The organism is Carboxylicivirga agarovorans (genome assembly GCF_050589845.1).
Taxonomy (GTDB): Bacteria; Bacteroidota; Bacteroidia; order Bacteroidales; family Marinilabiliaceae; genus Carboxylicivirga; species Carboxylicivirga agarovorans.
This window is the reverse complement of sequence record NZ_JBNGPA010000013.1, coordinates 1-57,671: the sequence shown is the minus strand read 5'-3', so window position 1 is coordinate 57,671 and position 57,671 is coordinate 1. Positions and strand designations below refer to the sequence as shown.

The 57,671-nt window shown below is 40.8% G+C and carries 41 protein-coding genes (1 of these 41 running past the window's edge); 19 read left to right on the top strand and 22 right to left on the bottom strand.

Annotation, left to right across the window (positions count from 1 at the left end; all coding sequences use genetic code 11):
* Positions 1 to 1,005 carry the 5' end (the start) of a GH92 family glycosyl hydrolase gene (locus ACRD69_RS14185; protein ID WP_430815761.1) on the bottom strand. 1,260 nt of this gene lie to the left of the window's left edge, so the window shows 1,005 of its 2,265 coding nt (coding positions 1-1,005); the start codon lies at positions 1,003 to 1,005; its stop codon lies beyond the left edge, outside the window.
* A 25-nt stretch (positions 1,006 to 1,030) separates the two neighbouring features.
* On the opposite strand from ACRD69_RS14185, the gene ACRD69_RS14180 reads away from it, so the two are divergent.
* Positions 1,031 to 1,186, top strand: coding sequence for a hypothetical protein (locus ACRD69_RS14180; protein WP_430815760.1), 156 nt, complete (start codon positions 1,031 to 1,033; stop codon positions 1,184 to 1,186).
* Here the strand turns inward: ACRD69_RS14180 and ACRD69_RS14175 are convergent.
* From ACRD69_RS14175 to ACRD69_RS14095, 17 genes are all read right to left on the bottom strand, one after another.
* The gene (locus ACRD69_RS14175; RefSeq protein ID WP_430815759.1) at positions 1,170 to 2,669 is read right to left on the bottom strand and encodes a RagB/SusD family nutrient uptake outer membrane protein; all 1,500 of its coding nucleotides are present in this window, start codon (positions 2,667 to 2,669) and stop codon (positions 1,170 to 1,172) included. The two genes, ACRD69_RS14180 and ACRD69_RS14175, sit on opposite strands and share 17 nt — an antisense overlap.
* A gap of 10 nt (positions 2,670 to 2,679) precedes the next feature.
* A complete protein-coding gene (locus ACRD69_RS14170) occupies positions 2,680 to 5,922 on the bottom strand; it encodes a TonB-dependent receptor (RefSeq protein ID WP_430815758.1) in 3,243 nt (1,080 codons plus the stop codon).
* Between the two features lie 92 nt (positions 5,923 to 6,014).
* Positions 6,015 to 6,983: a FecR family protein gene (locus tag ACRD69_RS14165; RefSeq protein WP_430815757.1), complete on the bottom strand. Its 969-nt coding sequence runs from the start codon at positions 6,981 to 6,983 to the stop codon at positions 6,015 to 6,017.
* A gap of 102 nt (positions 6,984 to 7,085) precedes the next feature.
* Complete coding sequence (locus ACRD69_RS14160; RefSeq protein ID WP_430815756.1) at positions 7,086 to 7,685, bottom strand: RNA polymerase sigma factor; 600 nt, start codon at positions 7,683 to 7,685, stop codon at positions 7,086 to 7,088.
* 314 nt (positions 7,686 to 7,999) lie between these two features.
* Positions 8,000 to 9,280 (bottom strand): threonine ammonia-lyase, encoded by a 1,281-nt coding sequence (ilvA, locus tag ACRD69_RS14155; protein ID WP_430815755.1) that lies wholly within the window; start codon positions 9,278 to 9,280, stop codon positions 8,000 to 8,002.
* A 153-nt stretch (positions 9,281 to 9,433) separates the two neighbouring features.
* Entirely contained in the window at positions 9,434 to 10,498 is a 1,065-nt protein-coding gene (gene leuB, locus ACRD69_RS14150) for a 3-isopropylmalate dehydrogenase (RefSeq protein ID WP_430815754.1), read from the bottom strand.
* 200 nt (positions 10,499 to 10,698) lie between these two features.
* A complete protein-coding gene (locus tag ACRD69_RS14145; protein WP_430815753.1) occupies positions 10,699 to 12,231 on the bottom strand; it encodes an alpha-isopropylmalate synthase regulatory domain-containing protein in 1,533 nt (510 codons plus the stop codon).
* Between the two features lie 246 nt (positions 12,232 to 12,477).
* A complete protein-coding gene (gene leuD, locus ACRD69_RS14140; protein WP_430815752.1) occupies positions 12,478 to 13,077 on the bottom strand; it encodes a 3-isopropylmalate dehydratase small subunit in 600 nt (199 codons plus the stop codon).
* A gap of 15 nt (positions 13,078 to 13,092) precedes the next feature.
* On the bottom strand, positions 13,093 to 14,496 hold the full coding sequence (gene leuC / locus ACRD69_RS14135; RefSeq protein ID WP_430815751.1) for a 3-isopropylmalate dehydratase large subunit: 1,404 nt from the start codon (positions 14,494 to 14,496) through the stop codon (positions 13,093 to 13,095).
* Between the two features lie 83 nt (positions 14,497 to 14,579).
* Positions 14,580 to 16,076, bottom strand: coding sequence for a 2-isopropylmalate synthase (locus ACRD69_RS14130; protein ID WP_430815750.1), 1,497 nt, complete (start codon positions 16,074 to 16,076; stop codon positions 14,580 to 14,582).
* A gap of 129 nt (positions 16,077 to 16,205) precedes the next feature.
* Positions 16,206 to 17,252, bottom strand: a complete 1,047-nt coding sequence (gene ilvC / locus ACRD69_RS14125; protein WP_430815749.1) for a ketol-acid reductoisomerase — start codon at positions 17,250 to 17,252, stop codon at positions 16,206 to 16,208.
* A gap of 74 nt (positions 17,253 to 17,326) precedes the next feature.
* Positions 17,327 to 17,869 (bottom strand): acetolactate synthase small subunit, encoded by a 543-nt coding sequence (gene ilvN / locus ACRD69_RS14120; RefSeq protein ID WP_430815748.1) that lies wholly within the window; start codon positions 17,867 to 17,869, stop codon positions 17,327 to 17,329.
* A gap of 88 nt (positions 17,870 to 17,957) precedes the next feature.
* Complete coding sequence (gene ilvB / locus ACRD69_RS14115) at positions 17,958 to 19,691, bottom strand: biosynthetic-type acetolactate synthase large subunit (protein ID WP_430815747.1); 1,734 nt, start codon at positions 19,689 to 19,691, stop codon at positions 17,958 to 17,960.
* Between the two features lie 99 nt (positions 19,692 to 19,790).
* The gene (ilvD, locus tag ACRD69_RS14110) at positions 19,791 to 21,620 is read right to left on the bottom strand and encodes a dihydroxy-acid dehydratase (protein WP_430815746.1); all 1,830 of its coding nucleotides are present in this window, start codon (positions 21,618 to 21,620) and stop codon (positions 19,791 to 19,793) included.
* 498 nt (positions 21,621 to 22,118) lie between these two features.
* Positions 22,119 to 22,889, bottom strand: coding sequence for a peptidase associated/transthyretin-like domain-containing protein (locus ACRD69_RS14105; RefSeq protein WP_430815745.1), 771 nt, complete (start codon positions 22,887 to 22,889; stop codon positions 22,119 to 22,121).
* 4 nt (positions 22,890 to 22,893) lie between these two features.
* Positions 22,894 to 23,664 (bottom strand): hypothetical protein, encoded by a 771-nt coding sequence (locus tag ACRD69_RS14100; RefSeq protein ID WP_430815744.1) that lies wholly within the window; start codon positions 23,662 to 23,664, stop codon positions 22,894 to 22,896.
* A gap of 123 nt (positions 23,665 to 23,787) precedes the next feature.
* Complete coding sequence (locus tag ACRD69_RS14095) at positions 23,788 to 24,555, bottom strand: hypothetical protein (protein WP_430815743.1); 768 nt, start codon at positions 24,553 to 24,555, stop codon at positions 23,788 to 23,790.
* Positions 24,556 to 24,813: 258 nt separating this feature from the next.
* Between ACRD69_RS14095 and ACRD69_RS14090 the strand changes: the two genes are divergently transcribed.
* On the top strand, positions 24,814 to 25,629 hold the full coding sequence (locus ACRD69_RS14090) for a 2,3,4,5-tetrahydropyridine-2,6-dicarboxylate N-succinyltransferase (protein ID WP_430815742.1): 816 nt from the start codon (positions 24,814 to 24,816) through the stop codon (positions 25,627 to 25,629).
* A 490-nt stretch (positions 25,630 to 26,119) separates the two neighbouring features.
* Positions 26,120 to 28,582 carry a S8 family peptidase gene (locus ACRD69_RS14085; protein WP_430815741.1) on the top strand — a complete coding sequence of 821 codons (2,463 nt, stop codon included), beginning with the start codon at positions 26,120 to 26,122 and terminating at the stop codon, positions 28,580 to 28,582.
* A gap of 144 nt (positions 28,583 to 28,726) precedes the next feature.
* On the opposite strand, the gene ACRD69_RS14080 is transcribed toward ACRD69_RS14085, so the two are convergent.
* Together ACRD69_RS14080 and ACRD69_RS14075 are read right to left on the bottom strand one after the other, a co-directional pair.
* Positions 28,727 to 29,527, bottom strand: a complete 801-nt coding sequence (locus ACRD69_RS14080) for a M57 family metalloprotease (protein ID WP_430815740.1) — start codon at positions 29,525 to 29,527, stop codon at positions 28,727 to 28,729.
* Positions 29,528 to 30,066: 539 nt separating this feature from the next.
* On the bottom strand, positions 30,067 to 31,341 hold the full coding sequence (locus ACRD69_RS14075; protein WP_430815739.1) for a uracil-xanthine permease family protein: 1,275 nt from the start codon (positions 31,339 to 31,341) through the stop codon (positions 30,067 to 30,069).
* 367 nt (positions 31,342 to 31,708) lie between these two features.
* Here ACRD69_RS14075 and ACRD69_RS14070 point away from each other — a divergent pair, with 367 nt between their 5' ends.
* The 5 genes from ACRD69_RS14070 to ACRD69_RS14050 all read left to right on the top strand — a co-directional run bounded on the left by ACRD69_RS14070 (position 31,709) and on the right by ACRD69_RS14050 (position 39,129).
* On the top strand, positions 31,709 to 33,928 hold the full coding sequence (locus tag ACRD69_RS14070; protein WP_430815738.1) for an amino acid permease: 2,220 nt from the start codon (positions 31,709 to 31,711) through the stop codon (positions 33,926 to 33,928).
* Positions 33,929 to 33,932: 4 nt separating this feature from the next.
* Positions 33,933 to 35,597 carry an ArnT family glycosyltransferase gene (locus ACRD69_RS14065; protein WP_430815737.1) on the top strand — a complete coding sequence of 555 codons (1,665 nt, stop codon included), beginning with the start codon at positions 33,933 to 33,935 and terminating at the stop codon, positions 35,595 to 35,597.
* A gap of 1 nt (position 35,598) precedes the next feature.
* Positions 35,599 to 37,026 carry a glycosyltransferase gene (locus tag ACRD69_RS14060; RefSeq protein ID WP_430815736.1) on the top strand — a complete coding sequence of 476 codons (1,428 nt, stop codon included), beginning with the start codon at positions 35,599 to 35,601 and terminating at the stop codon, positions 37,024 to 37,026.
* Positions 37,027 to 37,200: 174 nt separating this feature from the next.
* Positions 37,201 to 37,671 (top strand): pantetheine-phosphate adenylyltransferase, encoded by a 471-nt coding sequence (coaD, locus tag ACRD69_RS14055; protein WP_430815735.1) that lies wholly within the window; start codon positions 37,201 to 37,203, stop codon positions 37,669 to 37,671.
* A complete protein-coding gene (locus ACRD69_RS14050; RefSeq protein ID WP_430815734.1) occupies positions 37,672 to 39,129 on the top strand; it encodes a TlpA family protein disulfide reductase in 1,458 nt (485 codons plus the stop codon).
* A gap of 38 nt (positions 39,130 to 39,167) precedes the next feature.
* Here ACRD69_RS14050 and ACRD69_RS14045 read toward each other — a convergent pair whose 3' ends face one another.
* On the bottom strand, positions 39,168 to 40,370 hold the full coding sequence (locus tag ACRD69_RS14045) for a T9SS type B sorting domain-containing protein (RefSeq protein ID WP_430815733.1): 1,203 nt from the start codon (positions 40,368 to 40,370) through the stop codon (positions 39,168 to 39,170).
* A 384-nt stretch (positions 40,371 to 40,754) separates the two neighbouring features.
* On the opposite strand from ACRD69_RS14045, the gene ACRD69_RS14040 reads away from it, so the two are divergent.
* The 9 genes from ACRD69_RS14040 (at position 40,755) to ACRD69_RS14000 (ending at position 51,784) form a co-directional block, all read left to right on the top strand.
* Positions 40,755 to 43,034, top strand: coding sequence for an ATP-dependent helicase (locus ACRD69_RS14040; protein WP_430815732.1), 2,280 nt, complete (start codon positions 40,755 to 40,757; stop codon positions 43,032 to 43,034).
* Between the two features lie 130 nt (positions 43,035 to 43,164).
* The gene (locus tag ACRD69_RS14035; protein ID WP_430815731.1) at positions 43,165 to 43,767 is read left to right on the top strand and encodes a DUF4290 domain-containing protein; all 603 of its coding nucleotides are present in this window, start codon (positions 43,165 to 43,167) and stop codon (positions 43,765 to 43,767) included.
* A gap of 26 nt (positions 43,768 to 43,793) precedes the next feature.
* Positions 43,794 to 45,098: a UDP-N-acetylglucosamine 1-carboxyvinyltransferase gene (gene murA, locus ACRD69_RS14030; RefSeq protein ID WP_430815730.1), complete on the top strand. Its 1,305-nt coding sequence runs from the start codon at positions 43,794 to 43,796 to the stop codon at positions 45,096 to 45,098.
* Positions 45,099 to 45,406: 308 nt separating this feature from the next.
* Entirely contained in the window at positions 45,407 to 45,937 is a 531-nt protein-coding gene (locus ACRD69_RS14025; RefSeq protein WP_430815729.1) for a TlpA family protein disulfide reductase, read from the top strand.
* A gap of 17 nt (positions 45,938 to 45,954) precedes the next feature.
* Positions 45,955 to 46,482: a TlpA family protein disulfide reductase gene (locus ACRD69_RS14020; RefSeq protein WP_430815728.1), complete on the top strand. Its 528-nt coding sequence runs from the start codon at positions 45,955 to 45,957 to the stop codon at positions 46,480 to 46,482.
* Between the two features lie 205 nt (positions 46,483 to 46,687).
* Positions 46,688 to 47,287: a nucleotide exchange factor GrpE gene (locus tag ACRD69_RS14015; RefSeq protein WP_430815727.1), complete on the top strand. Its 600-nt coding sequence runs from the start codon at positions 46,688 to 46,690 to the stop codon at positions 47,285 to 47,287.
* 12 nt (positions 47,288 to 47,299) lie between these two features.
* Positions 47,300 to 48,448 carry a molecular chaperone DnaJ gene (dnaJ, locus tag ACRD69_RS14010; RefSeq protein WP_430815726.1) on the top strand — a complete coding sequence of 383 codons (1,149 nt, stop codon included), beginning with the start codon at positions 47,300 to 47,302 and terminating at the stop codon, positions 48,446 to 48,448.
* 382 nt (positions 48,449 to 48,830) lie between these two features.
* On the top strand, positions 48,831 to 50,345 hold the full coding sequence (locus ACRD69_RS14005) for a hypothetical protein (RefSeq protein ID WP_430815725.1): 1,515 nt from the start codon (positions 48,831 to 48,833) through the stop codon (positions 50,343 to 50,345).
* A gap of 23 nt (positions 50,346 to 50,368) precedes the next feature.
* The gene (locus ACRD69_RS14000) at positions 50,369 to 51,784 is read left to right on the top strand and encodes a DUF5723 family protein (protein ID WP_430815724.1); all 1,416 of its coding nucleotides are present in this window, start codon (positions 50,369 to 50,371) and stop codon (positions 51,782 to 51,784) included.
* A gap of 266 nt (positions 51,785 to 52,050) precedes the next feature.
* On the opposite strand, the gene ACRD69_RS13995 is transcribed toward ACRD69_RS14000, so the two are convergent.
* Positions 52,051 to 53,055, bottom strand: a complete 1,005-nt coding sequence (locus ACRD69_RS13995; protein WP_430815723.1) for an NAD(P)/FAD-dependent oxidoreductase — start codon at positions 53,053 to 53,055, stop codon at positions 52,051 to 52,053.
* A 327-nt stretch (positions 53,056 to 53,382) separates the two neighbouring features.
* Here ACRD69_RS13995 and ACRD69_RS13990 point away from each other — a divergent pair, with 327 nt between their 5' ends.
* Both ACRD69_RS13990 and ACRD69_RS13985 read left to right on the top strand, forming a co-directional pair.
* On the top strand, positions 53,383 to 54,465 hold the full coding sequence (locus ACRD69_RS13990; RefSeq protein ID WP_430815722.1) for a family 10 glycosylhydrolase: 1,083 nt from the start codon (positions 53,383 to 53,385) through the stop codon (positions 54,463 to 54,465).
* Between the two features lie 124 nt (positions 54,466 to 54,589).
* Complete coding sequence (locus tag ACRD69_RS13985; protein ID WP_430815721.1) at positions 54,590 to 56,845, top strand: glycoside hydrolase family 20 protein; 2,256 nt, start codon at positions 54,590 to 54,592, stop codon at positions 56,843 to 56,845.
* Positions 56,846 to 57,671: the final 826 nt, after the last annotated feature.

Here is a 57,671-nt window from a genome sequence, read left to right as displayed (position 1 = left end):
TGATCTGTCCACATCGAAATAGCTTGTTGGAGACATAAATGCATGATAAGCTGCTGTGTAAAAAGTCTCTTTTTGCTTTTGATTACCTTCCACATCAAATTTGGCCAACTCGGCATTCCATAGAGTTTTACTCTTATTTACATAGCTGTCAAAATTCCAATCTGGCATTTCAGTTTGTAGGTTCACCATGGCATTCTCAGTGCTGATTGGTGAAATACCAACTTTTACAGCAATCTGCTCTGCATCGTCGGTTTTGTAATCGGCTATAAACTGTAAGTCAGGACCTGCTGCCTCTTTACTGCTGCGAAAACGATAGGTCTTATAAGAGTCGTATTTTACTTCTTTGCCGTTTGAGAAGATGCGTGTTGCATAAAAAGGCTTTGAGAACTCAGCCGCAAAATACACATATCGCTCTTTAGCCCAGCCTTTTACCTGGTGCATTCCTACAATAGTATTTTGGTTGATAACACGTACATTAGACCAAACCACATCAAAGCGCAGTACATGACTTAGATCTAACACAACATGTGCACTGTCAGCTTTCGGATAGGTGAATCGCATCATACCGGCTCGATTGCTTGACGTGAGTTCTGCCTTTACCTGGTAATCATCCAGTACCACAGAATAATAGCCTACTTCAGCTATTTCATTTTCATGAGAGAACCCGGATAAATAGCCTGGTTCGGTAAAGTCCTTTTTACCTGGACGAATATGCGTCTTTCCAACCGTAGGCATAAACAATATATCTCCCATATCAGGAATACCTGTTCCATGCAGGTGAGTCATTGAAAAACCATATATGGTGCTGTCGGAGTATTCGTACCCCGAAGCCGCTCCCCATAACCATTTCTCAGTATCAGGACTTAGCTGAACCATCCCAAAGGGCACTTGTGGTCCCGGGTAAGTGTTCCCCTCCCCCAGGGTGCCAACCAAAGGATTTACATAGGTGGTATAGTCCTTTACAACTATACTGCGACTTGGCTCAACAGAAGATGAACATGCCATCAAACTAAAGATCAAAGCAGTAATTATGAATAATTTATTAAGTAGCATAAAGAAAGAATACTTTGAATTTAGAAGAAAAGATCCGGCCACACCTGCAAAATCAGGAAATGGGAACTACCACTCAGGTGTAGCCGGATGCATTTTAAACAATTCTTATAAAACTGTTAATTGGAAAGGTTAGGATTATTATCAGTGGCGGTTAAAGGATATGGGAATACCTCTTTGCCGCTTGTTGGCTCTTTATCCCACCAGGCATCGCCGAATTTTCCGAAGCGCACCAGGTCTTGACGACGATGACCTTCAAATGAGAATTCACGTCCGCGTTCTGCCAGGAACTCATCCAGTGTCAAAGTTGCTTCTGTGTAATTATGGTCCGCATTTCCAAAAGCACGTTCCCGAACATTGTTAACGATTGGCAAAGCATCGGCCGTTTTTCCAAGTCTTACCAATGCCTCAGCCTTCATCATCAGCGCATCTGTATGACGGAAAATGACAAAATCATTGTTTAAGCCCCATGCTTCTCCAACGACCACTTCATACTTAACACTTCGCGCACCTTCATCCTCACGGGAGTTGGTCATGCTCGTTATATCTATTGTCAGCACCAGTGGCTCATCCTTTGCTTCTTCAACACCAAGCAAAGGATTTCCCTCCTGATCAAACTGCGGCCCCACAAGAAATTGCTCCAGTCGCGTATCAGCCGCATCGAAAGAACGATAATGATCGGGCTGCACCACAATACCGTTCCATGGCATATACTGCAAGTTAAAACCCTGTTGATGACTATAATGCATCATGAAAGCATGGTGATAAAAACCGCCAATTTTGTTTTCTTCAAACGGAATAACGAAGATGTTTTCATCGCAGTTTTCGTTGCGTGCTTTAAATGGCTCCTTCCAGTCAGCTACCATATTGTATCCAGAGATTTTATTTACCTCGTTGATACAATCCTGCCAACGAGCTGTTCCTGTATACACCTCACTGTTCAGGTATATTTTAGCCAATAGCATATGAGCTGCCGCTTTGGTAAAATGCCCGTATGCTGACGACTCCCCTTTGACAGGCAGATCATTAATAACTGCATTTATCTCGTCTTCGATAAAGTTAATCACATCAGCAGCTTGCTCAGGGGCAGGTGAACGTGGTTCTCCTACTTTGGTTACAACAGGAACATTGCGAAAATTATCAACAAGCAAATAGTAATGGAAAGCACGTAATGCACGCAACTCAGCTTTCATCTGCTCAATTGGAACCGGCAGATTCATATTGGATACATCCACGCCCTCGATATTATTCAGAAATTCGTTACAATAGCCAATGGCCTGATAAGTATTATTCCATGCTCCTTTAATTTCATGGTGCTCAGGTGTCCACGTATGATAATGCAACTGTTGCCATTTACCACCATCGTAACCATGCTTTCCTTTTTGCGTCCATGCGGCACAATCAGAACTAAGCTCTCCACATATCCAGTGAGCCAATGATGACGTTACATACAAGCGGGTGTATGGCTTCAGGTAATTGGCTGTTACCTCTTCGGCCGAGCTATAGAATGTTTTGGTTGTTGTATCAGAGAAAACCTCCTCCTCAAGATTGGTACAGCTGGAAATACCCAGCAATAACAACAACATCAATAAAGGATTATATAATTTATTCTTGATCATCATTTTACTTTTAGAATTTAACATTTAAACCTACTGTATAAGTCGTTGTGCGGGGATAGAAGCCACGTTGGTCAACACCAGCTTTGGCACCCAACTCCAATTCCGGATCTAAACCTGAATAATCAGTAAAGGTCACCACATTCAATGCTGAAAAATAAACCCTTGTATAATCCAGTCCGAATAACCACTTTTTAGGTAGTGTATAACCTAATGTGATGTTATCTAACTTTAAGAAATCACCCTTTTCGATATAATAATCAGAATATTGCGGATCGGCATTAACAGGTGAATTACTTGCCGACACTAACATATTTCCCGGGTACCACAATGGATTACCATAATACATCTTGTTCACATTCAGAATATCAAAACCAAATGCCCCACGGAAGTTCATAGAGAAGTCAAAACCCTTAACATTTACATATGGACTGAATGATAAATTAACCTTTGGGTTACCGTTACCAAGGAATGTACGGTCAGCATCAGTAATGCCTTCTTCGCCATCAAAATCCTCAAATATCCATTTCCCGTCTTCAGTCAAGCCTTTGTACTTATAGCCATAGAATGAACCGATGGGATGTCCTTCTTCATAGCGAAAAATAGTTCCCAGCTGACCAGGTGCCGGCAAGTCTTCGTAGTTAACAGCCTGAAACTGGAATGTCTCATCCGATAAACTTACCAGCTCATTTTCGTTATATGAGAACGTAGCATCCAAACCAACATTCCAGGTTCCATTATCCAGAATTCTGGTATTTAAGGCCAATTCCACTCCCTGGTTATTGATCTCTCCGATATTAGATAATACTTCTCCGTGAATCATAGGTGGAACCTGTGCAACAAGGTTCCATAATAAGTCGCTTGTTTTACGCTGGTATGCATCAATCGAACCACTCAGGTGATTATTAAAGAATCCGAAGTCGATACCAATATTGGTTTCCTTCTTGGTTTCCCATTGCAAATAAGGATTAGGATTACTGGTTGATCCATATGACTTTACATATTGTCCATTGATGATATACATGCTGCCGGCTCCCATTCGCGGAATAGACTGATAAGGATTGCTGACAATGTTACCTGTTACACCGTAACCAACACGCAATTTCAATTCAGATAACCAGTCGGTATCACTCAAAAAATCTTCCTCAACAATTCTCCATCCGGCAGAAACAGCAGGGAATGTAGCCCATTTGTTATTTTCTCCAAACTTGGATGATCCTTCGCGACGAACAGTGGCTGACAATAAATACTTACTCTCATATGAATAGGTGAATCGACCAAAGAATGCGATCAGTTTCTCTGTTTGTTTATAGCTGTCCATATCTGCTCGTCCTTCAGCTAAACCACCGCCGGCACCTAAATCATGATACTTTTGTGCATCGCTGATAAAATCCTTGTTCTCGGCCCAAAACTCTTCATAGGAGCGACCCTCATAACTGTAACCTCCCAAAAGGGTAAACACATGACTGTTGAACACCTTTTTGTAATTGGCAGTTCCCTCAAACATTTTCTTATATCGATGCCATGTTTTTTGTTTGGCACGCCCCAGGTATCCACCTGTTTCAGAGCTACGTGATTCGATCTCATCGTATTCGTGCTCTAATAGATCGCGAATATCCAATGCTCCAAAACCACTTAAGGTAAAGTTTTTAAACAGTTCGAAATCGGCACGAAGGCTCATCTGACTATTCTTTTCTTTACCTCCCCTACGTTCCTGGTCCAGTTTAGCAACCGGATTAAACTCGCCATAGCCACTTGGCTGCCAATAGGTGCCGTCAGCATTTCGCACCGGTTGTGTCGGATTTAATATAGCTGCCATGTCAAATGCTGAATAAGAAGTGTAATCCTTATCCATGATCGTTGATGACATGTTTAACTGAACTTTTAAGCGATCGTTATAACCCTTATGAGTTAAATTGATACGACCATTTAAATATTCTTGTCCTGTATTTTTAACTATACCTTCAAGATTACGGTAGTTAACAGAAGCACGATAGCTCAGCTTTTGGTTACCACCAGAGAATGAAACATTATGAACATGTGAAATATTCTTGCGGATGATCTCTTCTGACCAATTGGTATTGGCACCACCATCAACATAGTTAATACCTGTTGCATCACCATAGGCACGATACTCATCAGCCGATAAAACATCAGGTAAGGCAACGGCATCTTCCGTGGAGACATAACCGGAGTACTCAACTTTCAGATCACCTGTCGCCCCCTTTTTGGTGGTGATAATAATTACCCCGTTTGTACCACGTGTACCGTAAATAGCTGCTGCCGAACCATCACGAAGCACATCCATGCTTTCAATATCTTCAGGCGCCACCGAACTAATATCACCACCGGTGATACCATCGATAATGATCAAAGGATCGCTTGAGGCATTTAACGATGAAGTACCACGCAAGCGCACGCGCGGACTAGCATTGGGATCAGTACCTGAAGTACGTACGATCTGCAAACCTGCCACCTTACCTTCAATTGACTGCAAAGCATTGGTTGCAAAACCCTTATTAAAATTATCGGCTGTTACCTTAGCAATAGAACTGGTAACTTCTGTCTTTTTTTGAATACCATATCCAACAGCCACTACCTCTTTCAATCCTATTGATTCTTCTACCATTGTGATATTAATGGTTGAACGCCCGGCCACATTAATATCCTGTGCCTGGAAACCAATAAATGAAAAACTCAATACAGTTTCCTCAGAGCTTACTTCAATCTTATACTTACCATCAATCCCGGTTATGACACCATTGGTGGGATTTGCCTGCTCAAAAACGTTAACTCCCGGCAATGGCTCGCCCGTATCATCGGTCACCAGACCTTCAATAAGCAATTGTTGCTGTTGTTGCACCTGTGAATTGATACGCACTACTTCATCTTTAACCGGATAGATAATCACGTTATTATCTACCACACGATAGTCCAGACCGGCTTGATTCAGAACCATCTGAAGCACTTCCGAAACGTCTGTATCAGTCGCCTTGATCGACACCTGGCTGTTATCATTGACCAGGTCGTTGTTATAAATAAAGTTAAGGTCGCTTTGTGCCTTAATCACTTCCAGGGCTTCCTTAAGACTTGCTTTCTTAAGATCCACATTCACCTTTACAGACTGTGCCTCGGTCAATGCCGAAACCTGAAGTCCGAAAAAAATCATCAATACTAAGGTCAATCTCATGACTTTCCACAATTTACCGTAGGAATCGCCTAAACGCAATCCTTCCCGGAACGGTTTTTTTTTCATAAATTTGAATCGTTTACTTGTTAAACAAAGAATTGAATACTACTTTTTGAGGAGATGTTGGCGCATCTCCTTTTTCTTTTCTACATGCTGATTTATTTTGTTATGACAACATATTCGCCTAATGCTTTAAAGGTGAAATTTCGGGCAGCTGATAAATATCCCAATAATTCGAACAATTGTGCATCGCTAAAATCACCTGAAAAACGATAATCTTTTACCTCATCGTCCATTATTACTATTTTGACATCAAACTTACGTTCAAGCATAACAGCAATCTCAGACAGTGTATTATTATATAGGACGATTTGTCCATCTTTCCATTTTCCTATTTGTCCATCGGCCAGATCCCTGATGTTAATTTCACCGCTTTCCTTGTTTAATATCGCCTCCTGTCCCGGATTCATAAAAACAGATTGCAACTGATTGAAATCTCCATCGAGACGTACGCGACCCTCATCCAGCACCGCTTTAATTTCTGCATCTTCAGGGTAAGCTTTAAGGTTAAATTCAGTTCCCAACACACTTAATGTCAGGTGTGATGTTGAGATCTCAAAAGGTTTGCTTTCATCTTTTGTAACATCAAAATAAGCCTCACCCAGCAAAACGATCTGGCGTTTTTCACCTTCGAAACCTTTCTGCAGAACCAGGGTGGAACCAGAGTTTAGTTTAACTGCAGTACCATCGGGCAACACAATATCTTTTACCTCACCGTATGCCGTGGCATATTGTACCATCTCTGATGATGCACCCATTTTGCTGATATTCCATATTAAGGACAAGCCAAAACTAATTGCCAGGATGGCAACAGCTGCATACCACAAACGCATTGTTCTGGCATTTGATGGTTCTTTAACTATTTGTCTCAGAGTACGGCTAACGATTCTTTGCTTAACCTCGTGCTTCACATCAGGGTTATGCTTTTTCCAGAAAGAACTCAGATACCCAACTGTCTGGCTATTGATCTCCTCGTCAGAAACATCCTTCAGTGTAGAATCGGCATCCTCCTCTTCTCCGCTTAAACGGCGGCCTAAAGAATTATATTTTTCTTCGATTGCATCCATATATTATGCGCTTTCATATATATGACGCAAAGAAGAAAAAAATCACCAGTAAGAATTATGATTTTTTTAAGGAATTTTATCTTCTAACTGAATATCTGCCATTTAAGTTGCCAGTAAACCAAGAAAGACCTTAAGAATTTGCTGACTATCCGACTTATCCTCCTTCTCAATGGCCTCACATATTTTCTTAATTGCAGATGCCACATGGTAATCAACTGTTTTAACCTTGATATCTAATATCTCGGCAATTTCTTTATACTTTAGGCCTTGCACTTTGGCCAGTGAAAACACCATTTTTGTTTGAGCAGGCAAGTAATCAATGGCTCTTAGTATTTGTTGCAGTTTCTCTTCCTTGAGCTCTGATTCATCAGGGGTATCAACCGGTTCGAAATAATAAGTTGTGATGTCTTCTATTGATACGATGTCTTTATTTTTTTGAGACCTCAGATAAGAAATAGCCTGATTGCGAACGGCACTATACAAATAGCTTTTGAGGTTCAAAACCCGATCAAGCTTATCGCGCCCCTCCCATACTTTAATAAATACATCGCTAACGGTTTCTTCAGCAACAGGCGAATCATATAAGATCCCTTTGGCAAACAAAAATAAATCGTTGGAATAGAAGTCCATCAAGCGAGCAAACTCAAGGTGATTACCTTGTTGTATCAGCTGAAGATTAATATTTATGCCTGACTGACTCAATACTTTTGGATTTACCCGATTATTGCCCAAAGATAAGTGAATTGTTATTCAAACAAGCTTTAATATACAATTTGAAGTAATATGAACTGATCTATACATCTGCAAAGTCGCCTTGTTTTGTGCCAGATAGTATGGAAGCTACAGTTATATGATCCCGATACGACAAACAGTATATGTCCCACCAATTCAGCTTTTACTCATGAAGTTTCTTTTGAAAAACACAAAGCACGCAAAAAAAGCAAACAGGATTGTTGTATCCTATGTACTTCTTTTTTTGCGTGCTTTGCAATAAGTATATGGTCGGTTTCTTCCTTTTATATCAGGTACTGGAACAGATCTGGTTTCTCATTCAGGTATTCAGCGATAAAACCATTTTCTTCCATTCGTTTTTGCAGACCTTTAAAATCCTCGGGCTTTTGTATCTCAATGCCTATAACAACCGGTCCCATAGCACGGGCTGTTTTCTTTTTATACTCAAAATGGGTGATGTCGTCGCCAGGACCAAGCACCTTGTCAACAAAGGTTTTTAATGCTCCTGAACGTTGAGGGAATCGCACAATGAAATAATGCTTTAGACCTTCGTAAAGCAACGAACGTTCTTTGATCTCTTCAGTACGGGTTATATCGTTATTGCTTCCACTCAGGATACACACCACGTTTTTACCAATAATCTGTTCAGCATAAAAGTCGAGTGCAGCAATACTTAAAGCACCTGCAGGCTCAACAACTATGGCTTCATAATTATACAGCTCAAGTATTTTGGTACATATCTTACCTTCGGGCACCAAAACAATATCATCTAATACACGCTGACAGATGGGCAGATTGATGGCCCCTACACGTTGAACTGCTGCACCGTCAACAAACTTATCTATCTTCTCCAGTTCAACTACTTCGCCTTCTTCCATGGCCTTCTGCATGGCTGGAGCTCCGGCAGGTTCAACACCTATGATCTTTGTTTCAGGGGTAATTTGTTTAATATAGGCTCCTAATCCGGAAGCAAGGCCACCACCACCAATTGGCACAAAAATATAATCAATAGGTTTGTCGCATTGCTCAAGTAACTCAAGGCCAACAGTCGCCTGTCCCTCGATGATCTGCGGATCATCAAAGGGGTGAATGAATGTACGCCCAGTGCGGGCACATTCTTCCATCGATGCATTATAGGCATCGTCATAAGTATCGCCTTTAAGTATAACTTCAACAAAGCCCTGCCCGAACATTTTTACTTGGTTAACCTTTTGCTTCGGTGTTGTCGCAGGCATAAAAATATAACCGTTGATACCCAGTTCGCGGCATGAATAGGCTACACCCTGTGCATGGTTACCGGCACTGGCACATACAATGCCTGAAGCCACCTGCTGTTTGGTTAAACTTTTAATTTTGTTGTAGGCTCCACGTATTTTATAAGAGCGAACCGACTGCAAGTCCTCTCTTTTTAATAATACGTTGGCACAAAACTGTTTGGACAGATTATGATTCTTCATCAAAGGTGTGGTCTCAACCACATCAGAGATGGTTTCTTTTGCTTTTTTTACAGCATCGAGTGTTGGGTAGAAATCTGAAAATGCTGCTATTCCGTTTTTTGTTGTCATTTTGCTGATGGGGTATTAGAATGATGTAAGTAGTGAGATGATTTACATGATGCTAAAAAATTAACAAATCTTGTTTATTTCACACTTAGTTTGGTAAGCGACGTTTATTAAAAACAAAACCTGTCAGAATAGGTCATCCTGACAGGTTTGCAATTAATTCGTTTTAATATAATTAGCGAGCCAGTCACCAACTTCAGATGTTTTACTGACTTTCGCGTCTTTGGCTATGTCTTCAGTTACAACACCAGCATCGAGTGATTTATTGACAGCATCACGCACTGCTTTAGCTTCATCCAGAAGATCAAGGGATTCCAACAACATTGCTGCCGAAAGAACAGTTGCAACAGGATTGGCGATGTCTTTACCCGCAGCCTGTGGATATGAACCGTGGATTGGCTCAAATACAGAGGTATGAATGCCAACCGATGCAGAAGGTAACAAGCCTAATGAACCGGTGATTACTGATGCTTCATCACTGATGATATCACCAAACATGTTTTCGGTTACCATCACGTCAAATTTCTTAGGCCATTGGATCAACTGCATTGCCGCATTATCAACAAACATATAATCCACTTCGATATCCTTGTAGTCACCTTCCATTGCCTGAGCAGTTTCACGCCATAAACGCGATGTAGCCAACACATTGGCTTTATCAATAACAGTCAGTCGTTTATCGCGCTTACCGGCATATGAGAATGCCAATTTTAAAATGCGCTCAATCTCTTCTGTGGTATAAGTACAAGTATCAAAAGCCTTTTTCAAATCTTCAGAACGTCCTTTTTCTCCAAAGTAGATACCGCCTGTCAGCTCACGTACAACCACAAAATCGGCTCCTTCAACAATATCTAAACGCAATGGACTTTTATCAAGTAAAGACGGGAAAGTTGTAACCGGGCGAATATTGGCATACAGGCCTAATTTTTTACGCATGGCTAGCAGACCTTGCTCAGGGCGAACTTTTGCCTTTGGATCATTATCGTATTTTGGATCACCAATTGCTCCAAAAAGAACTGCATCAGACTGCATACATATCTCATGCGTTTCATCGGGATAGGGATTACCAACTTTATCAATTGCCGTAGCACCAACAAGAGCATTGGTATAATTAACCTCGTGGTTATACTTTTGGGCAACTGCATCAATAACTTTTTGAGCCTGTGCCACTATTTCCGGTCCGATGCCGTCACCCGGCAAAACTGCAATGTTTAATTTCATAGTATCAAGATGTAAGTATCAAGTATCAAGATGATGTATAAAACTTTAAAAAACAGCTATGAAAAAGGTCTTGCGTTTTAAGTCTTGCTACTTGAGTCTTATTAATTATTTTTTATAATATGCTGAATTCTAATAGCATCAAGATGATTTACATGATGTTTAAAACACCTGTCTTGTGTCTTGATACTTATGTCTTAAGTCTAATTTATAATCTTCAAATTTCCGTTTTCTATCAAGTTAAGCATTTTAACGGTAGCTTTTATGGCAGCTTCCGTTTGATCAGCGTCCAATCCACGGGTTTTAAACAGTTTACCTTTAAACTCCCATGAAATAACTGTTTCTACCAGGGCATCAGTTTTACCTCCCGGGGGAATTGTTACGATGTAGTCTTCCAGTACCGGATGATTTTTACCCAGCTTATCGTATATTTTCCACAAGGCATGCATAAAGGCGTCATATTGCCCATCCCCATTGGCTGTTTCCTGGTATATCTTACCGTCAATTTCAATACTTACATTGGCTAAAGGCATCAGCCCTTTGGTCAGTTGCAAACTGTAATTCTTTACTTTAATATGTTCCTTGATCGAAGAGCTTTTTAACACATCAGATATGATATACGGTAAGTCTTCGGTTGTTACTGTTTCCTTTTTATCGCCTAATTCAATAACCCTTTCAGTGACTTTTTTCATCTCTTCTGATGAAAGGTCAATACCCAGCTCCTCCAGGTTTTTCAGAATATTGGCTTTGCCCGATGTTTTACCCAGGGCATATTTTCGCACGCGCCCGAATCGTTCAGGCATTAAACGGTTAAAATACAGGTTGTCTTTATTATCACCATCGGCATGAATCCCGGCACACTGTGTAAAGACAAATTCACCAGTTAGCGGCTTATTGGATGGGATACGGATGGCCGAGAAGCTTTCGACCACCTGGCTTACCTTTGTTATTTTCGACTCCTCAACAGAGGTTTTAACTCCTAACTGATCATTAACTAAACCAACAACACTTGCCAGGGGCGCATTACCGGCACGCTCACCCAAGCCGTTAATCGTAGTATGAATACCTTTTACTCCTGATTTAATGGCTGCAAACACATTGGCCACGGCCAGGTCATAATCATTGTGCGCGTGAAAATCGAATTGCAGCTGTGGGTAGCGGGTGATAATGGAAGAACAGAATTCACTCACCTGTTCCGGGTTAAGAATACCAAGCGTATCGGGCAACATAAATCGCCTGATATTTGAATCCTGCAACTGATCTAGCATGAAGTACACATATTCGGGTGAATCGATCATTCCGTTTGACCAATCTTCCAGATAGATATTTACATCCATATCCATTTCTTCAGCAGCGCCAAGTACTATTTTAATATCGGCAACATGCTCCTCGGGTGTTTTGCCCAATTGACCTGTAACGTGTTTCAAAGAACCCTTAGTCAGCAGATTAATGACTCTGCCTCCAGCACTTTGAATCCACTCCAATGATGTGCGGCCATCCACAAATCCAAGTACTTCCACTTTATCCAGAAAGCCCCTTTTAGATGCCCATTCTGTTATCTTTTGCACAGCCCGGTACTCGCCATCACTGACTCGTGCCGAAGCCACTTCTATCCTGTCCACCTTTAACTCTTCGAGCAGCATGGTCGCCATGGCCAGCTTCTCCGATTCGTTAAACGACACCCCGGTAGTTTGCTCGCCGTCGCGTAAGGTGGTATCCATTAGCTCTATTGTCATCTTTTGGTTTTTGTGGTTATTGTTTTGCCAGAGACATTTACAAAGTCATCAGGAATATACGGTTACTGCATTGCCTTTTGTCCTTTGAATGAATTGCTTTGTTTTTTGTTTCAGAATTCCTGTAGGTTGATCATCATCCAACTCCGTCCGGCGATGGCGCGCCGAACGGTAGTCGAGATGACTTTCTATCTATTATCAGACTCTGCTATTGTATTAACTCCGAGACTTTGCGTCTCTTTGTTACTATTAAAACTTAACAGCCTTCGCTTCGTAAGCTTCAATTTCATCGCTCAGGCTCAATAAATAATCGATATCATCATAACCATTCATTAAGCAATTTTTCTTGTATGAGTTAATTTCAAAACCCTCAGACTCACCTGTGCTTACATTGGTTATGGTCTGATTTTCCAGATCGATTTTTACAGCCGCTTTGTTATCGGCATCAACTGCTTTGAACAATCCTGCCAGAAACGCTTCTGAAACCTGCACAGGTAACACACCGTTATTCAGTGAATTACCACGAAAGATATCAGCAAAGAAACTTGATACGACGGCTTTAAAACCATATCCTGCAATGGCCCACGCTGCATGTTCCCGGCTTGAACCACTACCAAAGTTTTTTCCAGCTACTAAAACAGTTCCTGAGTAAGCCGGATTGTTTAATACAAAATCAGCCTTTGGTGAACCATCTTTTTCATACCTCCAGTCATAAAACAGATTATCACCAAAACCATCTTTAGTAGTCGCTTTCAGGAAGCGGGCCGGAATGATCTGGTCTGTATCCACATTTTCGATTGGCATTGGCACAAACGAAGTCTCAACTGTTACAAATTTATCTATAGGCATATTTCTTCCTCCTGATTAAAAGTTAAAGATGGTTCGTGGATCAGTTACAACACCTGTCACGGCAGCTGCTGCAGCAGTTAACGGGCTTGCCAGCATGGTACGCGAACCAGGTCCCTGGCGGCCTTCGAAGTTACGGTTCGATGTGGCCACCGCATACTTACCTGCAGGGATCTTATCATCGTTCATAGCCAGACATGCAGAACATCCGGGCTGGCGTAATTCAAAACCAGCGGCTTCAAGTTGCTCTTTTAAACCTTCTTCAATAGCCTGCTTTTCAACCTGCTTACTGCCAGGTACGATCCACGCAGTAACACCATCTGCTTTTTGCTTGCCTTTTACTGCTTCACAGAAAGCACGCAGATCTTCAATACGGCCGTTGGTACAGCTACCTACGAAAACATAATCTACTTGTTTTCCCTCAAGCTTATCACCAGCTTCAAAGCCCATGTACTCCATCGACTTCTGGAATGATCCTTTTGAGCTGTCCTCTATAGACTCTAATGTTGGTATGTTCTCACAAACCTTAGCTCCCATACCCGGGTTAGTTCCGTAGGTGATCATAGGTTCAATATCAGCTGCATCAAAAGTCAGCTCTTTATGGAATTCAGCGTTCTCATCAGTCACCAATGACTTCCAGTAAGCAAGTGCCTTATCCCATTCCTCACCTTTCGGTGCATTATCACGGCCTTTGATGTATTCAAAAGTAGTATCATCAGGTGCAATCATGCCGCCACGGGCTCCCATCTCGATACTCATGTTACAAACGGTCATTCGTGCTTCCATTGACAAGCTGCGAATGGCAGAACCTGCAAACTCAACGAAATAACCGGTACCACCACCTGTTGATATTTTAGAGATGATGTAAAGGATAATATCTTTCGACGTAACACCTTTATCCAATTCACCCTCAATATTAATGCGCATGCTTTTAGGCTTTGGCTGCATAATGCACTGAGTAGCCAGGGCCATCTCCACCTCACTGGTACCAATACCAAAGGCTATACTTCCGAAAGCACCATGTGTAGAAGTGTGACTATCGCCACAAACAATGGTCATACCCGGCTGAGTAATACCCAACTCAGGACCAACCACGTGTACAATACCGTTGTATGGGTGATTCAGACCATACATGGTTATACCATTTTCTTCACAGTTTTTCTTCAAGGTTTCAACCTGGTGGCGTGATAACTCATCCTGGATGGTTAGATGCTGATTAACCGTAGGAATATTGTGGTCAGGGGTAGCAATTACCTGCGAAGGACGTGCTACTTTCCCACCCCTGGCTTTAATTCCACCAAAGGCCTGAGGACTCGTCACTTCGTGTATAAAGTGACGGTCGATATAAAGAACATTTGGCCCGTCATCAATTGTTTTGACGACGTGGCTGTCCCATATTTTATCAAATAATGTTTTTCCCATTTTTTTAAGTATCAAGTATCAAGATTTAAGTATCAAGATGATTTCCGTCTCCGGTCTTGTGTCTTGATACTTATGTCTATAAATTATCCAATTTTTGAAATAGAATCCAGGAATGCTTCAACCGATGCAGTTATGATATCCACATTTGCTGAGAAACCATAATAGGTATGCCCTTTATGCTCAACCTGAACATGTACTTTACCAAGGTCATCACTTCCTCGGGTAATAGCCTGGATCAGGAATTCTTCAAGATGAACCTTACGTTTAACAAGGGCCTTAACCGCAGTAAAGGCAGCATCAATTGGTCCGTTACCAGAAGCCGTTTCGGTAAACACATCGCCGTTAAAGCTAACAGCCACGGTAGCTGTTGGTATAGTAGAGCTTCCTGAGATTACCTGCAATGATTCCAGTTTGATCGAACGATCCTGCTTTTCTTTTTCAGAACCTGCCAATGCTTCCAGATCTTCGTCTGCAACGTCTTTTTTCTTATCGGCCAGATCCAGGAACTGCTGATAGATATCGTCCAGCTCTGGACCTTCGAATTCATAACCCAAAACATGTAAACGGTGCTTCAATGCAGCACGACCGCTTCGGGCTGTCAATACAATGCTTGATTCTTTAACACCAACATCTGCCGGATCAATGATCTCGTAGTTTTCGCGGTTCTTCAATACACCGTCCTGGTGAATACCTGATGAATGAGCAAAGGCATTTCGACCTACAATAGCTTTATTGGCCTGTACAGGCATACGCATCAGGGTTGAAACCAGCTTACTGGTTTTCATGATCTGCTTCGTATCAATACCTGTCTGGTAGTTAAGATCATGATGTGATTTCATGGCCATCACCACCTCTTCCAAAGAAGTGTTACCGGCACGCTCACCCAAACCGTTAATGGTTACCTCAACCTGTCGGGCGCCATTGGTTACACCGGCCAAAGTATTGGCTGTTGCCATACCCAAATCATTGTGACAGTGGGTTGACAAAATAGCTTTATCCACATTGGGCACATTATTGACAAGGTAAGCGATCTTCTCACCATACTCCTTAGGCAAACAATAACCTGTTGTATCCGGTATATTAATAACAGTCGCACCGGCAGCAATAACAGCCTCTACAACACGGGCAAGATATTCATTATCCGACCGACCGGCATCTTCGGCATAGAATTCCACGTCTTCAACAAAACGTTTGGCATATTTAACAGCTTCAACTGCACGCTCAACAATTTCGTCTTCGTTAGAATTTAATTTGTATTTAATGTGATAAGGTGATGTACCGATACCTGTATGAATACGGCCTCGCTTTGCATATTTTAATGCATCAGCAGCGACTTCAATATCTTTTTTTACAGCACGTGTTAAAGCACAAATAGTTGGATTACTTACAGCCTTAGAAATCTCGACCACCGAATTAAAATCTCCGGGGCTCGAAATGGGGAATCCTGCTTCGATAACATCCACGCCGAGCTTTTCGAGCTGACGGGCTACTTCTATCTTTTCAATAGTGTTTAACTGGCATCCCGGCACTTGCTCGCCGTCTCTTAATGTTGTATCGAATATATAAACTTTATTATCCATGATTAATGTTTTTTGGGTTTTCCGAATTCCTTTCCCCTTCGGATTTTGTTTTGTCTGTGACTAAACAGCTATTAACTAATTCATCGGATGACATCTATTGTTTTGACTGTCATCCGATGAATAAAAGTATTATTGGTTTTCTGGTCTCAATTTACGGACGGCGGCACCTGCCTGCCACATCTCAGAATCATTAAGCTCCTTCAATTCAGCGTCTAACTTCACACGGTAATCTTCCTGGCTGTTAGAATCAATTGAACGTTGTGCTTCGTTACCGGCAGCAACTTCGGCATATAGTTTTTCAAAAACAGGCTTGGTAGCATCACGGAAAGGCTTCCACCAATCCAAAGCACCACGTTGAGCAGTTGTAGAAGTGTTGGCATACATCCAATCCATACCGTTTTCGGCAACCAAAGGCATAAGGCTTTGTGTCAACTCTTCAACTGTTTCATTGAATGCTTCTGAAGGTGTGTGCCCATTGGCACGCAATACTTCGTACTGAGCGGCAAAAATACCCTGGATACATCCCATTAAAGTTCCACGCTCACCGGTTAAGTCAGAGTATACTTCGCGTTTGAAGTCTGTCTCAAATAAGTAACCTGAACCAACACCAATACCTAGGGCTATAACACGGTCCTTAGCTTTACCGGTAGCATCCTGGAAAATAGCGTATGATGAGTTCAAGCCACGTCCTTCAAGGAACATACGACGTAAAGAAGTACCCGAACCTTTAGGTGCAACAAGAATTACATCCACATCAGCCGGTGGTACAATACCAGTGCGCTCTTTGTAGGTAATACCAAATCCGTGCGAGAAATAAAGGGCCTTACCCGGAGTTAAGTACTTCTTCACAGTATCCCACATCTGGATCTGACCAGCGTCAGAAAGCAAGTATTGGATAATTGTGGCTTTTTCAAGGGCCTCTTCAATCTCGAAAAGTGTTTCACCAGGAACCCAACCATCAGCGATTGCCTTATCCCATGTTTTTGATTCCTTGCGCTGACCAACAATCACGTTAAAACCGTTGTCTTTAAGGTTAAGGGATTGCCCTGGACCTTGCACACCGTAACCAATTACAGCAATCGTTTCGTCTTTTAAAACTTCACGTGCTTTCTCCAATGGGAACTCTTCCCTCATTACAACGTTTTCTTCAACGCCTCCAAAATTAATTTTTGCCATGATTCTATTTGATTAATGTTTATTTTATGTTTTTAGTTTTCAGATCTTTGCCATTGACCATTAATGGCGTCAGACTAGTCTAAAAGACTTTTTTCCTTTTCCAGTTTCTTCAGGTAATTTGAAAGCAGCTCTTCTTTAAGCTTTGTTACTGCAATACGTCCTGAGCGAACAAACTGCTGAACTCCAAAGTGATCGAGCTTTTCAAACAGCTCCTGCGTTTCGCGCTTATGGCCTGTTTTTTCAATTACCGTGTATTCCTTTGTGACCTCCAGGATACGTGCTCCATACTGACGTACAAGTCGCTCAATTTCATTACTGCTTAACAACGACTCTGTTTTTACTTTATATAAAGCCACTTCCTGATGCACAATCTCATCAGCAGTAAATACATAGGCTTTAATAACGTCAATGCGCTTTTCAATTTGCAACAGCAATTTATTGACTTGTTCACGCGATGTAAATACCACAATGGTAAATTTATGGATGCCGGGAATGGCAGATTCTGAAGTCGTCAGGCTTTCAATGTTAATATGACGACGGGTAAACACTGTTGTCACCTGGTTTAAAAGGCCGACGTGGTTTTCAGAATATATGGATAATGTGAATTCTTGTTTCATTGTTTTTAAGTATCAAGATTAAAGTATCAAGAATCAAGACGATTGCCGTCTCAGGTCTTTCGTTTCGTATCTTCTATCTTTTGTCTGTTTATTCAAGGCGAATATCTGAAACCGAGGCACCCGTTGGTACCATTGGGAATACATTACCTTCTTTTTCCACCACAACCTCTAATAAAAAGGCTCCTTTGTGCTCAGCCATGCGTTGAACAGCAGCATCCAGGTTATCTCGCTCCGTTACTTTTTCGGTAGCAATACCATAACCTTTGGCTATTGTCTGAAAATCAGGATTGATCAACTCTGTTGAAGCATAACGCCTGTCAAAGAATAACTCCTGCCACTGACGTACCATACCAAGGAAATTGTTATTCAACAAAATGATCTTAACATCTGCCTGTGTCTGGAAGATAGTTCCCAATTCCTGAATAGTCATCTGGAAACCGCCATCTCCAACAAATAAGCAAACCGGACGATCGGGTTGCCCCAGTTTAGCACCCATGGCTGCAGGTAAACCAAAACCCATGGTTCCCAGTCCGCCAGATGTTACAACACTTCTTGATTGCTTAAACTTAAAATAGCGCGAAGCCATCATCTGGTGCTGACCTACATCAGTTACAACAATCGCATCATCATCGTACTTCTCAGTAACGCGACGTATCACTTCGCCCATTGTTAATCCTTTTTTGACCGGATGTAACTCTGGCTGAATGATCTTTTGATCTTCAATTTTGTCACATGCTTTAAATTCTCCTAACCAGGTTTCATGACTATTTTTTGAAACCATATCAGTGATCATAGGTAATGACTCCTTCACATCACCTAACACCGGCACATCGGCATAGATTATCTTGTTAATCTCAGCAGGGTCGATCTCAAGGTGAACCACTTTGGCATTGGTTGCATATTTCTGAACGTTACCTGTAACACGGTCATCGAAACGCATACCAATAGCGATTATCAGATCAGCTTCATTTGTTTTTACGTTTGGTCCGTAATGTCCGTGCATACCCAGCATACCGACATTTTGCTCAAAATCAGATGGCATGGCTGATAAGCCTAGCAAGGTCCAGGCCGCTGGTATACCCGTTTTCTTCAGGAATTCCATAAGTTCATTTTCAGCACCACCTAAAACAACTCCCTGCCCTACCAATGCCAGAGGCTTTTTAGCCAGATTAATTAATTGAACCGCTTCAGCGACCTTATCTTTTTTAACAGGTGACTTTGGTTTGTAGCTGCGAACCTTATCAACAGGCTTATATTCAAAGTCGAACTGTGCAAATTGTGCATCTTTAGTAATATCTATCAATACAGGGCCGGGGCGTCCTGAACGAGCAATATAAAAGGCTTTTGCAATTGCCTCAGGAATTTCTTCGGCACGCTTTACCTGATAGTTCCATTTGGTGATTGGCTGTGTAATGCCCACCACATCTGTCTCCTGGAAAGCATCTGTTCCCAGTAAAGGCGATGCCACCTGGCCACTGATAACAACTAAAGGTGTAGAATCCACCATTGCATCGGCAATACCAGTTACGGCATTGGTTGCACCTGGTCCACTTGTTACAAAGCAAACGCCAACTTTGCCAGTGACTCGTGCATACCCCTGAGCCGCATGAACAGCACCCTGCTCATGACGTGTTAAGATGTGGTTTAATTTATCCTGATAGTGGTAAAGTGCATCATACACAGGCATAATTGCCCCACCCGGATACCCGAATAACAAATCTACTCCTTCATGCAATAAAGATTGCATTAATGCTTCGGAGCCACTCATGCGTTTCAATTTCGTTTCTTTGGCTTCCATGGTTGTTTGCGTTTGTGTTTCCATTTTTTATAGATTTTCAGACGATGAGATCTTAGACAATGAGATCATTAACATTGTGGTTAACCAAATTGTCTAACTGCCTCTTGCCCATTGGTCTGATTTTTAGTCAATCAATCTGACGGCACCCTGGTCAGCTGCGCTTACCAAACTCGCATAAGCTCTGAGAGCTTTTGATACATATCTTTCGCGATCTGCCGGCTTAAATGCCTTATCTCCTTTTGCTTCTTCCGCTACTCTTCTTTGAACCAGCTCTTCTTCACTGATCTGTAATTCTATTTTGCGATTAGGGATATCAATTAAGATGGGGTCCCCATTTTGTACCAGTGCAATATTACCTCCACCGGCAGCCTCAGGTGACGCATGCCCAATTGATAAACCTGATGTTCCACCAGAAAAGCGTCCATCGGTCAACAAGGCACATTCTTTACCTAAATGCTTCGACTTTAAGTAAGAAGTTGGATATAACATCTCTTGCATTCCCGGTCCTCCTTTAGGCCCTTCGTAACGTATAATAACGACATCACCGGCTTTTACCTCATCAGAGAGGATACCTTCGCAGGCATCATCCTGCGATTCGTATACACGTGCAGTTCCATTGAATGTAAAAATGGACTCATCTACACCAGCTGTTTTAACGATACAGCCTTTTTCGGCCAGATTACCAAAAAGAACGGCCAATCCGCCATCTTTAAAATAAGCGCCTTCAACGCTTCTGATACATCCTTTCTCACGATCCAGATCCAACTCTGCATACTTCGTTTTTTGTGAACCCATGGTCAGGTTTAACATACCGGCAGGAGCACTGCTATACACTTCTTTTGCTTCATCAGATACTGATACTGACATGACATCAAAGGCATCCAATGCTTCCCTCAGGCTGGGGTAATCAACGCGACTCACATCAGTGTGCAATAAACCACCCCTGTTTAACTCGGCCAGGATACCCATGATACCACCAGCACGATTAACATCCTCAATGTGGTAGTTCGAATTAGGTGCCACCTTACACAACACTGGAGTTGTACGCGATAAACGATCAATATCATCCATGGTGAAATTCACCCCTGCTTCATGAGCAATTGCCAGGATATGCAGTACCGTATTGGTTGAACCTCCCATGGCAATATCCAGTGTCATGGCATTTTCAAAAGCTTTAAAACTGGCAATTGAACGAGGCAATACCGATTCGTCACCTTCGCCATAATAGCGATTAGTGATGTCAATGATCATATCGGCAGCTTTTTCAAACAATTGCTTTCGATTAACATGTGTTGCCACTATCGTTCCATTACCCGGTAAAGCCAAGCCGATGGCTTCATTAAGACAGTTCATTGAATTAGCAGTAAACATACCAGAGCAGGAACCGCAGGTAGGGCAAGCATTACGTTCCACCTCATTCACCTCTTCATCAGACACTGAATCATCGGCGGCCATTACCATGGCATCAACCAAATCCAGTGCTTTACCTCCGGCTTTACCTGCTTCCATAGGACCGCCTGATACAAACACGGTTGGAATATTAAGACGCATGGCTGCCATCAACATTCCCGGTGTAATTTTATCGCAATTACTGATACACACCATGGCATCTACTTTATGTGCATTAACCATGTACTCAACACTATCAGCAATTATATCGCGCGATGGCAAGGAATACAACATTCCGTCGTGGCCCATTGCAATACCATCATCAATGGCAATTGTATTAAACTCAGCGGCAAAACATCCGTTTGCTTCGATGCGATGCTTAACCATTTGACCAATGACGTGCAGATGCGCATGGCCCGGCACAAACTGTGTGAACGAGTTAACAACAGCAATTACTGGTTTGCCAAAGTGGCTTTCTTTCATACCATTGGCACGCCAAAGACTCCTGGCTCCTGCCATTCGTCGGCCTTGTGTTGATGTTGCGCTTCTTAGTGTTTTTTGCATTTTTACTTCCGTTTGTATCAAAAAAAAGAGCTTTTCCCGTATGTGTGAGAAAAGCTCTTAGTATCTTATAATCTTTCGTTTATCTACATAGCATTCTCACTCCTCTAGGTTCTAATAATAATGACCACGAGAATAATAATAATATCGAGAATGAGTGATAAATTGAATTTCATCTTGCTCTTTGCTTTTGCGGTGAATCAAATCTCTGATCCACCAATTTTTGCTTTTTACGTTAGCAAATGTAGGATTGATTTTTATAACTCCAAAGAAATAGTCAAAAAAATATCAAATTATTTTACGATTTGATATTTTACCCCTTTTTTATCTTACTGTTTTTTATCCCTCTCTATATATAAGGTATGGTTCGATTTTTTACCAATATATTAAGATTAATTTATCCGATTCTTAAAGCCTGTATTTCTTACACTTACAACCCCTCTTGCCAAATCAACATTTTATCTCCAAGTGTAAGTTCAAATTAAGGAGTGATAAAAGTCATTATTCAGTTACTTTTATGGTATCATTATTTAATGCCAGAAACTCTTCAAAGACCATATTGATGGCTTCCATCATCTTATAATCAGACAGGTCAGGATTAATTTTATGTTTCGTTCGTAGAAAAACCATAAACGAGTCCAGTTCGGCTCCTTCAAGTTTGGTCAGGTATTGCATATTTTTACGTGAAGTCATCTCCCGAAAACGCTCATATCGCTTTTCTTTGGCAGCGAATGCTTCGTACTTCTTTTCAGCGCGAGTCTTGCTACCGCTACCAAAGCCAATACCTACACCAAAGGTTTTTTCCTGCTCTTTCTTTTGCTTCCTGACTTCACGAATATCAACATAAACAGGCATACTTATTCCTTCGGTCGGCATCATATCCATATTGGCAACCATATGCCTGAACGAGGCATACGATTTAAACATCAGCACATCAACAGATCCAAGCTCATATGTCTTTTCTTTTACCACCCAAAGCAATGTATCGTTCAATAGTTGTTCTGTAACAACAAGCATGGTATCCTGATAACCCAAACATCTGAAAAACAGGGTGTCATTCACCATGGTATTTAACTTAAAAATGCCATCCTCCCGGGTTTCCTTCCCAAAACCTGTTTGACTGTTTGCTACGAAAGCAAATGGCACAACAGTGGTACTGTCAGAGTGAACCACTTTTCCAATCAGTAACTGCTTATCGTCACCTTCCTGGGCAATAACTGACATGCTAAAAACAAGCAATGCGAGCAACAGATATATTTTTTCTATTTTCATCTTATCACTTTTCTTTATACGCATTATACAAATCAATTACCTTATACCTGATGCTCAGTGGCGTATCCTTTCGGTTCATCTTTATATTAGCATTGCAATAGATCATAAAGTCCTCTAGCGCATCACCTTCCAGGCCGCTTACCTCAGCCATCAAATGAACAGTTAACATGTTGCGCTGTTTTTCGGTATTTAACAACTTCATGTATCGCCTTTTCCTTCTGTCCGTTTTACTGGTGTAATAATCAATAAAACTGAATGGAGCTACAACAGCCACATATACTGGTGGTGGCTCGTTATAATCGGGTCGTATATCAGCGGGTATCTCAGGCTCCTCACCCAGCTTAATATCTTCAGGCAGCATCAGATCCATTTCTTCACGTTTTGATTTATGGTCTTTTAACCTGTCCATATACGCATTGTAATGGATATTTGAGTTAATGTCAACCTGTTGAATTTGATAGCTGGTTTGTTCAAGGGAAAATATATACATCACATCAGCATCAATAGTTAAGCTGTCAAGATGAAATATACACGGCTCGAAACCCAATGCAATAACTTTAATACTATCATTGGCATCAAGTATTACCCTGAACTCACCCAGCGAATCGGCTGCAAACATATTAAGCTTTTTATAACTGGCTATCTGGGCTAAGGGTATGGCTTGCTGATCTGACTCACGCACAACTTTACCATGGAGCCAAACCTGCTTCTGGGCCTTTAAACCCATTGTTAAACAGCTTATAAAAAAGATATATGCAATCGTTGCTAATTTCATGTTAACGGGTTAGGGAAAGCTAATATAAAACTGAACAATCTGAAGAACAGAAAATTTCAACAAACGGCTAATTATTAACAGGTTTTAACAAATAAGGAGAAAGCAATTTATCTCTAAAAGCACTTAGAGCTTTCTGAATTGTACCATCAAATCCAGTATTTTATAGCGCAGGCTTATTGCAGTATCTTCGGTTGTAACAACAATATTGGCATTACAGTAGGCAATAAAATCATTTAGTTGATCGCCTTTATACCCACATACACCTTCTATCAATTGACGCGTAAGTTTCTTCTGCTGTTTTTCGTAAGTCAGTAGCTTCACCATCTTTCTCTTTCGCTTTTCTGATTTAGCAGTATAATAATAAAGAACAAAAAACGGTTTTTTAATAAAGTCGCTGATTATGGGGCCATCTCTAAATGTAGGTAACACATCAACAGGTATATCGGGCTGACGACCCAGTTGAATGTGTGACGGTAGTTGTAAATCCATTTCCATCTGCTTACTACGCAAAGCTTTTAGCTCCTCAAGATAATCGTTATAGTGTTTATTGGAGTTAATATTCACCTGGTCTATCTGATAGGAAATGGGCTTGAGCAAAAACGAATACATAACATCGGCATCAATGCCCATAGTATCAAGGTAAACAGTTAAAGCCTCATAACCCAAAGCCACAATTTTGATGCTATCACTGGAGTCGAGAATAACTTTAAACTGTCCGAGAGAATCGGCGGCAAACAACTCCATATTTTTATAGCTGGCAATTTGAGCCCGTGGCACAAGTTTCTTATCGAGTTCATTAACCACCTGCCCATGCAGCCACACTTTCTGTTGTTGGGCAAAGCCGCAAGTAACTGATAAAAGATACAATATGAGTAGACAACACTTCTTCATTTGGTAACGTTAGGTTTGAGCAAATTACTATATTTTTACCTGATTTTGTTATTTTTTCAACAAAGCGATATGATTTTAACAGCATTTAACAGCCTCAAACTAAATAGTTAAAACAAAAACCACAGGTAATTTTTTATACTGATATATGATTATTTAGCTCTATTTTTGCACCCTGGATGATGCAAAAACGAGCTTTTTAAATCATTAGACTATATTAAATAATAGCAAATACATAAAAACAAGATAAAAGAATAGCAAATGAGTGATTTGAAAAATATAATTGAAAAAGCATGGGACGACCGCTCAATGCTCAATGATGGAAGCACTGTTGAAGCCATCAAAACAGTAGTGGAAAAACTGGATAAAGGAGAGTTGCGCGTAGCTGAACCAAATGGTGACGACTGGATCGTTAATGAATGGGTTAAGAAAGCGGTTATTCTATACTTCCCAACCCAGAAGATGGAAACCATTGAGGTTGGTCCATTTGAGTTTCACGATAAGATTGCTCTTAAGAAAGATTATGCAGCACAGGGCGTTCGTGTAGTACCTCATGCTGTAGCCCGTTATGGCGCCTTTTTAGAATCTGGTGTTGTAATGATGCCGTCATATGTTAACATCGGTGCCTATGTTTCGTATGGTACCATGGTTGATACATGGGCCACCGTAGGAAGTTGCGCTCAAATTGGTAAAAACGTACACTTAAGTGGTGGTGTTGGAATTGGTGGGGTACTTGAGCCAGTGCAAGCTACACCGGTCATTATTGAAGACGATGCCTTTATCGGTTCTCGCTGTATTGTTGTTGAGGGAGTGCGTGTTGGTAAAGAAGCCGTGTTGGGTGCCAATGTGGTATTAACCGCATCGACTAAAATTATTGATGTAAGTGGCGATGAACCTAAAGAGTACAAAGGCTATGTTCCACCCCGATCTGTTGTTATACCGGGAAGCATTACCAAAAAATTCCCTGCGGGCGAATACCAGGTACCTGCTGCTTTAATTATTGGCCAGCGCAAAGAATCAACCGACAAGAAAACGTCTTTAAACGATGCATTACGCGACAATAATGTAGCTGTGTAACAATACACAAGCATTAATAAACAATTGCTTTATTGAAAGCCTGTACAGACAGGCATAACTCAATAAGCTGAATACTTTAGCTAATAATACTTCAGCCTGACACAATATCGTTTGTGTCAGGTTTTTTTATGGCGATAACTCTCAATTACCTTAGTAAAAGTTCAACAGTTCAGCATATGACCATTGGCTTTTTATCTTATTCGCTTGTATTACATGCAGATGTTTTTAAATTTGGACTTAAATCCAAATTCTAAACTGATTGAATAAAACAATTATTACACCTTGGCCTTTCAAAAGACCCAAAGCACCGTATTTTAATAATTATATTTACAAACTGTGTCTCCTTTTAATTATTGTGCATTTATCATGTGCTTTGAATGCGACAGTGACACAAAAGGCAGAACACCTTTCAAATGATTCTGTTAGCAATAAAATATCACCCCTTCTGCTAACACAGCTAAAAAGCACTGGTAAAAATAACATTAGAATATTGGTTTCATCAAGAAATGCTTTTGAAGAATTTACAAAAAAACTAGCACGCTATCCTGTTAGCTACCTTGGTAACAATATTTATGAGTTACATAATCTCAAGACATCTGACCTTGAGAAATTAATTAATGAAAACAGCGTTTGTTATATTGACGCAGGCAACCGTTTGGCCAAAGAAGAGCGACTGATGGACAATTCCGATCTGTCAATCAATAAAGCAAGCCAGGTCCATCATCTTTATCCCGATATTTCAGGCGAAGGCATAACACTATGTATCAAAGAAGGCCTTTTTGACACCACCGATGTTGATTTTATAAATCGAATTGTACACCTTGAACGAGCCGGTCAAAAGCTATCTTTTCATGCCACATCAATGGCTACACTTGCCGCCGGAGCAGGTAATACTGACCCCAAAGGAAAAGGTGTTGCATGGAAAGCCTCGATCAGCTCATCTTCATACGACAATTTATTACCTGATAATGAAGAGTGGCTTAAAAGCAAAGGTATATCTGTTCAAAATCACTCCTACGGTACCGGCATAGAAAATTATTATGGCATTGAATCAATGGAATATGACTCCCAGACTCTAAGTTACCCTGAAATCGTTCATGTTTTCTCATCAGGTAATTCGGGACTTGAATCACCTGATCATTCTACATATAAAAATATACCTGGCTTCGCTAACCTGACCGGCCAGTTTAAAATGAGCAAAAACATTATTACGGTTGGAGAATTGGATGTCCAGAATCACATTAAGGCAGTAAGCAGTAAAGGACCCGCTTTTGACGGCCGGGTGAAGCCAGAGCTTGTGGCATATGGCGACCTGGGGTCTTCAGAGTCAGCAGCCTTGGTTTCAGGCATATCCGTATTAGTACAGGACGCTTTAAAGAAGCAGAACTTTCAGCTTCCTTCGGCAGAACTGGTCAAAGCTATAATGATCAACAGTGCAAACGACGTGGGCAGACCTGAAGTTGATTTTGAAGCAGGATACGGAAGTGCAGATGCATTGGGTGCAATACAAACCACTATTGAAAAGAGATATCAAACAGGCTCCTTAATAAATAGTCAAGAGTTGCGCCACATAATCTCCATTCCTGATAACATAGCAAAGCTGAAAGTAACCCTTGTTTGGCACGATGCCGAAGCGAAACCCAATACCAACAGAGCCCTTGTAAACGACCTTGACCTCGAATTGACAAGCAGTAATACCGGACAAATTTGGGAACCTTGGATACTCAACCATTACCCTCACATTGATTCATTAAAACAAAATGCTAAACGGGGTAAAGATCACCTAAATAATATTGAACAGATAAGCGTGACCAATCCGAATAAGGGACAATACGAAATCATCATTAAGGGAAGTACTGTTACAACGTCAACACAGACCTATAGCCTTGCATGGGAGTTTGAAGAAGATGGTTTTTACTGGCTAAATCCATTCAACAGAAACACAGCCGAAGCAGCTACACCTATTAGATTAAGCTGGAGTTGGCATGGACCCGGGATCAATGGCGAGCTGCAATACCAGGATATTTCTGAAGGAAAATGGTATTTAATAGATAACGAAATTGACTTGTCGGATGAATATTATGAATGGCTGACACCAGACGAAATAAGGTTAATCAAATTCAGAATGATTTGCGGCAGTGACACTTATGACTCTGATACACTTCTTATTTCACCATGCCTTCAAATGCATACCGGCTTATTCTGCGATAACGAACTTATGCTACACTGGTCACAAGTAGAAAACGCAAGCTCATATCAGGTATACCAGGTGAGCAACACACATATTAAAGCATACAAAGTTATTAGCGATACACTGATATTTATTCCTGAAGAAGACATGAGATACCATCATTATGCCGTTTCTCCGGTTATTGAAGGCCATGCAGGCCGCAGAAGCAGAAGTATAAATTATTTATCCAGTGGTACTGGTTGCTACATCCGTTCCTTTTTTCCACAATCGTATGTAACCGACACAGTTCTGCTTCAGCTAGAACTGGCATCCAACTACCAATTGTCATCAATTACTCTTGAAAGAATGATCAATGGAGCATTTAAGCCCGTACAAAATGTTAATGAGCTCTATGATATCAAGTTTACCTTAGAAGATCCCAGACCAAATCAACGAAACAATACATACAGGGTAAAGCTTCAACGAGAAGATAAAAAAATAATATACAGCGACCCTGTTAATGTTTTTTACAGCCGGCCCGGTAGCCTTTGGATCTACCCTAATCCGGCCCAATCGGGACAGGAAGTTAACCTGATAAATGGCGAAGATGGCTCTGATGAGATTTTGTTATATGACCCTTCCGGACGGCTAATTCGCAGCTATGTTTCCAATTATGGTTTGATCAAATCAATTCCAACAAATGGTTTGAAGCGAGGAATATACATTATGAAAGTAAAAACAGAATCGGGATACCGCAAAACTTGCAAATTAATGATTCAATAACTATTTAAAAAGGTCCGGATATTAGTCCGGACCTTATATATATAGCTCAACGTCTCATTTGATAGTTAATTAGTACTGCCTTAGGCAGCAGGCAAGTATGAGCTGTTATACCTGCCACTTACAAACAGTAACTTCCTTTATATTTTAGTATAGATACTCCAGGGCAGCCTGATCATTTACCGTAAACGGACGATCAGTGCCATCAGAACAAGATAACATCCATGATCTTCTTTCAGGATCAACCGGTGTACCAGGAATATGAACAGCACCTACATCGGAAGGTCCTTCATTGTCATAAGCACCACCACAGCTATACGAACGATCCATATAGTCAGTATGACGAAAACCAATATTATGCCCCATTTCGTGAGCTAATACTGTAGCCAGATAACCTATTTGAGCTTTTCTGAAAGCTCCCGCGTTCATTTCAATTTTGTGGTAAGGCTCTCCATCGGCAGTTGGAAATCCACCCATTCCAAGAATACCGTAACGATTCCACCATTTTGGACCTTCGATGATATTAATATCGCCGTTACTGGCTACCCGTTGGAAGCTAATATTCAGTCCCAGGGTATTATAGCGATTCAGTGCTTCATCTAAAGCAGGACCAAAGTTACTTGGCAATTTACTTGATAAACTAACGGTGATAACCCGTGGCGTGCCGCTTACCAGGTTGTAAGTACGATAATGTTCTTCTGTACCAACACGTAATTTAACATCTTCCGACAGGTCGTTTAAAGCTTCTTCCGTCAATAATATGTCACCTTCTACAATGTATCCTTCATCGCATTTCACCACATCCATTGAACTAAAGCCTAAAGCTTTTATCTGACTTAATACTTCTGTGTTAATTTCTTCTTCATAAACTGGAGTGTCATTCTTTTTACAAGAAGATACAATAAACACCATTGCCAAAGCAACAATAAAAAATCTTAAATTTTTCATTTTTAAAATTTAGGTTAATAATAATACTAAAGGTTTTGGCAGATAAACATCCGGATTGTTACCTGTCATAATTTTTATATAATCGTACAATTACACCTGCAAATGTAAAAACATTTTAATTTATTTTAACCTTTTTGTCATTTTTTGTTAATATTACTCATTGCGCAATACGTAATTCAAAATACAGCATACGCCTTTATTCCAGAACCAGACGAAGCTACACAGGGATCACACACTACAAATAACACACTAAAACATCAAATATCATTTTTGTTTTCATAATTCTTTTCTTTGTTTATTTATTCAGAGTATGTAGTAATATTGCTTATACATTAACACATTCTGATATGTATTACGGAACATGCACAATAGCATCCGTAATTTAACTTCTGGAGTTGATTTGAACGAACGAATGTTGTTAAACCGGCAGAATAGAGGCAGGAAAAAAATTGAGAGTGGACACTGTATAATAAAAAAACCTGGCAAAGGACCACTCCTGCCAGGTTTTCATATATTTTTTGACCGCCTTTAGCGAATCCTTACTTTTTCATTTTAACAGGCTTTGACTGTCCCGGTAAAATCAGGTTAAGAATAACTCCAACAACAGAAGCCAGACCAATACCAGCTAACGAGAATGAACCAAACTCAATGGATGCACCTCCAATACCTACCGTTAAAATAACAGATACAATAACCATATTACGGGTCTTATGGAAATCGGCTTTGGATTCAGTCAATGTTTTAATACCAACACTGGCAATCATACCAAACAGCAATAACATTATACCACCCAGTACCTCTGTAGGTATAGACTTTAAAAAGCCGCTAACCTTACCCACTACTGAGAAAATGATAGCCGAAACAGCGGTAATACGTAACACGCGAGGATTGGTTACTTTAGTTAATTCTATAGCACCAGTCACCTCAGAATAAGTTGTGTTTGGCACACTTCCAACAAGACCAGCAAAAGCAGTTGCAACACCATCACCAAGCATGGTTCTGTTCAAACCTGGATCTTTAATAAAATCTTTTTCAGCAACAGCACCAACAGCGTAAATATCACCAACGTGCTCAATCAAAGGAGCAATTGCAACCGGTATCATAAACAAAATAGCCTGCCAGTTAAATTCAGGCATTGTAAACTCAGGCAAGGCAAACCATGCCGCCTCTTTGATAGGGGTAAAATCAACCACACCCATTACCAAGGATAGAACATACCCTGTAATAATACCAACAAACACAGGTATCAGGCGTAATAGTCCCTTAAAATAAACCACAGCAATAATCGCCGATAATAAAGAAACACCTGAAATAATCCAGTTCCCTTTTGCCATATCAACCCCCACAGAAGCTAATGACAAACCAATAACCATAATTACAGGCCCCACTACAACCGAAGGGAAAATTTGCTTAATAAAACCTACTCCGCGCCACTTGATTAAAAAAGACATGGTTGCATAAACAATTCCCACTGCTACTAAACCAGAAAGTGTACCAGCCCAGCCAAACTTTTCGGTAGCCAGAGTAATAGGTGCTATAAAAGCAAAACTACTACCCAAAAACACAGGCACCTTACCCTTTGTGATCAGGTGAAAAATAAGTGTACCTACCCCTGCTGAGAATAATGCAATAGATGGATTAATGCCCACTAACAATGGAACTAACACGGTGGCTCCAAAGGCCACGAACAAAAACTGTATACCAATAATGACCTGTTTACCAAGGCCTAATGATGATGAAGACTCCTTCATAATGACGATGACGTTATATGTTAAACCCTGCAAAATTAAGAATATCAATGTAATTGTCGCCATCAAAAAGATAATTTAGGCAGTTTCAAAATAAGTTGTGTACAATTGACTGGAAAAAGCAATGATCCTTTTGCATACCAGACTCATGAATATTGCCAAATGACTTGAAAAACTGAAGCTCTTCAGAGCTATTTGGCATCAGTCAGCATAATATGAATGACAGTTTTCCATATTTCCCGACCTGATGAACACTTGTGGTCGTTTATGCCATTTATTACACTAAACTAAAGATGTACAACTCTTTTTTGTGCAAAACAATTAAAAACATTAGGTTTGTTTGAAACTGTTTTAATTTTGCTTGTATGGTATCAACCAAGTGAATTCAATTATACGGGACAAAATAGCTGTTTCATTAGATGACAGATCATATATGACAAAATCATTAACAAATCCGAATGCAGGCTTTGGAGCCATGGCGGTATTTATGACAGCCATCTCAACAATTCTGGGTGCCATATTATTTTTACGATTTGGTTATGCCTTAGCCAATGTTGGCTTGGGAGGGCTTTTAGCCATTATAGTCATAGGCCATATTGTTACAGTGCCTACTGCACTGGCAGTTGCCGAAATTGCAACAAATCAGCGTGTGCAAGGCGGAGGAGCCTACTACATTATATCACGTTCGTTCGGACTTAATATTGGTGGCGCTATCGGTCTGGCTTTGTTTTTATCGCAGGCTGTAAGTGTGGCCTTCTACATCATTGCCTTTGGTGAAGCATTTGACCCTCTGATTCCCTATCTGCCAGTTGAGATGGATCCATTGGTTTTTAAAAAGATAGTTACCCTGGTTCTGATGTCTATACTTTCTGTTGTAGTTGTGCTGAGGGGCGCTAACATTGGAATGAAAGCTTTATATGGTGTTGTGGCACTGTTATTTGTTTCCATCATCTTTTTCCTGATGGGAAAACCCATTTCAGAAGGCATTGAGTTATCGTTTAATAATACTATTTCTAATGGTGACGGATTTTTCGCAGTCTTCACTATTATTTTCCCGGCATTTACAGGCATTGCAGCAGGCCTGGGCTTATCGGGCGACCTGAAAGACCCTAAGAGATCCATACCGAAAGGCACATTGTTAGCCACCATAGTAGGTATGCTCATTTATGTAATTGTTGCCTTTAAACTCGCCTCTTCGGCCACACCTGAGGAAATGCAGAACGATCAGCTTATAATGGCCAAAGTATCAGTTTGGGGACCGATCATACCAATTGGATTAGCAGCTGCCTGTTTATCATCGGCCATTGGCTCTCTTCTTGTTGCTCCACGTACTTTGCAGGCCATCGGCTTTGACTGCATACTACCCTTCGACAACTTTAACAACTGGATAGCTAAAGGGCGTGAAGCCGATAATGAACCCATCAACGGAAGTATCATAACCATCTTTATTGCTTTCTTCTTTATTATCATTGGTGATGTCAACTTTGTTGCTGAAATCATATCAATGTTCTTTATGATCACTTATGGTTTCATCTGTTTGATATCGTTCCTGGAGCATTTTGCGGCCGACCCATCCTATCGTCCAACATTCAAGTATAACAGATGGTATTTTTCATTGATTGGCGCTGTTCTTTCTTTCTGGTTGATGTTCCAGATGAAGTGGACCTATGCAGCCCTGGCATCTTTACTGATGGCTATGACTTACTACTTTATCACTGTTGCCAACCCTGATCGACAAGGTCTTGAGAAATTATTTAAAGGTGTGATCTTCCAGATAAGCCGCCAGATTCAGATTTTTGTTCAGCGCGCCAACAAGGATGAAAAAGATGTTCATTGGCGACCATTTGCCATATGTGTTTCAGAAGATTCATTCAAACGACAGGCGGCCTTTGATCTGCTGCGTTGGGTTTGTTATAAGCATGGATTCGGCACCTATATTCACTTTATCAAAGGTTTCTTAAATAAGGAAACACATATTGAGTCACAGGATGTATTAAAACGGCTGATTCACCAATCGGAAGGCAGTAAAAGCCGTTTGTATCTGGATACGATCATAAGCCCCTCGTACACGTCTGCTATTGCCCAGGTTATCCAGTTATCGGGCATAAGCGGAAAAGGGAACAACCTTATTCTGTTCGAATTTTCACGAAACAACCCCGAGTCGCTAAAACATGCACTCGATAATTACCAGCTATTTGAAGCAACAGGTTTTGATGTTTGCGTGCTTAATTCATCGTACAAAGGCTTTGGCTACAAACGAGAGATCCATGTTTGGATCAGTGCTTTGGATTTCAGAAACGCCAACCTGATGATTTTATTGGCCTATATCATTTCAGGCCACCCTGAATGGCGCAATGCTGTTATCAAAATATTTGCCACATTCCCTGATAGTCAAATTGAAAAGCAACGCAAACGCCTGTTGGAGTTAATACAGGAAGGTCGTTTACCGATCTCTCCGTCCAATGTGAGGTTCCTGTCAATGACCAGTGAGCAAACCACACACGAAGTGATCATGAATCACAGTACTGATGCCGATCTGGCAGTTGTCGGATTCAGACCTGATGCAGTTAAAGAAAATCCGGAAACATTGATTGAGTATGGCGATATGAGCAATATTCTGTTTGTCAACACTTCGCATAAAAAAGACATCTAAGCTGATGAATAAAACAAAGAGCCTACAAGCTTCCCAAACCATTTTAACAAAGGTTGAAGACTGGTGTCAAAAACATCAATTGGCGATTATATCATCAATTCTCGGAATATTCACTCTGTTTTCTCTGCTACTGTTTAACCTCCGGGTCAGCGAAGGAGGTGATGACAGTACTTATATAATAAGAGCTGTTAACTTTATTAACGACGGTAGCTACCCATCGTTTCAAGGACCATTGTATCCCATGTTCCTGTCGATTTTTGTGGCCTTGTTCGGCATTAAGCTGGGACTTTTAAAAATTACCTCATTTGCACTGATGTTAATCAGTATGTGGCTTTTCTATAAAACATTTAAAGATAAGATAGCCTACACATTGCTGTTTGCCACTCTTCTGATGATATCGGTAAGCAGTTATTTTATCTATTTCACCAGTCAAACATACAGCGAAGCCTTATTTTTATTATTGCAGGTACCTGTATTTACTTTGGTATATGAATTACTTAACACTGAAAAAGACACTAACAAGCTGAAGTATATTATAGCGCTTAGTGCTGTTATCCTGGCATCATTCTTAACTCGTACCATTGGCATTGGAACACTCATAGCGGTGATACTGTTTTTCATCATCAATAAACAATATAAAAATGCGGGTTTAGTCGCCGGATGCTTTATCATCATGCTTGGACTGTTCCTTATTATTAAAAGTGCCATTTGGCAAACAGCCTTATTTGATAGCGGGCAAGCCAGCACTCTGATATATAAACATCCATACCAGCTCGACAAAGGCAAAGAAACCATAGGAGGTTTTATCACACGCTTTATTGATAACTCCAACTTATATCTGTCAAAGCACTTTTTGAAAATGACAGGTTGGCGCTCCTTATCCACTAACGCGACCATTAGTTTATTAACTATTTTGATATATGCCCTTTTTGGGTTTAGCACCGTTAGAGCATTTAAAAACAACAAACACCTTCTTTTTGTAGCGGTTTATTTAGTAACAATGCTGGGCATTACCTTTATTGTTTTGCAAAAACTATGGGACCAGTATCGTCTAATCATTCCATTCTTTCCGTTTATGGTCCTAATCCTTTTATACGGAGTTTTGGAATTCAGCAGAAATAAAAAAAGCAAATTACAGCAGTACCTGTTTATTATACTTGTTGGTATAAGTGTGGTTAGTACAACTGCCCAATCTCTTTCAAAGATTGACCTTCTTACCTTAAGAAAGAATCTGAAAGGAGATGTATATGAAGGTTATACCGACGACTGGAGGAATTACCTTTCAATGGCTGAATTTGCAGGCGAAGAATTGCCAGAAAACACCATGGTGGCAGTACGTAAGCCTAACATGGCACGTATTTATGCCAACGGAAAAAAGTTTTATGGCATCTATCGTTTTGATACCACAGACCCGGATCAACTATTACAACGACTAAAAGAAAGGGAAGTAACACATGTTATCATGGCCAGCTTGCGAAAGAATCCGCTTGTTAACAATGGCCAGACAATCAACACCATACAACGCTACCTTTATATCATATCCCAGAAGTACCCGACCGCATTTAAGTTTCAAAAACAAATTGGAACAGTTGAGCCTGCATACCTGTTCCTGGTCGATTACGATGCAGCAGCGATTACTAAAGACACAACAAATCAGGAGACAAAATAAGATGAAGGTTAACGAGGAGCGAAGAGCCTATTTTGAATCAAGGGCCGGCAATTGGATAAAATACCGTAAACGCAGATCCTATTACTGGGACTCAATAACGCGCTACTGTAACTATTACATACACAAAGACAGTTCTGTTTTAGAGATTGGCTGTGGTTCAGGTGAACTTCTGGCCGCAGTGAAAGGAAAGAATAAAACGGGCATTGATTTTTGCGAACCCATCATCAACCAGGCCAAGGTGCAGTTTCCCGACATTCGCTTTGAATTAATGGAAGCAGAAAACATCAATCTGGAAGAAAAGTATGATGTTATTATTTTATCAAACCTGATTGGTGTGATTGATGACATTGAGCACGTGTTTAAAGAACTTAAAAAAGTATGCCATGAACAAACGCGTATCATCGTCACCTATTACAATCGCATATGGGAACCTATCATCCGTTTTGCTGAACTGTTGGGCATTAAAAAACGTACACCCGAACAAAACTGGTTATCAACGGGCGACATAGCCAACCTCCTTTATCTGTCGGATTTTGACGCCTATAAGAAAAACCGAAGCATGCTGATACCCTATCGCATACCGCTTGTATCTTGGTTAATGAACCGTTTCATCTCACGCTTGCCTTTTTTCCAGCTATTTGGATTAAACCAGTTTGTATTTGCCCGTCCTTTTCCGCCTCGCTTGAAACAGGAGGAAGTTGATGAGCGTTATTCTGTTTCAGTGGTCGTGCCAGCCCGTAATGAGAGTGGTAATATTGAAAAAGCAATTTTACACACGCCACAAATGGGGAAGTTCACCGAGCTGATATTTGTCGAAGGCAACTCCACTGACGACACCTGGGAAACCATCCAACAAATGGCTGAGAAATATAAAGACACCCATCGCATTAAGATCATGCAGCAGGATGGCAAAGGCAAAGGAGATGCTGTGCGAAAGGGGTATGCGTCTGCAGAAGGTGATATTTTGATGATACTTGATGCGGACTTAACAGTTCCTCCCGAGGATTTACCCAAGTTCTACAATGCAATTACCCGTGGTAAAGGAGAGTTTATTAATGGTGTACGCCTTGTTTATCCGATGGAGAAAAATGCCATGCGAACACTAAATAACATTGGCAACCACTTCTTCTCGCGCCTGTTTAGCTGGATACTAGAGCGACCTATCAAAGACACGCTTTGTGGAACAAAGGTTATGTTTAGAACGGACTACCTTAAACTTGCAGAAAACCGCTCCTTCTTTGGTGATTTCGATCCGTTTGGTGATTTCGATCTATTATTTGGTGCTTACAAACTCAATCTGAAAATTGTAGATTTACCTATCCGTTACCGCGAAAGAAAATATGGAGACACTAATATTTCCCGTTTCAGTCATGGTTTGATATTACTACGCATGTCAGCCTTTGCAGCTGGAAAAATTAAGTTTTGGTAGATAAATTTCACGAGAACTTGCTTGACAACCTATTTTTTTCAAATTTTACGCTCTTGAAGCATTTGCTTTTTTAATGGAGTTGTCAGACTTATCATCCAGCAACATTAAAGTGTGATCAGAACTTTGATGCTTATATTGGACTCTGATCAATTAATATACTGATACACAAAAGGTATGAAAACAGCTATTTTCCCGGGATCGTTTGACCCGTTTACAGTAGGGCACGAAGATGTTGTAAGACGAGGCTTAAGCCTGTTTGATAAAATCATTATTGCCGTTGGCTACAACTCAAATAAAAGGGATTTTTTCCCGCTCGATAACCGCATGCAGTGGATACGCGATGTTTTTATTTCAGATGAACGCATTAGCGTTGAGAAATACGAAGGATTAACAGTTGACTTTGCAAGGGAGATTGGCTGTACACACATTTTGAGAGGTATAAGAACCTCAGCCGATTTCGAATATGAACGAGCTATTGCACAGGTCAATAAAGCCATGAGCGGCATTGATTCTGTTTTCTTATTGACCACACCAGAACATACACCGGTCAACAGCTCAATTATTCGCGACATTGTTAAGCATGGTGGTAATGCCGGACAATTTTTACCTGAAGCCATCCAGAAGAACATTCAAAACTTTTTATAGATGCGTAAAGGCGTATTGGCAATATTTCTGTTTTGTGCAGGTATACTTGTGGCACAACAGCCTCCACAGTTGGTGACCATTAAAGGCAATGCGCCCGAGTATGCCGACTATAGCCTTGTTATGAAGAAGGTTGCCAACCCCATCTCTGGCGAAATGTCAGATTTTTTGGCGATACATGTTGACCAGGATGGCTCCTTTGAACAAAACATTGAACTGTCTGCCATAACCTACGTCACTATTGACATGGGAAAGTATGAAGGAAGCATCTTTCTTGAACCCGGTCAAACATACGAACTTGTTCTTCCTCCTTTTCAGCCACGAACCGATGCTGAACGATTCAACCCCTATTTCATACCTGAACAAATTGAATTGGGTATAGCCAATGAAGAGGCGCAAGGTCTGAATCGTATGATAAGCAGCTTTGATTCTTATTTTTCAGAACAATACAATGCCAATGCTGTCAGTATCTTTTCAAAGGGTGACACACGAAAGGCTCAGGAGATTATTACAAAAACCGACAGCTTATTTGATTCGGACCTACCCTATTTCGTGAAATATAAGCAGTATGCATACGGTGAGCTATTGACACTGGCATATAAACGCAATAAACGCAAGGCCATGTATTTTGCCATGAGAGGAGAACCTGTCAACTATTCCATGCCATCCTTTCAGCGCACCTTTAACACGCTTTACAAAAGCTTTTTCACATCCTACTTTTCATCAAAACAAGGAGATGCCTTACGGGATGCATATACCAAAACAGCTGCATTCGACAGCTTATCACTTGTATTTAGAAAAGATACCCTGTTTGCCAATGTCGAAATGGCGGAGATAGTTTTATTAAAAGGGCTTTACGATGCTTTTTACTCAGGCAGATATCAGCAGGAACAGATCATCGACTTGTTTAAGCAAGCTTATGAAAAGGGCAGTACCATTAACATCAAAGATTTTGCCCGAAGCCTTCATAAAAAAGTTACATGGTTACGACCCGGCACATCAGCTCCTCAGTTTACGCTTTATCGACTTGATGGCAAAGAGCGCTCTTTAAGTGATTATGAAGGAAAGTTCGTGTACCTGAATTTTATGCACACGAGCAACCACACTTGCAAACAGGAACTTCAACTGCTCAATGTGCTTTCAAAACAGCTGCGCCGCGAGGTAACGATAGTCACCATTATTATGGATGAAGATCCTACAGCTGCACAAAAACTGGTGAAAGAGAATAAATACCGCTGGGACTTCCTGCATTACGCGGCTATGCCTAAAGTAGCTCTTGACTATCGCATCAGGGCTTTGCCAGCCTATTTTGTGCTGGACCCGAGTCAGAAATTACGATTATCGCCATCGCCATCACCTGGCGAGAGCTTTATTCCGCAGTTTACCGAGGCACAACGAAAGTATCATTACGAACAATTACGCAAGGATAAACCTAAGACCAAAAGCATATACGATTTATAAAGGTTTTTATGTGATTGCGAATCACTTAAAAACACATTCTAATTGTTAGTTACAATCAGGTGAACCGCACCCTCCAGTTCAAGGTTTTCTCCTTGATTATACCCCTCTGCTTTTATCTTATAGAAGTAAACGCCCGGCTCTGCTTTTTGACCACCAATACGTCCGTTCCAACCCACTTCCGGATTAGTGGTTGAATATACCTTTCGACCCCATCGGTTATATATCAACATGCTGAACTTATTAACAGAACGATAGGCCACCCTGAACTCATCATTCTCTCCTATACTACTGAACGGAGTAAAAGCATTTGGCACTTTAACCACCATTTCATTGACCGTAAATACCTCGGGCGCTGATTCACTATCACACTCTGAATCTGCATTTCGAACATACAGAACAACGGGGTAACCACCTTCAACAAATTTTTGAAAGGTAAATATCGGATCGGGCACAAAATCTTTCCCGCCTTCACCAAAAGTCCATTCCCAATCGGTCACATTGCCCAATGATTCATCGGTAAATCGAACAACCATGGGTGCAGAGCCTTCTGTAGCCTCATTATCAGCTGTCCCTTCTGTTTCAAATGAGAAGGCTGCCTCAACAGCAATAGCCTCATATGAATAGTCAGCCTGAACAGGTTCCATACCATCTGCAAACTTACCACCCACTTCTACTGAGTAGTTGGTATCTTCGGTTGGCGCGTTAATAAATCGGGAATATTCATTTTCATCACTAACAGGTCCTGCTGGTGTTGAAATCCATTCATACCCGTAATCAACTGTTATAGCACTGTTATCAGTGGCATGACGATAATAGGTAAGTATCTTATTTTGTGTATAAGCAGTTATTCTAATATTACTACATGAAGCAAAAGGTACACCAACAGAATCAATTTGAGCTTGCGGAACAAAGTTCCAGCAGTAATAGTTAGCCCTGTTTCCATTTGAAGCGGTCACCTCAACCTGGTATCCGCTTTCTGAAATATTAGTCAGTGATGACATGGTAGCACCCCCGATTGGCTCAAACGAATTAGAGCCTGTTGAGTATTGATACCACTGATAAGCTATCCCTGCCGGAGCAGTTAGTGCTGCATTAGCAATATCTTCATAAAAGAAAACAGGATCATTAACAGCACCACCTCCATACTCAGTTTGTTCGGAATAAAATGCATTGGAGGTAATTTGCGCACTTGAACTAAGGGCGCATATAAGAAATAAAGTAAAAGATACTAAGCGAATCATCAGACCAATTTTTGTAATCTTAACTAAAATTCAGGCAAGTACAGCTGTTTAATCAAACTTTTGTTATCTGCCTTTAAAACTAATTAACCTTTTCAAAGCTATAATAAATCTTCTAACGATAAAATGTATAATATTATTATACCACTTAAAACAACCTGAGTTTGATATAAAGTTCCAATTCATTTTCCAAAACTAAAAGGCATCATATTTCCCGGTGGCTTCAGCCCTTTTTACTTTCATTGGAATTCACATGCAATAGCTAAACAACACGACCTGCTTAAAAATCCATTTGTGGAATTAAAGTGAAGCCCTATTTTTGCAATACAAAGTTTAACAATGTAGACCAATTTCATTTTGAATATTGGTCATTTAAATCGGAGTATCGTGCAGGATTATTTAGAGGGATTAAATGAGGCTCAGCGTAATGCAGTTGTTGAAACGGAAGGACCATCATTGGTTATTGCAGGCGCGGGATCGGGTAAGACACGCGTTTTGACCTTTCGTATTGCTCACCTTCTGAGCGAAGGCGTTAAACCGTACCGGGTTTTGGCGCTTACCTTTACCAATAAGGCTGCCAAAGAAATGAAGGAACGTATTGGCTCGGTTGTTGGTCAGCATATAGCCGGCAGTTTATGGATGGGAACCTTTCACTCTATCTTTGCCCGAATCCTTCGCTACGAATCCAAGCACCTGGGTTATCCATCGTCTTTTACCATTTATGATACACAGGATTCAAAAAATCTCATTAAAAGCATTGTCAAAAAAATGAAGCTGAACGAGAAAGCCTACAAACCGGGTAGTGTTCTTTCACGTATTTCAGCTGCTAAAAATGATTTGGTAACACCGGTTGTTTATGCGCGTGACGTCAACCGAACAGCCAATGACAAGGCTTCGCAGATGCCTATGATTTATGAAATATATGCACGATATATGAAAGAGTGCTATAAATCAGGGGTTATGGACTTTGATGATTTATTATTGAATACCAACATATTATTCCGCGACTTCCCCGATGTATTGAAAAAATACCAGGATCAGTTTGATTACATCATGGTGGATGAGTACCAGGATACAAACTACTCCCAGTACCTGATCATTAAAAAGCTTGCTGAGAAGCACAAAAATATCTGTGTAGTGGGTGATGATGCTCAGAGTATCTACAGCTTCAGGGGTGCCAAGATTGAAAACATACTTAATTTCAGAAACGATTATCCGGGCTATAAGCTATTTAAACTTGAGCAAAACTACCGTTCATCGCAAAACATTGTAAATGCTGCCAACAGCATTATTGAAAAAAACAAAGGCCAGATCCAAAAGAATGTATTCTCGGCCAATGATGTTGGCAACCCGGTGAGGGTACTAAAAGCATACTCTGATGTTGAGGAAGGCTTCTTAATAACCAACGATATTTTTGAGAAGCGCATGAAAGATCATCTGGAGTATAAAGATTTCGCCATCCTTTACCGTACAAATGCACAATCAAGGGTGTTTGAGGAAGCCTTGCGCAAAAAAAACTTACCCTATAAAATATATGGCGGTCTGTCTTTTTATCAGCGTAAAGAAATTAAAGACCTGCTGGCCTATTTCCGACTGACAATAAATCCATCTGATCAGGAAGCTTTAAAACGTGTTATTAACTATCCGGCACGTGGCATTGGTAAAACCACCATGGATAAAATTACAGCTGCTGCCGATTCCAGTGACCAGAGCATTTGGAATATTCTGATCAATCCAAACATAGCTCAAATTGGCATTAATGCGGGTACGCAAAAGAAACTGGCTAACTTCGTAGCGCTTATTGCCCAGTTTAAAGCACAGCTCGAGAATCTATCAGCATATGAGCTGGCAGCTGAAATCACATCGGCTAGTGGCATAATGAAAGACTTACATAACGACAAGTCGATAGAAGGCCAGGGGCGTATCGATAACATTGATGAATTACTGAACGGTATTAAAGAGTTCACCGAAACAAAACAGGAAGAAGGTGAGCCGGCCAACCTGGTTAACTTCCTTGAAGATGTGGCACTGCTAACCGATCAGGATAATGAAAAAGCTGATGATATTAATAAGGTAACACTTATGACTATTCACTCGGCAAAGGGACTGGAATTTAAAAATGTGTATATCGTTGGTGTGGAAGAAGGATTATTTCCAGCCACCCAATCGACCGACAGTGAGAAAAACCTTGAGGAAGAACGTCGACTATTCTACGTAGCAGTTACACGAGCTGAAAATAACGCCACCATCTCGTTTGCCCGCTCCCGCTATAAATATGGCGAACTAACCTTTAGTAAACCGAGTCGTTTTATCGGCGATATTGACCAGTCATACCTCGATATTAATCCCGAAGATTTTGTGGGTAACGAACGACCAAAACCAGCCTTTAGGAAAACAGGAATTAATCAAACGGATACGGGGCTTAAGCCGCGCATACGCATGAATTATACTTCAGAAGCAGGTCAGGCAAAACCAAAAATTAACTTTAAAGCTTCAAACACCAATGGGCTTCAGGCCGGGATGCGTGTTGAACACGAACGCTTTGGCCAGGGCGAGGTGCTTAGTATTGAAGGAGTTGCTCCTAACGTAAAGGCCACAGTTAAGTTCGTTAATGCCGGACAAAAACAATTATTACTCAAATTTGCCAAACTAAAAATTTTGACTTAGTTTTGTGGCATACAGTTACTGCGCTAATAAACAACAAAGTAACACTACTCCGAAAGGAATTATTAAAGAAAATTCCGTAGAACATACCACCGTTTGAAGGATAAAAAAAGTAAGATTTTAATACCAATTGATGGATTACAATTCTAATCGAAAAAATTTGATTCTACCTGAATATGGTCGTCATATTCAAAAGATGGTTGACCACGCTGTTACCATTGAGGATCGTGAAGAAAGAACAAAGTGTGCCAAAACAATCATTGGCATCATGGGCAATATGTTTCCACACTTGCGCGATGTGAATGATTTCAAGCACAAGCTTTGGGATCATCTGGCAATCATGTCTGATTTTCAACTGGACATCGATTACCCATATGAGTTGCTGGCTAAGGAAACATTGACAAAGCGACCTGAAAAAATCCCGTATCGTAATAGCAAAATCAGCTACATGCATTATGGGGAACTGGTTGAGAAAATGATTGAGCAAGCCATCTTACTGGAAGATGAAACTGAGCGTAAGCACCTGATTGTGATGATTGCCAATCACATGAAGAAATCCTTATTCATCTGGAATAAAGACTCAGTAACCGACGAGCGTATCTTTGATGATCTAAAAAAGTTATCTAAAGGTAAACTCATCGCCGAAGAAGGAACCAAACTGACCGAATTTAAAGAGCAGCACCAAAATCGTAATGCTCGTAAAAAGCGTCCGCAGAACAAACCAAAGAAGAAGTAACAACAATTTGCCCTAAACTTTTCGCAATGAATTGCTTTGAAATAGAAGGCGGCCATCGCCTGAAAGGAGAAATTACACCTCAGGGTGCCAAAAACGAAGCTTTACAGGTAATATGTGCTGTATTACTTACGTCTGAAAAAGTCACCATTAATAATATACCCGACATTGTAGATGTCAATAACCTGATTGATTTATTAGGAGAAATGGGCGTTGTTATTAATCGTATCAACCGTAATACATGTGAGTTTACTGCAGCTGATGTTAATCTGGAGTTTCTTCAAAGCAACGAATTTAAGAAAAGAGCATCATCATTGCGTGGATCAATAATGATCATGGGTCCTTTATTAGCACGTTTCGGCAAAGCCTACTTCCCAAAGCCTGGTGGAGATAAAATTGGGCGTCGCCGTTTGGACACGCACTTTATTGGCTTTGAAAAACTCGGAGCCCGCTTCAACTTTGATGCCGAAGACATCTTTTATACCGTTGAAGCATCAGAGATGAAAGGATGCTACATGTTGCTTGATGAAGCATCAGTAACCGGAACAGCCAACATACTTATGGCGGCGGCTCTTACTCCGGGAACTACAACTATATATAATGCAGCCTGCGAACCCTATTTGCAACAGCTCTCAAAAATGCTGATTGCCATGGGTGCCAGAATTAATGGTGTTGGCTCCAACCTGTTAAGCGTTGAAGGTGTAAAAGAACTTAATACCTGCAGCCACACCATCCTGCCCGATATGATCGAAGTAGGAAGTTTTATTGGTATGGCAGCAATGACCAGCTCCGAAATAACCATTAAAAATGTTGGTATTGAACATTTAGGAATTATCCCTATGATGTTTCAGCGCATGGGCATTAACCTGCAGGTAATCGGTGACGATATTTTTATTCCTGAACAAGAAACATATGAAATAGATACATTTATTGATGGATCAATTATGACAATCGCTGATGCACCATGGCCAGGCTTAACACCCGATTTATTAAGTGTATTCCTGGTTGTTGCAACACAGGCCAAAGGAAGTGTCCTGATTCATCAAAAAATGTTTGAAAGCCGCTTATTCTTTGTTGATAAGTTAATCGATATGGGTGCACGCATTATTCTTTGTGATCCGCACCGTGCAACTGTGATTGGTTTAAATAAAGAAAATGCATTACGGGGAGCTAATTTAACATCGCCTGATATACGCGCAGGAGTTGCGTTGTTAATTGCTGCATTATCTGCTCAGGGTAAAAGTACAATTCAAAACATTGAGCAAATTGACCGTGGCTATCAAAATATAGATATCAGGCTTCAAAAACTGGGTGCGCGCATTAAAAGAATTTAAATACCCTTAACATTTTTTATATAACCATCAGGCTGATTATTAGCCTATTTAGAATCAATCTATTATAAATTTCAGTACCCATCCACGTACAACTGCCTGTTTATGTGCGAGTTACTCGATTACTCTTACCAATATAAAAATAGATTTCACAAATACAAGTGACTAAAAATTGGCCATTGCAGAGGCACAATTTAACTTTGCACACTGAAATCACACACTTCATCACATAAAACTGCATGTTCATCTAAAAAGAAAAAAAACCTCGTTTATTTTTCTGAAACTTTACATCGAAATTTAATTAAAGTATCATGAAGCAGCTAAAATTAATATTAGCTACTATAACTGTGAGTTTATTCTTTTTGTCATTTATGAATGACAATCAGGATGCCGTAGTTGGTTTGGAAGCCGGCAATAAAGCCCCGGTATTTCAGGCCGAGCTTATCGATGGTACGCCGTTTAACCTGGAGGATCTTCAAGGCAAGATGGTCCTTCTTAATTTCTGGGCGTCATACGATGCGCAGTCACGCATGAATAATTACTACCTGAACGACATGCTCGAAACCTATAAGGCTCAGGCCTTTCATAATGGCGAAGAGTTTGTGGTAGTAAGTATTTCGCTTGACCGCTTTAAAGCTCCACTTAAGCTTGCCATTGAGCAAGATGAAACCATGGAATTCATGCATATATGCGATTTCATGGGTGCTAACAGTAGCATTAGCAAGATGTATAACATCGAAGAGCCGGTTAATATTCTTATTGACGGTGAGGGACGTATAGTTAATAAAGACGTCGAGTATTCAACGATTGAAAAATCGCTAGCCTTCCTTGCAGCGATCTAAACAGCCAACGAAATTTTATGAAGCAATTAAGTAAATACCCTTTAGGGGTGCTTATGGTATGTATGCTGTTTTTTACAATGACAGTAATGGGGCAAAAGAAAGGCACCAATATTGGCGATATAGCACCTAATATTAAGCTGCGTAATCCGGAAGGCAAAGCGATCGAATTGGAATCTTTACGTGGTCAATTGGTGTTAATCGATTTCTGGGCCAGTTGGTGTGGTCCGTGCCGACAAGAAAACCCTTATGTTGTAAATACCTATAACACGTTCAAGGATATGAATTTTGAAGGCGGCAAAGGCTTTACGGTATATAGTGTTTCGCTGGATAAAAAGCAGGCAGCCTGGGAAAAAGCAATCAAAGATGATAAATTAAGCTGGCCTAACCATGTGAGTGATTTGGCAGGTTGGAACAGCAGAGCTGCGGCTATGTATGGTGTCAATGGTATTCCAATGAATTTCTTAATTGACAAAGACGGTATTATCATTGCAAAAGACTTACGTGGACATAATTTAAAGGCTACACTGCAGGGCTTAGTCAAGTAGCATTGAAAAAATAAATGGCAAAAAGGCACTTTCATTAGTTATGTTAGTGCCTTTTGTCATGCTATTAAGTTATTACAATATAATTAGCATTAAAATCTGTCATTTTGTCCATCAGCAATAATATGGCAGAATAATTGTAAATTTGCAGCCGTAATAACGGTAGTAAGTTATTGCAATCTAAACGAAATAATTAAAGTAAGATATAATGGATAAGAAGTCATCTAAAAAGGAGAAAGCGAAAGAAAAAGCGATGGATGCACAGGCAGCTGAGGAAATTAACGAAATGAATGAGGAACAGACGGCTGCTGAGAACGAAGAAACTAATGGAGAAGTTAAGGAAGAGGTACCTGAGCAAACAGAAGAAGCCACATCTGCCGATAAGCTTAGTGAGATCAACGATAAATACCTTCGTTTAAGCGCTGAATATGACAATTACCGTCGTCGTACCCTGAAAGAAAAGATGGAATTGACTAAAACAGCCGGCGAAAGTATCCTTTTGGCACTGTTACCTGTTATCGATGACTTAGACAGAGCAATGGCTCACATGAATGATGCTAAAGATGTGGAAGCATTGAAAGAAGGCATGAAACTTATCCACACTAAATTCAACGATTTCCTTGGACAGCAGGGCATGAAGGAAATAGAAGCAAAAGATAAGGAATTTGACACTGACCTTCATGAAGCAGTAACAAAGATACCTGCTCCAAGTGAAGAGATGAAAGGTAAAGTGATTGACTGCATCGAAAAAGGTTATACTCTGCACGAGAAAGTAGTGCGTTTTTCAAAAGTCGTTGTTGGCGAATAAATAAGCTGAGCTATGTCGAAAAGAGATTATTACGAAGTACTGGAAGTATCAAAAGGTGCTTCAAAAGAAGAAATAAAAAAGGCCTATCGTAAGAAGGCGATCAAATATCACCCGGATAAAAACCAGGGAGACAAAGCTGCTGAAGAGAAATTTAAAGAAGCTGCAGAAGCATACGAGGTCCTTTCAAGTGATGAAAAACGTCAGCGTTACGACCAATACGGGCATGCCGGTGTAGGCGGTGCTGCAGGTGGCGGTTTTGGTGGCGGAGGAATGTCCATGGACGATATCTTCTCTCACTTTGGTGACATTTTTGGCGGTGGATTTGGTGGTTTTGGCGGCTTTGGTGGTTCGTCACGTGGCGGCCGACGCGTCAACAAAGGTTCCAACCTGCGTGTTAAAGTGAAGCTTAACCTTAGCGAAATCGCCAACGGTGCAGAGAAAAAGATCAAGGTTAAAAAATACGTTGAATGTAACCACTGTAGTGGTTCTGGAGCTGAAAACGGTTCATCATACAGCACTTGTTCGACCTGTAATGGAAGTGGGCAGGTAACACGTATCTCTAACACCATATTAGGACAAATGCAAACGGCATCAACCTGTCCTACGTGTGCTGGTGAAGGAAAAATTATCACCAATAAGTGTAAGCACTGTGCAGGTGAAGGTATTATGCGCGATGAAGAAATCATCAGCCTGAACATACCGGCAGGTGTTGAAGAAGGTATGCAACTATCTGTTTCTGGTAAGGGTAATGCTGCCCGACGTGGCGGAATCAATGGTGACCTTCTTGTACTTATTGAAGAGGAAAAGCACCCTGAACTGGTCAGGGATGGTAATAACCTTATATACAGTCTTAACATTAGTATTCCGGATGCCATCCTTGGAAAAACAGCTGAGATTCCAACTGTTGATGGAGCTGTTAAGGTTAAAGTAGAGGCCGGAACACAACCTGGAAAAATTCTTCGCCTGCGAGGAAAGGGATTACCCGAAGTCAACAGCTACGGGAAAGGTGATTTATTGGTTCATATTCAGGTTTTCATTCCTAAAGATATCAGTAAGGAAGAACGTAAGATTGTTGAGAAATTCCAGGGTGCCGAAAGCTTTGAACCTCAAAAAGGAAGCGGTGAAGGTTTTTTTAGCCGCATGCGAAGCATGTTTGATTAATCAAACACATATATATTTTCAAGGAGCTGGGTTCGCCCGGCTCTTTTTTTGTCCTTTTATCAAATAAAAGACCATATTCATGTAAGCGCCCTTTTTTATATAAGAAGCGCCACCCTCCTTACATATATGATATTCTGAAGGTTACACCTCTCCGCCATTAATGTATAGAATGTTTTATGTCAAGCTACAAATAAATCCGTCAGAATTGATGAAACTTAACTGTACTTCATACGTTAATTTTGCCATATAACACTGTTTGGTGGGGACTGAACGAGCAATATTTTAACCATATCCATGATGGATAGTTTGTCTTAACTGCAATACAGCTATTGCAGTTAACCGACATGCTCGTGTCTGCATTAAACTCTGAAATAAAAAGGACATGAAAAAAATTTGGGTGAGCCTGCTTTCGCTATCATTGCTGGCAGGTTGTATTGGTGATGAATTTGACACCGATCTTATTGTAGATGATGTTAATGTAACAAGTGGTGTTATACTTCCACTAGCACACACAACTGTTACGATGGGGGACATACTATCAGATCAGACTGATATGATAAGGTATGAAGATGACAATATCATCTTTTTCAGTGAAGAGGATTCGGTAGAATATGTGGGTATTAATGATTTTTTCAGGTTATCTGAAGCTTCTCTGGATAATTTGCCCTTTAGTTATGGAATATTCAATATACAGGATGAAGTAAAAATTGACCGCTCCATATCTTTTAACATACCAGATGCCACTGTCAAAACGGTTGAAATGGATTACACCATCTCTGCCTCTGCCAGCAACCTGTCAGATCCTATTCTTTTAACACTGACATTTCCATCGGCCAATCCGGGTCAAACGACCAAAAAAATAAGTATAGAATTGGATAGCAACCAAAGCACATCGCAAAGCTTCACCAATGACCGCATTGAGTTAGCTGATAATCAACTTCCACTAAGTATTTCAATTGCCCCGAAAAACAAGGTGGATTCTTATCCATATACCACAGGATACATCTCAATCAGATTTGGTGATTTTGATTTAAAATATGTCAGGGGAACCATGACCGAGAATGCAGTGGAGATGGAACGCAATACCTATGACCTTGATTTTGACGTACTGGAAGATATCCCCGGTGATGTGGAGTTTAAAGATCCTCGCATATCATTAATTTTTGATAATGCCACTCCTTTTATTGGCTTAATCATTCCTGAGTTAACAGGTCAGTTAGACGATGGTGCTGTCACTAATTTAAGCTCACCTGTCATTGAACTGCCGGCATGTCCTGATAATCAAGACAGGATCAGGTACATCTATGAACTAAACCGCAATAACTCAGGTGTGACTGATTTTATTGCCAAAACACCTACGAACCTTATCTACGAAGGTGATTTAGTGCTTAACCCAGGGGCCTCCAACAAAGATGAAATTGAGCTGTATGCCGACGACCGTATCTATGTTGGATATGGCGTTGAGGTACCACTCGACCTTAAACTGAATGCCATGCTTGATGAAGAGGTAATAGAACTCGATGACATTGATGTGATTGAAGATATAACCAATGCACGCCTGGTTTTCACTTCTGAAAACGGATTTCCCTTGGCCGCCAAAGCTGATCTTGAGTTTTACGACGATGACACACAGCAGGTGCTGGAAACCATTGAAGTAAATGTAGTTAAAGCAGCTGTGGTTAACAGCGAAGGTATTGTTATTGAGAAGGTAAGTCACACAGAAGTGATTGATTTAAGCGATTCACAAATCAAGAACCTTAACAAGTCAGAGGAAATTCGCATTAAGGCGTCTCTGCAAACCAGTGACTACGACAATGGAACATCTGTTGTTTTCCTGAAAAGCAATGAATTGACCATCAAGCTTGGCATAAAGGGTCAAATTGTTCAAAACAATTAATCTCATCACAAAGAATCTATATAATGAAACATATATATATTGCAATCATTTTGCTTGGCGTATCCATCATTGCCCAGGCTCAGGATAACGCCTTCATGCTGTTAAAGGGCGTACCCCAGACAACTCAGATCAACCCGGCATTTCGACCGGTCGGTGGCGGTTACTTCTCATTGCCGGCATTAGGCTCAGTGAAAATCAACGGAAGCAACAGCGGCTTTTCCTGGTCTGACATAATTCGCAACGGAACAGGCCTACAGGCCGACTCACTGGTTATCGACCTGGATAACTTATCTGATAAGTTGCAGGACAATAACCTGTTGGCGAGTGAAGCATCAGTACAAATAATAGGCTTGGGCTTCCGCGTTAAGAAAGCGTTCATCACGTTTGATATCAATCACCGTTTTAAAGCCAATGTTAAATACCCTAAATCATTACTTGACCTGCGATACGGTAACTATAACTACGATCAGGATGTACCGATCAGCCACAGTTTATCTGATCTGTTCATTAACACAATGGATTACCATGAGATTGCCTTGGGTGTTTCGCACCCCATCACTGAGAAGCTGACTTTCGGAGCACGCATCAAATACCTGATCGGTGTTGCCAACGCTGAATCGGAGAAATTCAATGTGGGCATTGAAACCCTGGCAGACGGAACCATGATCATGAATTCAGATGCAGCCATTCGTACCTCGTATCCTTTGGTAGTTGAACTTGACGAAGAGGGATATATCGACGATGTAAGTACTGATGATGACGCGGATGCAGCTGATATACTAATGGGAGACAATCGAGGCTTTGGCTTTGATGCAGGCCTTACATACCAGCTAAACGAGAAGTTTACCTTTGGCACGGCTGTTAATGACATTGGTTTTATCAATTGGAAGAGCAACACTAACCGCTTCTATTCAAATGGCACTTTTGAATACAACGGTATTGACATTTCCCAAACCATTACCGGTGATGACGATGATGTTGATTACCTTGAGGATTTAGCCGATGATTTTGAAGATTCGTTTAAGTTTAGCAGTGATGAATCTAGCTATAAAACAAACATCATGGGAAGCTTTAATGTTACGGCACAATATCAGCCTAAAGAATGGCTTGACCTGGGTGCTATCTATAAATCCTATTTTGTCGATGGAGAAATGGTGCCTGAAACAACATTTGCCGTTGGCTTAACGCCCGGAAGTGCCTTGTCAACAGTATTTACCTACTCATTAATGAAAAATGCCCCTGCCAATTTCGGTACCGGTATTGCGGTTAAGCTTGGTGCTGTACAAATATATGCAGCAACAGATAACATCAATTCATTGGTGTCACCTGATAAAGCCAGATATGTGAATGCGAGATTAGGAATTAACTTTGTATTCAATGGGCGCAAGAAGAAACAAGTTATTGAAGACATCGAGGTGGTGGAAGAAAGCATTGATTAAACTATTTTCTTATCCACTGAAAGGATAATCAAAGATTTAAGGCTCAGACAAAGGCCGCTAATAATTAAGCAAAGCGCGCAAAGTATATGGAATTAATATTCGATACTTTGCGCGCTTTGCGTTTTATGGTTTTGTGGTCTTTACGAAAGATATCATTGATTCAGGACACCCCCTTTTTTAGAATGCCTATAACATCAGACTATCAGATATTCTTTGTTATATACTCCCAAAATGGACTGATGTTTACATGACAAAGCTACACTACCTTATAACTTGTTTAGCATTTGCTTTGCCAGGTATGGGGCCATTAAGCCTCCCCGTGAGCCCAATCCATTAAATATACCAACAGATGCTTGTTCTTTAAGAAAAGTCAGTACCGGGCGCCTGTCGGCCAGTGTTGGGCGAATTCCTCTCAACTGCTGATTGATGGTAAAGGGTAGATTCGAGATAAGTTCCCATTTCTCTCTTAGCTCCTGTAACTTCTCTTCGGTGGCATTCAGGTCTTGCCAATGATGTGCGTAGGTCGCTCCAATTTTAAAAGCATTCTTACCCACCGGCATTACAAAAACACCTTTACTCACAATGGAGTTAAGTTCTAACCCCTTTACCTCAACATCTAACAGTTCACCCTTGGTATTATTCCATTTCAGATGTTGAAAAAGTCGACATTGAGCATCAAAACTCCCTCTGCAGAATATGATCCGATCCGCACTAATTCCTTTCCAGCGAATGCCATCAGTCAACAGCTCCAGCTCATCATCCTTCAACTCGTCTTCAATTAACAGCTTTTCTTTCTTTAACAATTGTCGATAAGCATCCAGCATGGTCGAAATATCGAGCCGGGCACTGCGTTTAATCGTACCGTAACCATATGGCTGTTTAATACCATTGGGTAAGTCGTAGTTGGCATCTGTAGTTATATAATCATCCAGTTGCTCTTTCTCGTTTCTATGCTGCCAAAAGTGCTCATCTTCTTTTCCGTAAAGCTTATTTATAACTAATGGATAATAGAATCGGCAGTCGAGAAATGTTTCCAGTTCCTGATAGAGCTGATGAGCATAGGGGTAAAACACATCGGCCTGCCATGTTTTTGTCACTCGTTTTACAACAATAGGATTGATCAATCCGGCAGCTACGCGCGATGCACTTCCCGGTTTTTGAATGTCAATGACCTTATGGGATATGTTTTTCTTCATCAAATGATAAGAAAGTAACGTTCCGGCCAAGCCCTGACCAACTATCAATACCTCAGTGTTTTCTGTTTTTTGCATCTTTCTGAAACAACATTAGTGTCATCAAAAGAAAAAAGATATGGCACATTTGTTCAATTATCTGTAACAAGATTTCAATTCGGTGCCATGTGGCCTTTCTATATTTCGGTCTTTAAAATAAAAGGCTGACCTTAGAGAATAATACCGGTTTTATTTTGGAATGAGCCATTAACGATTTTAAATATTTTGAATGTGATGCAGCTAAAAAAATAGTGTTGAAAGCATATGCTAAGATGATATTTTTTAATGCAGAGTAAATTCAGGAGAATAAAATTATAAGTCTCAGTTCAATGTAACATTGGTAGAAAACCTCTAAAATGTATTATTATGAAGCTATTTAATAAACTTATCGGTTTAGTTGTTTTGACCCTGATCATTTGCTTGTCAGCTTGTCAACCAGCCAAAGAAGAATCATCTGCCAAACACTATGTATGGATGGGTGAAGGCAAAAACGAAGGCACTGAAGAGCTGGAAAAGATGTTTATCAAACTGAAGGAAACAGGTATTGATGGGGTTATGTACCAAACCTCTCTTGAAAAGTATCCCGCTGCAATTGAACTGGCACATAAACATGGTCTGGAATTGCACGCCTGGCAAACAATATTGCGCCGCTATGATGACAAGTTATTAAGCGAGCATGCCGATTGGTACACTGTCAGTCGCGATGGGCGCTCTACGGCAGAACACCAGCCTTTTGTTGATTACTATAAATGGTTATGCCCTACAAAGCCTGAAGTCAGAGCTTACCTGACTAAGTTGGTTGAAGACCTGGCCGTTGTTCCGGGAATGGATGGTGTGCATCTTGATTATATCCGTCACTCCGATGTAATCCTGGCACGTGATCTATGGGACGTATACGGATTGGTAATGGATAAAGAATATGCCGAATTTGATTTTTGCTACTGCGATGATTGCATTGAACGCTACAAGAAAGAGACAGGTGAAGATGCATCTGCTTTTGGCGATGCTGCTCCAGATAATGAAAAATGGCGACAGTTTCGTTATGACATGGTGACTGAGACCGTTGATGAACTGACAAAAGCCGCTCATGCCAAGGGCAATAAAATTAACGCAGCCGTTTTTCCAACACCTACTATTTCTAAAAAACTGGTACGCCAGGAGTGGGACAAATGGGCTCTTGATGCTTATTATCCGATGAACTACCAGAGTTTTTACCAGGAAGATATTGCATGGGTCGAGCAATCGTGTGTTGAAGGTGTTGAAGCACTAAAAGGCCGTGTACCATTGTATAGCGGACTTTACATGCCGGCATTCAGCACACCGGAAGAATTCCGCCAGGGCATTCAGGCTTCTAAAAAAGGCGGGGCCTCAGGTGTATGCATTTTCACGCCATATGGCATGGAAGATGAACATTGGGCCATATTGAAAGAAGAAATTGATAAATGGTAATATGCAGACTAAAGACTGAAGACACTAGACATAAGATGATCAGAACGCTGTTGCCTTCAGCTTAAGGCTTTACATCTTTTGTCTTATATCTTGGGTTTAAGGTCTTTTATCTTAACACAATCATATGAGATTTAAACAACTGATAGTAGTATTGGCAGCCATATTGGCGGTATCGTGCTCAAAAAAAAATGATGAAGCAATGCTTAATTTGATTCCTTATCCCGCAGAAGTACAGCAACACAGTGGTCAATTGGAATTCAATATCAACAATTTAAGCATAGCATCAGATGAGGCTTTTGTTATTCAGCTTCTGAACAAACAATTATCTGCCGAATATGGTATCAAGCTGCCAGTAGCAGATAAAGGGATGATTCATTTTAGTTTGGTGCAGGATGGGTCTATACCATCGGAAGGCTACAGGCTGAGGGTTGATAATAGCATACTGATAGAAGCAAGTGAAAAAAGCGGCTTGCTATATGGTGCTCAAACCCTGCGTCAGCTGCTATCGGTTAAAGGTGATAAAATAAGCATTCCAAAGCTTGAAATTACCGATTACCCTCGTTTTGCCTGGCGGGGCATGCACTTCGATGTATCCCGCCATTTCTTCGGTGTAAAAGAAGTGAAGCAGTTTCTGGATTACATGGTCATGAACAAGCTCAATACCTTCCATTGGCATCTGGTCGATGATCAGGGCTGGCGACTTGAGATCAAGAAGTATCCAAAATTAACAGAGCTTGGTGCCTGGCGTAATAATGTGGGATTCACTGCCAACCAGGAGAAAGGCTTAAATAAGAAAAACACCGAACCATATGGTGGTTATTATACACAAGCAGAAGTACGAGAGATAGTGGCATATGCCTCAGAACGTAACATTACTATAGTGCCTGAGATAGAATTACCGGGGCATTCTGCTGCTGCTCTTGTTGCTTATCCTGAATATTACTGCAATAATGCAGGTGAATTGGAGATATGGGAACAAGCAGGGGTCTCAGCGGGTGTATATTGCGCCGGTAAGGAATCAACCTTTCAGTTTCTGGAAGATGTACTGGCCGAAACCATGGAGCTGTTTCCTGGTGAATTTATTCATATTGGCGGTGATGAAACACCAAAGGATACCTGGCTGGCATGTCCTGAATGCCGCCAGCGAATGAAGGAGGAAGGCGCCCACGACGAACATGAACTACAAAGCTATTTTGTACACCGCATTGAAAAATACCTGAACAAGCACAACAGGCGTTTGATTGGTTGGGACGAGATTCTCGATGGCGGTCTGGCACAGAGTGCCGCTGTTATGTCGTGGCGTGGAGTAGCAGGGGGTATAAAGGCAGCTGAGGCCGGCCAAGATGTTGTAATGACGCCAATGTTCCCCTATTATTTCAATCACACGCAAAATCATTTGAGCAACTCTCCGGGGCATCCGGGCATCAGTACCTTGCGCGATGTATATACTTTCCCATCAATCCCAACTGATATTCCTGCCGACAAACGCCATCATGTCATTGGTGTACAGGCCAATATGTGGAGCGAGTACATGCCTGAGTTCAAGCATATCGAGTACAACCTGTTTCCACGCGTGTTTGCCATTGCCGAGGTAGCGTGGAGTCCGGCAATACGGGAATGGGACGATTTTTACGCACGTGTAAACAATACCCTTCCTTCACTTGAGAAACTGGGTATCAAACACGGTGATATCAGCTATCATGTGCGCATTAACGTGGAGCCTGATTATGAAAATAAATCGGCCACACTTGAGTTTGTTTCTGAGCGCCCCAACACAATTTATTACACAAAGGATGGTAGTGAGCCCACGTCACAAAGTACTGTATACAATGCACCGTTTGTACTGAATGAAGATGCGCATATTAAGGCATGCCAGTTTAAAGAGGATGGCAGCACCACTTTTGTTTCCGAGAAAGAAATCATTTTTCACAAGGCATTTGGCAAGCCTTATGAATTAAAATATGCCCATGCCCCCCAGTACGACGGCGGTGGTAAGTATGGATTAACAAATGGTTTTCTGGGCGTTGAAGTTGGTGTTGAAGAAAAACCAATTGACCTGACAATTGACATGGGAAAACCAAGCGAGATAAGCTATATTAATTCACGCTTCAAAAATGCACCTATGTCATGGGTATTCGGACCTAAAAAAGTGCGGTATGAAGTGTCTGAGGATGGTTCCACATTTACCGAAGTGGCACTGTTTGAACCAGGCGTGACAGAAAGTGATGTCAATGAAATTGTACAGTATCCGGCAGAATTTACACCGGTAAAAGTTCAATATGTGCGTATCATTGCTGAAAATGTCGGTTTATGCCCGGTCTGGCACCCGGCTGCGGGTGGAAAAGCCTGGTTGTTCTCAGATGAAGTGATAGTGAAGTAGAGAAGACAGATCACAGGGGGCGAAAGTTTATTAGGAAACGTTTCCTGTTTACGCGGTCTTTCATCCTATGTGAGATAAAATTATTTGGTGTAGTTAGTAGTAGACGCCTCCGGATTGTTATTTGTGCAATTGGAGGCGTTTTTTTTGCCAAATTGTTGATTCTTTATTGATACAAAAGTGGGATAACAAACTACCAAAACTATGGCAAATATATCCATGAGCCTTAAAGCACAATACGAAATACCTACTTAACAATAATGCACATCAAAGAGTAGCCCACATCGGTATTTTAACATCGACATGCCAAAAATCAACTCTGGTAACGCTTTAGTACTACTTCTGTAACTCGTCTAAATTTCTTCGGTAAACTTACGGAGTGGCTTCGGTATTTCTTCGGAGCTCCTTCGGTATTTCTTCGGTACACCTTCGGATCAACCTCGCTGGCAGCGAGGTTGATCCCGAAACAGGCCCCTTTTAGACTATAGACAGGTACTTCTGTGATACCTGCAATAACGTGACTTACCCAATAATATTTTGATAAATACGAGGCCTAGTTCAGTTCCTTCAGGACATGGAAATAATAGTAATTTTAGTATTCTTAATTAGTTCAGATGAATGAAACGCTTCACTCTACATTATTACATTTAAATCATCTTTGTTCCAATAAAGCTATGATATTCCTCCAGGCAATGCCTTTTAGTGTTCGAAAAGAAGTTTTATAAACGTATAGATCTATGCATCATGTAAATCAGCTCTCCTCCTTACAAAAAGGCTGTATGTTTGTAATAAGAAACACATAAGCCTCTATTGTGTCGTAAATTAGATA

What these genes read in the sequence shown, in the direction of transcription:
- ACRD69_RS14170 (WP_430815758.1), bottom strand. Translation starts at nt 5,922, where the DNA reads ATGAAAAAAAAACCGTTCCGGGAAGGATTGCGTTTAGGCGATTCCTAC.
- ilvD (WP_430815746.1), bottom strand. Translation starts at nt 21,620, where the DNA reads ATGCAAAAAACACTAAGAAGCGCAACATCAACACAAGGCCGACGAATG.
- ACRD69_RS14145 (WP_430815753.1), bottom strand. Translation starts at nt 12,231, where the DNA reads ATGACAATAGAGCTAATGGATACCACCTTACGCGACGGCGAGCAAACT.
- ACRD69_RS14070 (WP_430815738.1), top strand. Translation starts at nt 31,709, where the DNA reads ATGACAAAATCATTAACAAATCCGAATGCAGGCTTTGGAGCCATGGCG.
- ACRD69_RS14180 (WP_430815760.1), top strand. Translation starts at nt 1,031, where the DNA reads ATGAATAATTTATTAAGTAGCATAAAGAAAGAATACTTTGAATTTAGA.
- ilvN (WP_430815748.1), bottom strand. Translation starts at nt 17,869, where the DNA reads ATGAAACAAGAATTCACATTATCCATATATTCTGAAAACCACGTCGGC.
- ACRD69_RS14065 (WP_430815737.1), top strand. Translation starts at nt 33,933, where the DNA reads ATGAATAAAACAAAGAGCCTACAAGCTTCCCAAACCATTTTAACAAAG.
- ACRD69_RS14000 (WP_430815724.1), top strand. Translation starts at nt 50,369, where the DNA reads ATGAAACATATATATATTGCAATCATTTTGCTTGGCGTATCCATCATT.
- leuB (WP_430815754.1), bottom strand. Translation starts at nt 10,498, where the DNA reads ATGAAATTAAACATTGCAGTTTTGCCGGGTGACGGCATCGGACCGGAA.
- ACRD69_RS14025 (WP_430815729.1), top strand. Translation starts at nt 45,407, where the DNA reads ATGAAGCAGCTAAAATTAATATTAGCTACTATAACTGTGAGTTTATTC.
- ACRD69_RS14095 (WP_430815743.1), bottom strand. Translation starts at nt 24,555, where the DNA reads ATGAAGAAGTGTTGTCTACTCATATTGTATCTTTTATCAGTTACTTGC.
- ACRD69_RS13995 (WP_430815723.1), bottom strand. Translation starts at nt 53,055, where the DNA reads ATGCAAAAAACAGAAAACACTGAGGTATTGATAGTTGGTCAGGGCTTG.
- ACRD69_RS14050 (WP_430815734.1), top strand. Translation starts at nt 37,672, where the DNA reads ATGCGTAAAGGCGTATTGGCAATATTTCTGTTTTGTGCAGGTATACTT.
- ACRD69_RS14165 (WP_430815757.1), bottom strand. Translation starts at nt 6,983, where the DNA reads ATGGATGCAATCGAAGAAAAATATAATTCTTTAGGCCGCCGTTTAAGC.
- ilvC (WP_430815749.1), bottom strand. Translation starts at nt 17,252, where the DNA reads ATGGCAAAAATTAATTTTGGAGGCGTTGAAGAAAACGTTGTAATGAGG.
- ACRD69_RS14080 (WP_430815740.1), bottom strand. Translation starts at nt 29,527, where the DNA reads ATGAAAAATTTAAGATTTTTTATTGTTGCTTTGGCAATGGTGTTTATT.
- ACRD69_RS13990 (WP_430815722.1), top strand. Translation starts at nt 53,383, where the DNA reads ATGAAGCTATTTAATAAACTTATCGGTTTAGTTGTTTTGACCCTGATC.
- leuD (WP_430815752.1), bottom strand. Translation starts at nt 13,077, where the DNA reads ATGCCTATAGATAAATTTGTAACAGTTGAGACTTCGTTTGTGCCAATG.
- ACRD69_RS13985 (WP_430815721.1), top strand. Translation starts at nt 54,590, where the DNA reads ATGAGATTTAAACAACTGATAGTAGTATTGGCAGCCATATTGGCGGTA.
- dnaJ (WP_430815726.1), top strand. Translation starts at nt 47,300, where the DNA reads ATGTCGAAAAGAGATTATTACGAAGTACTGGAAGTATCAAAAGGTGCT.
- ilvB (WP_430815747.1), bottom strand. Translation starts at nt 19,691, where the DNA reads ATGGAAACACAAACGCAAACAACCATGGAAGCCAAAGAAACGAAATTG.
- ACRD69_RS14090 (WP_430815742.1), top strand. Translation starts at nt 24,814, where the DNA reads ATGAGTGATTTGAAAAATATAATTGAAAAAGCATGGGACGACCGCTCA.
- ACRD69_RS14130 (WP_430815750.1), bottom strand. Translation starts at nt 16,076, where the DNA reads ATGGATAATAAAGTTTATATATTCGATACAACATTAAGAGACGGCGAG.
- ACRD69_RS14005 (WP_430815725.1), top strand. Translation starts at nt 48,831, where the DNA reads ATGAAAAAAATTTGGGTGAGCCTGCTTTCGCTATCATTGCTGGCAGGT.
- ACRD69_RS14175 (WP_430815759.1), bottom strand. Translation starts at nt 2,669, where the DNA reads ATGATCAAGAATAAATTATATAATCCTTTATTGATGTTGTTGTTATTG.
- ACRD69_RS14035 (WP_430815731.1), top strand. Translation starts at nt 43,165, where the DNA reads ATGGATTACAATTCTAATCGAAAAAATTTGATTCTACCTGAATATGGT.
- ACRD69_RS14020 (WP_430815728.1), top strand. Translation starts at nt 45,955, where the DNA reads ATGAAGCAATTAAGTAAATACCCTTTAGGGGTGCTTATGGTATGTATG.
- murA (WP_430815730.1), top strand. Translation starts at nt 43,794, where the DNA reads ATGAATTGCTTTGAAATAGAAGGCGGCCATCGCCTGAAAGGAGAAATT.
- ACRD69_RS14060 (WP_430815736.1), top strand. Translation starts at nt 35,599, where the DNA reads ATGAAGGTTAACGAGGAGCGAAGAGCCTATTTTGAATCAAGGGCCGGC.
- ACRD69_RS14100 (WP_430815744.1), bottom strand. Translation starts at nt 23,664, where the DNA reads ATGAAATTAGCAACGATTGCATATATCTTTTTTATAAGCTGTTTAACA.
- ACRD69_RS14105 (WP_430815745.1), bottom strand. Translation starts at nt 22,889, where the DNA reads ATGAAAATAGAAAAAATATATCTGTTGCTCGCATTGCTTGTTTTTAGC.
- ACRD69_RS14015 (WP_430815727.1), top strand. Translation starts at nt 46,688, where the DNA reads ATGGATAAGAAGTCATCTAAAAAGGAGAAAGCGAAAGAAAAAGCGATG.
- ilvA (WP_430815755.1), bottom strand. Translation starts at nt 9,280, where the DNA reads ATGACAACAAAAAACGGAATAGCAGCATTTTCAGATTTCTACCCAACA.
- coaD (WP_430815735.1), top strand. Translation starts at nt 37,201, where the DNA reads ATGAAAACAGCTATTTTCCCGGGATCGTTTGACCCGTTTACAGTAGGG.
- ACRD69_RS14075 (WP_430815739.1), bottom strand. Translation starts at nt 31,341, where the DNA reads ATGGCGACAATTACATTGATATTCTTAATTTTGCAGGGTTTAACATAT.
- leuC (WP_430815751.1), bottom strand. Translation starts at nt 14,496, where the DNA reads ATGGGAAAAACATTATTTGATAAAATATGGGACAGCCACGTCGTCAAA.
- ACRD69_RS14045 (WP_430815733.1), bottom strand. Translation starts at nt 40,370, where the DNA reads ATGATTCGCTTAGTATCTTTTACTTTATTTCTTATATGCGCCCTTAGT.